Here is a 54,666-nt window from a genome sequence, read left to right as displayed (position 1 = left end):
GCCACATCCACGAACGCGACTGCTTCAACCTCAACCCCGCCACCAACGTGATGAACCCCAAGGCCGAGGCGCTTCTGGCCAGCGGCATGGGCAGCCGCCCGTCGCTCGGCTATCCCGGTGACAAGTATGAAATGGGGCTGGAGGCGATCGAGGAGATCGAGGTCATCGCGGCGGAACTGGCCGCCGAGGTTTTCAATGCGAAATACGCGGAAATCCGAGTGCCCTCGGGCGCGATTTCCAACCTCTATGCCTTCATGGCGACCTGCAAACCGGGCGACACGATCATCGCGCCGCCTGCCGCCGTGGGCGGCCACGTGACCCATCACGAGGCGGGCTGTGCGGGGCTTTACGGGCTGCGCATCCTGCCCGCGCCAGTCCATGCGGATGGCTACACGGTGGATGTCGAAGGCTTGCGCAAGCTGGCCTTGGCGGAGACCCCAAAGCTCATCACGCTTGGTGCGAGCCTCAACCTCTTCGAACACCCGGTGGCGGAGGTCCGCAAGGTGGCCGATGAGGTGGGCGCGAAGGTGCTCTTCGACGCGGCGCATCAATGCGGGATCATCGCGGGCAAGGCGTGGAAAGATCCGCTGGCCGAGGGCGCACATCTGATGACGATGAGCACCTACAAGAGCCTCGGCGGCCCCGCGGGCGGGCTGATCGTGACGAACGAGGCCGATCTGGCCGAAAAGCTCGATCACATCGCCTTCCCCGGCATGACCGCGAATTTCGACGTGGCCAAATCGGCGGCGCTGGCGGTCACCATGCTGGACTGGCGCGACCATGGCCGGGCCTATGCGGCAGAGATGATCCGCATGGCGCAGGCGCTGGCCGAGGCGCTGGCGGGCGAGGGCCTGCCGGTCTTCCGAGGCGCGGGCGGGTACACCCAATCGCACCAGTTCGCCATCGAGGCCAAGGGCTTCGGCGGCGGGCAGGCGGCATCCAAGACGCTGCGTCAGGCGGGGTTCCTGGCCTGCGGCATCGGGTTGCCGATTGACCCTGTCGAAGGCGACATGAACGGGCTGCGCATCGGCACGCCGGAGCTGGTCCGGTGGGGCATGACGGCGGAAGACGCCCCGCGACTGGCGGGCCTGATCGCGCAGGCGTTGCGGGCGAATGACCCCAAAGCGATGGCGGGCGAGGTTGCTGAGTGGCGGCAAAGCTTCGACCGGCTGCATTTCGTGAATTGAGCCGCCCGTTGCTGGCCGTTAGGGTGCGCCTGAAACGGCCAGCAAGGGAACGGGTATGGACACGGTGATCGGGGTAATCGGCGGCTCGGGCGTCTACGAGATCGAGGGGCTGGAGGGCGCGGAATGGGTGAGCGTCGACAGCCCCTTCGGGGCCCCGTCGGACCAGCTTCTGACCGGGGTGCTCGACGGGGTGAGGATGGTCTTCCTGCCCCGCCACGGGCGCGGCCATGTGCACAGCCCGTCCTCCATGCCTTACCGCGCGAATATCGACGCGCTGAAACGCATGGGCGTGACGGATGTGGTTAGTGTCTCCGCATGTGGGTCCTTCCGCGAGGAAATGGCGCCGGGCGATTTCGTGGTGGTGGACCAGTTCATCGACCGCACCTTCGCGCGGGAAAAAACCTTTTTTGGTCCGGGGCTTGTGGGCCATGTCAGCGTGGCGCACCCGACCTGCCCGCGGCTTGGCGCAGCCTGCGTGACGGCGGCCATCGACGCGGGCATCACCGTGCATGACGGCGGCACTTACCTCGCCATGGAAGGCCCGCAGTTCAGCAGTCTTGCGGAGTCGAAGATGTATCGCGAAAGCTGGGGCTGCGACGTGATCGGCATGACCAATATGCCCGAGGCGAAACTGGCCCGCGAGGCGGAGCTTTGTTATGCCTCCGTCGCCATGATCACCGATTATGACAGCTGGCATCCTGACCATGGCGAGGTCGATATCGGCCAGATCATCGCCACGCTGACGGGGAATGCCGGGAAGGCCAAGGCATTGGTGGGCAGACTGCCCACCCTACTGGGCAAGGACCGCGCGCCCTGCCCCCATGGTTGCGACCGGGCGCTGGACTACGCGATCCTGACCGCACCGGACAAGCGTGATCCGGCAATGGTCGAAAAACTCTCCGCCGTCGCTGGCCGGGTGCTGTGAGCCGGGCGCGAAAAATCCTTCTGCTTGGGGCGGATGGGTTCATCGGCCGCCACATCGCCTTTCACCTGCGCGCCGAAGGCTGGACGGTGCTGGCCTCCGCCCGGCGGGTGCGGGCGCTCGACCAGATGGGGTTTCAGACCATTGCCGCCGATCTGAGCCGCCCCGAAACCCATGACCCCGCCTTCTGGGCTCCGCATCTGAAGGGCTGCCACTATGTGGTGAATGCCGCAGGGCTGCTGACCGGCAGCGAGGACGCGTTTCAGGGCGTGCATGTTCTGGCCCCCAAGGCCGTCTATCAGGCGATGCCGGAAGGCTGCCGGGCGCTGCTGATCTCTGCCGTGGGGCTGGAGGCGGACACGCCCTTTGCGCTTTACCGGCGGCAGGGCGAGGCGCTTGCGAACCGGCATCGCGTGACCATTTTGCGGCCCGGTCTGGTATTGGCCGACAGCGCCTATGGCGGGTCCGCGTTGGCGCGGGGGTTGGCGGCGCTGCCGCTGGTGACGCCCGTTGTGGGCAAGGGTGAACAGGTGTTCAACCCGATCCATGCCACCGATCTGGCGAAGGTCATCCTGGCCTGTCTGGCGGACCGCCCCGGCCCCGGCGCGCATGAGATCGGCGGGCCGGAACGGGTGACGCAGGCCCAGATGTTGCAGTCCATGCGGCGGTGGCTTGGGCTGCGCCCGGTGCCCGTGCTGCGCATGCCGAGGGTTCTGGCGCACGGGCTGGCGCGGGTGGGGGACGTGCTGAAATTCGGGCCGATCTCCACCACCGCTTTGAACCAGCTTGCCACGGGGGTGGAGGCGCAAGAGGCCCCGCTGCTGGAGCGCCTGCCTGAAACCGCCCACCCGCGCGGGTTTTCCCAATTCATGGCGGCCCGTCCCGCAGGCACCGCCGATCTGTGGCACGCGCGGCTTTACCTGATGAAACCGGCGCTGAGGCTGGTGCTGATCCTGCTTTGGTTCGTTTCAGGGCTTCTCGGCCTCTTCCTGCCTTCGCAAAGCTTTCTGCCGATGATCCCCGAGGGGATGCTGTCGGACCCCGTGCTGATCGTACTGGCGCGGGCAGGCGGGGTGGCAGATCTGGCGCTCGCGGTCCTGCTGGCGGCAGCATGGCGGCTGCGATTGCTTGGTTGGCTGCAAATGGGGCTGGTCACGGCTTATACGGTGGTCTTCACGGTTCTGGCCCCGGACCTGTGGCTGCTGCCGCTTGGCGGGCTGCTGAAGAACCTGCCCATCCTGGTTCTGATCTGGCTCTTCCTCGTGCTGGAGGAAGAACGCTGATGGACGACCCCTACCTGCTGGCCCGCTGGCTGCATATCCTGTCGTCCACTGTCCTCTTTGGCACCGGGATCGGGACGGCGTTCCAGATGGTCTGGGCGATGCGGACCGGCAAAGTGGAGACGGTGCATTCCGTGGCCTCCGGCGTGGTCTGGGCCGATTGGCTGTTCACCACACCAGCGGGCATCGCACAGCCGCTGACGGGGCTTTGGCTGATCTACATCGCGGGGTATTCATTGGCGGAGCCTTGGTTGCTGGCGACCTACGCGCTATACCTGCTGGCGTTCATCTGTTGGGCCCCGGTGGTGCATCTGCAAATCCGCATCCGCGATCTGGCGGGCGAGGCGCTGGCCACGGGCGCGCCCCTGCCTGCCGAGGCAAACTGCCTCTACCGCATCTGGTTCGCGCTTGGCTGGCCTGCCTTCGCGGCGCTGACCGGGGTGTTCTGGCTGATGGTCGCGCGCCCGGCGCTTTGGTGACGCGTATTGACCTTCACGAGTATCCGGGGCTTGCTGCGACGAGAACCATTCGGAGCCCTCCATGTCCCTCGATCTCTGGCTGGCCTTTGTCGCCGCCTCGACCGCCCTGTTGATCATCCCAGGCCCCACGGTCCTGCTGGTCCTGTCCTATGCGCTGAGCCAGGGGCGCAAAGTCGCCGTCGCCTCTGCCGCCGGGGTGGCGCTTGGGGATTTCGTGGCGATGACCGCCTCTTTGCTGGGTCTTGGCGCCTTGGTGCTGGCCTCGGCCACGCTGTTCACGGTGCTGAAATGGGTGGGCGCGGTGTACCTCATCTGGCTGGGGATCAAACTGATCCGGTCGGCGGGTGGCGCAACCCTGACAGAGCTGCCGGAAACCCACCGGATCACGCCCGCGCGGGTCTTTGGCCATAACGCGGCGGTCACGGCGCTCAATCCGAAATCCATCGCCTTCTTCATCGCCTTCGTGCCCCAGTTCCTGCGGCCCGAGCAGCCGCTGCTGCCGCAATTCGCCATTCTGATCGGCACATTCGTTGCGCTGGCAGCGCTGAACGCTCTGGCCTATGCGCTGCTGGCCGATCAATTGCGGTCCCGCATCGCGCGCCCCGGCACCATCGCCTGGCTGACCCGTGCGGGCGGGGCGACGCTGATCGGGATGGGGGTTCTGACCGCCAGCCTGCGCCGTGCGACCTGACCAAAAGGGCGAGTCCGGACCGCAACAGCCCCGCGCAGATCGTGAACGTCCGGCTTGCCGGAGCCACGGGCTTGCGGCATCCCTTTGCCCATGATCCTGCGCCTGACATTTCTAGCGGCCCTCATCATCCTGCCCACGATGACCGTGGCGCAGGAATTCATTACCGTGCCCCGCCGCCTGTCCGATGACGCGTTTTACCGGCTGGTGGCCTGCGCCGCGCCGCCCGGTGGCCCCTGCGGTAAGCCAGAAATCCGCTGGGCCGAGGAACGGCGCGTATCGCTGACCGTGGGCATCGCCCAGATCGACGCGGGCTTTCCGACCTACAAGCTCGATCTCGTGGATGACGCCATCGACCGGGCGATTGCCCAGATCAACGCGTCGGGTGCCTATCTGGTGCTGGAACGGATCTATGAGGGCGAAGCTGATATCTCGCTATTCCTGCTGGACACCGAACAGGGCGGGATCATATCGGGCACCGGCAACGCCGAGCTGGACGGGTCGGACCTTGCCATCGGGCGCGTTGCCATCCGATCCATCGGCGGTGAGATTCAGGAGGCCGCCATCGCCATTTCCCGCGACATCCAGAGACGAGAGGTCGCCAGCGTGGTGCTGGAGGAGCTGGTGCAGGCGCTCGGCCTGCCCACGGATATCCAGTCGCCCGCTTACCCGGACTCGATCTTCAACGAGAACTCCAACGCCGTGGTCTGGCTGCGTGGGCAGGATGCCATGGCCCTGCGGCGACATTACCCGCGCCTGTAACCGCGAAAAGGGGCTGCACCCATCCCCGCTGGCCGCTATGTTGGCCCCCGCTGAACCTTAGCCATGAAAGGCCCGCTCTGATGCTCGATCAAAAGGTGGTCGCGGACTATATCCGCACGATCCCGGACTTCCCCCATGAAGGCATCATGTTCCGCGATGTGACGACGCTGTTTCTCGATCCGCGCGGCTTCCGGCTGGCGATCGACCAGCTTCTGGCCCCCTTCGTCGGGCGGCGCATCGACAAGGTGGCAGGGCTGGAGGCGCGGGGGTTTATCCTGGGCGGCGCGGTGGCGCACCAGCTGTCCGTGGGCTTCGTGCCGATCCGCAAGAAGGGCAAGCTGCCGGGCCAGACCATCGAGCAGGATTACACGCTGGAATATGCCAGCGCGACGGTCGAGATCCATGACGATTGCCTGCAACCGGGGGAAACCGTGCTGCTGGTCGATGACCTCTTGGCCACGGGCGGCACCGCCGAGGCCGGGATCAAGCTGATCGAACGGTTGGGCGCGCAGGTGGTGGGCACCGCTTTCGTGGTGGACCTGCCCGATCTGGGCGGGCGCAAGCGGCTGGAGGCCATGGGCATGTCCGTCCATACACTATGCGCCTTCGAGGGCGACTAGAGCCGCTTGCGGCGGCGGATCTCCTGCCACAGCTGCATCACCGACCAGGCGCTTTTGCCGACAATCTCGCCATCCAGGGCCACGCAGGACATGGCATCGGGGCAAGCCAGCCGCGTGCGGGCCTGTTCGGCTGTGCGAATATGGTCCAGCCGCGACAGGACCCCGGCCTCGCGGCCCATGGTCAGCAGGGTCTCGGCACGGCTTCGATTCCGGTCGCCATGTCCCAGGGTCTGGATCACCAGCCCCGGCCCCAACTGCGCTGCCCTGCTCCGCCAGTCCTGTGGCAACAAGGGCAGCGCCACCGGCCCCTGCAGGACCAGCCCCCAAAGCTGCATTCCGCCAAGCGTCTGGTCGACCACCCGGTAGCTCTGGCGGCGCAGCTCCGCGCGCATGTCCGGATCGTCCGTGTTGCGGAGCAGCATCAAAAGCGACGAGAACCCATAGTAACGCGCCCAATCCTCGGCGACGCGCAGAAGCGCCCCGATGCCCACGCTCCGCCCGGCTGTCGCATCGACCCGCAGGCATTCGATCACCACCGACTGGTCGGCCTGCCGGATCGGGCGCCATGTTGCGCGACCCGGAATGAACTCGATGAATCCACGCAAGGGAGGGCGCAGCATGCGCACCTGAAGCCCCTCGGTCAGCCGGTCAATCAGCCAATCCCGCCCGGTTGGCAGATCCGGTCCGGCAAGACCCTGCTCAAGGCTCAGAAACCCGGTTCTGTCCAGGTTCGGCGGGGAAACGGTTATGACATTTCGCGGCACCCGCGCCATCGGGGCGATCCCTTGTCCGTTGCGGCCTGTGTTCCCACAGCCTAGCCGCACAGCCCGGAAATCCGCCTTGATCTGACGCAAATGCGCGGCCGAGCGTCCCGTGAAAAAAGCCTGAGGCTTTACGATTGCTTAACCATTGGCCGGTTAGAAGGGAGCTGTTCGTCACTCACGAACATTGTTGCTTGCTAACTCAAGACCCCAAGACGCCCCGTCACCCCCGGCGGGGCGTCACCCTTTCCGAGGCGTTACTCAGCCCGCAGAACCGCGCCGGGGTTCATGATGCCGACAGGGTCCAGCGCCGCCTTGATCGCCCGCATCGCCGCAAGGCTGGCCGGGTCGCCATAGCGTTCCAGATCGCCCACTTTCAGCCGCCCGACCCCGTGTTCGGCAGAGACCGAGCCGCCCATCCGATGCACAAGGTCGTGGATCAGCCCCTTGACCTCTTCGCGCCGGTCGAGCCAGTTCTCACGTGCATCTCCTACAGGTGGGAACACGTTGTAGTGAAGGTTCCCGTCCCCAAGATGACCGAAGGCATTGATGCGCACCGGCCCCAGATGCGCCACGCTCTGCCGGCCTTGCGCAAGAAAGTCCGGGATCGCGCCAATGGGCACGGAAATATCATGGCTGGAGATTGCCCCGACCCTCTTGTTGGCCTCCGGGATCGATTCCCGGATCGCCCAGAACTCCTGCCGCTGCGTCTCGGATCGGGAAATCAGCCCGTCCTGCACCAGCCCGGCCTCGGCTGCAGCCTCGAAGAGGGTCATCAGTGCCTCGCCCGCAGATTGCCCCTTCGGCAAGCCAAGGTCGATCAGGCACATCCAGGCGGGTTTGTCTGCGAAGGGCTGGCGGATATCCGGTCCGACCTCGTCCAGAAACTCCAGCCCGGCGCGGGCAATCAGCTCGAACGCCGACAGCCCATCCCCCACCAGATCGCGCGCCGTGTCGAGCAGGCGCAGCGCATCGGCGGGGCTGTCCACCACCATCAGCGCGGTGGCCTGATCGGCGGGCCGGGGCACCAGCCGCAGGCAGGCGGCGGTGATGATGCCAAGCGTGCCCTCCGCCCCGATCAGCAAATGGCGCAGGTCATAGCCGAGGTTGTCCTTGCGCAGCCCTTTCAGCCCGTGCAGCACCTCGCCCGTGGGCAGCACCGCCTCGACCCCCAGAACCAGATCGCGGGCATTACCATAGCGCAGCACGTTCACGCCGCCCGCATTGGTCGACAGCAGCCCGCCGATCCGGGCAGAGCCTTCGCTGGCCAGCGACAGGGGGAAGAGTTTGCCCGCCTCCTCCGCAGCCGCCTGCACATCGGCCAGGATCGCACCGGCCTCGACCGTCAGCGTGCCTGCCAGCGGGTCCAGCCCGCGCGTGGCCGTCATGCGTTCCAGGCTGATCACCAGCGGCGCGGGGCCATCCCACGCCACCTGCCCGGCAACCAGCCCGGTGCCGCCGCCATAGGGCACCACCGGCACCCGAGCGGCGACCGCGTGGCGGACCAGTGTTGCGACCTCATCCGTGCTGCGCGGACGGGCGAGCGCCCCGGCCTGACCGTGGTAGAGGCCACGGGGTTCGGACAAGTAGCGCGGCTCTGCCTCGCTCAGCACCCCCTCGGGCAGATTGGTGGCAAGTCGGGCGACAAAGGCAGAATCGGCGGGGTTAAGCTGGGTCATCACCGTCCCCTAACCTGCGTCGGACCGTCCGCGCCGGTCATTCCTCAGCATGGCGTAGAGCACATGATTGCGCCAGCGCCCGTTGATCTGCAGATAGCTTTGCGCCACGCCTTCATATTTGAACCCCGCCTTTTCCAGCACCCCGCGCGAGGGCGCGTTTTCCGGCAGGCAGGCGGCCTCCAAGCGGCTGAGGTCGAGGTCGCGGAAGGCATAATGGGCCACCGCCTGAATGGCCTCCAGCATATAACCCTGTCGTTGAAACGGAGCGCCGATCCAATAGCCAAGCGTGCCCGCCTGTGCCGGTCCGCGACGGATATTGTCCAGCGTGATCGCCCCGACAAGCGCGTCATCGGTCCGGCGGATCAGGAACAGCGGCACCGCGCTGCCATTGCCCATGGATCGTTGCGCCCAGTAGACCCGGTTGGTGAAGCTTTTGCGGGTCAGATGATCGGCGGCCCAGGTGGGTTCCCAGGGGTGCAGGAAGTCGGCGGAATGGTCCCTCAGGCTGGCCCAGGCCCGATAATCCGAATGAACCGGAAGGCGCAGGCTCATGCGCTCGGTTTCAATGCGGAGTCTCTTCTTGCGGGCAATCATCAGGCGGCCAGACGCTCCACCAATTCGGCAACGCGGGGGCCACGGTCCACGGGACCATAGAGCGCCATGGCAGCCCGGCCCGAGCCGACAAGTGCCGCCGCATGGTCGCGCACGGCGGCGCGGTCAACGGCGTCGATCCGGTCGATGCTTTCCTGAAGCGGTGGCACCCGGTCCCAGATCGCCACCAGCCGCGCCAGACGTTCAGCGCGGGCCGAAGGGCTTTCCAGCCCCATCAGCATGCCGGCCTTCATCTGCGCGCGGGCGCGGTCGATTTCCGCCTCGGTCAACCCGTCAACGGACCGGCGCACCTCTTCTATGGTAAGGTCCGACAGCGCGGCCAGATCCTCCCCTCCCGTGCCCGCGTAAATCGTCATCAGGCCGGTGTCGTCATAGGCCCCGACCTGGCTGAAGATCGTGTAGCACAGGCCCCGCTTTTCGCGGATTTCCTGAAAGAGCCGCGAGGACATGCCGCCGCCAAGCGCGGTGGCGTAGATCTGCGCGGTGTAGATATCGTTGGACCGATAGCCGGGGGCTTCCAGTGCAAGGGTGAAATGCGCCTGTTCCAGCTGTTTCACCTCGCGCCGTTCACCACCATGGAAGACACCGGGCAGTGCGGAGGAGACCTTGACAGCAGGCAGATAACCAAAGGCCGCTTCGGCCAGCCGCACGATTTCTTCATGGTCCACGGCCCCGGCGGCAGAGAGGATCATCTGTCCCGGCCCGTAATGCTCCGCCACGAAGCGTTGCAGGTCGGGCTTGTCGAAGGCCTTCACCCGGTCCACCGGCCCCAGAATGGTTCGGCCAAGCGGCTGTTCGGGATAGGCCACCTCTTGCAGCCAGTCGAAGATGATGTCGTCGGGCGTATCGAGCGCCTGCCCGATTTCCTGAAGGATAACCCCGCGTTCCACCTCGATCTCTCGCGGGTCGAAAACCGGGTTCAGCAGGATGTCGGAAATCAGGTCCATCGCCAGCGGCACGTCATCCTTCAGGACGCGGGCGTAATAGGCGGTGACTTCGCGGCTGGTATAGGCGTTGATGTATCCGCCCACATCCTCGATTTCCTCGGCGATCTGCAGGGCGGACCGCCGCTTGGTGCCCTTGAAGGCCATATGTTCGAGGAAATGGGCAATGCCGTTCTGTTCGGGCAGTTCGTGCCGCCCGCCCGCGTTGACCCAGATGCCGATGGCCGCCGATTGCAGCGCCGGCATATGCTCGGTCACCACGCGAAGACCATTGGCGAGGGTATGAAGCTGCACGGTCAAGCGGCGCGCTCCTTCCGGACAAGGGCCTGCAGGGCGGCAAGGTCGTTCTCCACGCGGGTCACCCGTTCTTCCCGGTCGAAGAGGTCCGCCATGCGTGCGGGCAGGCCGGGGCGGATGCCGCTGGCTTTCTCGACCGCATCGGGGAATTTCGCCGGGTGGGCGGTGGCGAGCGTGATCATCGGCGTGGCGCCCAGATGGTCCTGCGCAACATGGACGCCGACGGCGCTGTGCGGGCACAGAAGCTCGCCAATTTCCGCGTTTGCGCGGGTGATCATGCCAAGCGTTTCCTCCTCCGAGCAGCGACCCGAGGCGAAGAGCCCGCGCAGCCGTTCCAGCGCGCCCTGCGAAATCCTGAACCCGCCCTGCGTCTTCAGTTCCTCCATCAGCTGCGCCACCGCCCCGCCGTCGCGGTCGTAGACATCGAAGAGCGCCCGTTCGAAGTTGGAGGAGACCTGGATATCCATCGACGGGCTGATCGAGGGGGTGACACCGTGGGTCTCGTAGGCCCCGCCCGACAAAGCCCGGTGCAGAATGTCGTTCTGGTTGGTGGCGATGACGAGCTGATCAATCGGCAGCCCCATGCGCTTGGCGATGTAGCCTGCGAAGATGTCGCCGAAATTGCCCGTGGGCACGGTGAAGCTGACCGCGCGATGCGGCGCGCCGAGCGACACGGCAGCGGTGAAATAATATACGACCTGCGCCAGAACCCGCGCCCAGTTGATCGAGTTCACACCCGCAAGATGCACCTCGTCGCGGAAGGCATGGTCGTTGAACATGTCCTTCAGCCGCGCCTGGCAATCGTCGAAGTCGCCGGTCAGGGCGAGGGCATGGGCATTGGCCTCGCTGACCGTCGTCATCTGGCGGCGCTGCACGTCGCTGACGCGGCCATGAGGGAAGAGGATGAAGACATCGACATTGTCGAGGCCCCGGAACGCCTCCATCGCCGCGGACCCGGTATCGCCGGAGGTCGCGCCGACGATCGTCACGCGCTTGCCGGACCGGCTGAGAGACGCCTGAAACAGCTGGCCAATGAGCTGCATGGCGAAGTCCTTGAAGGCCAGCGTCGGCCCGTGGAACAGTTCCAGCAGGAAATGGTTGGGGGCCAGTTGCACCATCGGCGCACGGGCGGCATGGCCGAACCCCGCATAGGCGCGCGCGATGATGTCGGTAAATTCCTCATCCGTGAAGGCATCGCCGATGAAGGGGCGCATCACGCGGAAGGCGACCTCTTCATAGCTCAGACCCGCCAGCGCGGCGATATCGGCATGGCTCATAGCCGGGATCTCGGCGGGCACGTAAAGCCCCCCGTCGCGGGCCAGCCCGGTCAGCATCGCTTCTTCAAAACTCAGGTCCGGGGCTGTTCCCCTTGTCGAGACATAACGCATGGGTAATTCAGTGCCTTCAGTTCGCTCGCCTGCTGATACGCCAGACGAGGTAGAGTGTCATCCCCAACCACACGGCTGCCAGCAGAAACCACGTGATCGCGTAGGACAAGTGGTCGTTTGGAATCGCGCCGCTGTCCACGGGGAAGGGCGTCACGCCAAGGTCAGTTTGCGGCGGATCGCGCAAAACCAGCAGGACGGGTTCGGTATTCAGGGCCTCCGCCATGGCGGGAATGTCGCGGGCGAACCAGATTCCGGCCTCCAGATCGGGTTCCGGGGTCTGATTGCCGATCTCATCGGGCCAATGCAGGTTGCCCACCAGATCGGCTTGGATGTCGCTCTCGCGGAGCGTCAGCCGGTCGGTTTCGCGCACGAAGCCCATGTCGATCAGAATGCGCCGCCCGTCCTCGGTCTCGAAATCGCGGATGATGCGAAAGACCGGCCCGGCATTGCGGAGCGAGGCGAGGATGGTGATCTCTCCCTCGCCGATCGTACCGGAGACGGCCACTGGAAGGAACTGGTCCCGGTCCTCGGTCGGGGTGTCGGGCAGGTCCACGGGCGCGGCCACGATCCGCGCGTCGATATCGGCCAGCAGCGCCTGTTTCCACGCCAGCCGGTCCACCTGCCAGAAGCCGAGCTTGAGCAGGATGGCACAACCCACCACCCCGAACAGCAAAGGCAAGATCACCCGTTTCATGTCATCCGTCCCCGACAGGAAAAGGCCGACCCCGTGGCCGGCCCTTTGGTTTTGTTCCAAGGCAGTTGCACCCGTTTACCATCACCCGGCAAGACCACGCATCGCCGGATCATGTCAGGCCGCCCCGCACAGGCGGCCCGAAGCTTACAGGGTCGACTGACCCCAGATGTAGACGGCGAAGAACAGGAACAGCCAGACGACGTCCACGAAGTGCCAGTACCAGGCAGCGGCCTCGAACCCGGCATGACGCTCGGGCGTGAAATCCCCCGCGATGGCGCGGAACAGGCAGACGGCCAGGAAGATCGTCCCGATGATCACGTGGAGGCCGTGGAACCCGGTGGCCATGAAGAAGGTGCCGTAGAAGCGGTCGCCACCGAAGCTCCAGCCTTCATGGGCGATCAGTTCCCAGTATTCATAGGCCTGGAGGGCGGTGAAGAACAGGCCGAGGATGATGCCGATGGACAGGCCCCAGATCAGATCCTTGCGGTTGTTTTCATGCACAAGCGCGTGGTGGGCCCAGGTCACGGCACAGCCCGACAGCAGCAGAACCAGCGTGTTCATCAGCGGCAGGTGGAAGGCATCGACCACGTGAATGTCAGGGGTCACATAGGTGGAGCCCTCATATTCGCTCATCGGGTAGAGCATGTGCTTGAAGAACGCCCAGAACCACGCGAGGAAGAACATCACCTCCGAGATGATGAACAGGATGAAGCCATAGCGCAGACCGATCCGCACCACGGGGGTGTGGTCGACACCGCCATTGCCCTCGGCGACCATGTCCTTCCACCAGCCGAACATGACGTAGAGAACACCGACAAAGCCGATGGCAAACAGCCACGGGCCGCTGCCCGAGATCCACAGGACCGCACCGAACAGCATCAGGAAGGCCGCGACGGCCCCCAGGAACGGGTAAATCGAGGGTGTGAGAATATGATAGTCGTGGTTTTTAGCGTGGGCCATTTTGCGCGGTCCTTCCGTGGTCACTCACTGTCGCCATCTAGCGCGGCGTATTCGTCTTCGGGCAAGTCCGTTTCGTAGAACGTATAGGACAAGGTTATTGCGGGGATGTGGCTGGCTTCCGGATCATCGACGATCTCGGGGTCCACATAGAAGGTCACAGGCATTTCCACCCGTTCGCCGGGGTCGAGGATCTGCTCGGTAAAGCAGAAGCACGCGATCTTGGAGAAATAGCCGCCCGCCACATAGGGTGTGACGTTATAGGTCGCGGTTCCGGCAATCGGCCGGTCTGTGGGGTTATAGGCGGTATAGAAGGCCATTCCGGTTTCGCCGATGCGGATCTCCATCGGTTCGGACGGCGCTTCGAATTCCCATTCCATGTTGTGATCCAGCGACGCGTCGAAGCGGATCAGGATGGTCTGGTCGAGAATGACATCGCTGCCGGTTTCAGACACCGAAGTGGTGCCGCCGAACCCGGTGACGCGGCAGAACAGATCGTAAAGCGGCACCGAGGCGAAGCCGAGCGCCAGCATGAAGCTGACCACGCCGACCAGCTTCCACACGGTCTTGCTGTAGTTCGGAGTCGGCTGATCGGTCATTGGCTTTCCCCCTCGCTTTGCGTGATCGACGGGCGCACCGAATGATCGAACGCCTCGACGGAGCCGCCATTGCGGATTTTGGACATGGTCAGCAGGAAGACGATGGCGACAAACCCCAGAAGGGTCAGCGCAACGCCCAGATTGCGACCGAAACGGCGCTTGTGAATCTCGTGGGTCTCGGTGATCGGCATCTTACCAGCCCCCCAACCCGAAGCTGCTCAGTCCGGCCTCGGCCAGCAATGCGCCGAAATGCAGGAACAGGTAGAGCAGCGAGAAGCGGAAGACCTTCTTCTCGGTCTTGTAGTCGTCGTCCAGCGCCTGTTCTTCGGTCCGCTTCCAGATGTCATAGCCGCCCTTGACGAACATCAGGTTAAGCACCACGGCAGCCGCCATGTAGACCGGCCCGCCGATCGAGGTCAGCCCGGTGGCGATGGCAACAGGGGCCAGTAGCAGGGTGTAGACAAGGATCATCTTGCGGGTGTGCGGCCGGCCATGGGTCACGGTCAGCATCGGCACCTTGGCCTCGTCATAGTCGGACTTCATGAACAGCGCCAGCGCCCAGAAATGGGGCGGCGTCCACATGAAGATGAGCGCGAACATCAGAACGGATTCGACCGACACGCCACCGGTTGCCACCGCCCATCCGATCATCGGGGGGAAGGCACCGGCAGCGCCGCCGATGACGATATTCTGCGGCGTAAGGCGTTTCAGCCAAACCGTGTAGACGACGGCATAAAAGAAGATGGTGAAGGCCAGGAAGGCGGCAGCGAACCAGTTGGCGGCGAGACCCAGCATCACCACGGACAGGGCCGACAGCCAAAGCCCGAGGCTCAAAGCCTCACCGGGGGCCACGCGGCCCGACGGGATCGGGCGCGACTGCGTGCGTTTCATCACCTGGTCGATGTCGCGATCATACCACATGTTCAGCGCGCCCGACGCACCGCCGCCAAGGGCGATGAACAGGATCGCCGTGAAGGCATCGACCGGCGGCACGCCGACCGGCGCGACCATCAGGCCCACGAAGGCCGTGAACACGACAAGCGACATCACGCGGGGCTTGAGCAGGGCGACATAGTCGCCGAACTGCGCCTCTTGCGGGGTGCTGCTGGTATTCGCGGTGAAATCGCTCATCTCGGGCCTGTATCGCTGGATTGGGATTGATCACGGACGGGGACAGGGCCGCCCGTGACCAGTGATCTAGCTTAGTCTTCGACCGAAGCCAGTTCGATATCGCCCGCGATGGAGCCATCCATCAGCGATGCGAAATCGGTGCCGCCACCGGCGAGCCAGGCTTCGTATTCTTCGGTGGTCACGGCCATGACGGTGATCGGCATGAAGGCGTGGTTCAGGCCGCAAAGCTCGGAACACTGGCCGAAATAGATGCCTTCGTTGCCTTCATCGACCTCGAACCACAGTTCCGCCAGACGGCCCGGAACACCATCCTGCTTCACACCGAAGGAGGGGATCGTCCAGCTGTGGATCACGTCGGATGCGGTCACCTGCATCACGATGGTCTGACCGGTCGGAACCACGACGGCGGTGTCGGTGGCCAGCAGGTATTCATCCTGGCTGTAGCCATGCGCTTCCAGTTCGTCGCGGGCCAGCATGTAGCTTGCGAAGTCGATATCGGTGCCGGGGTATTCGTAGCTCCAGTACCACTGGTGGCCAGTGGCCTTGATCACCACGTCGCCTTCCGGAATCTCCTGCTGGTTGAACAGGACCGGCAGCGAGAAGGCGCCGATGAACACAAGGATGCCAAGCGGCACCAGCGTCCAGGTCACTTCGATCGGGGTGTTGTGGCTGAAGGTTGCCGGGGTCGGGTTGGACCGCGCGTTGTAGCGCAGGATGACCCAGACCAGCAAGGCCAGCACGAAGATACAGATCGCGGCGATGATGTAGAGGATCATGCCATTGAGGAAATGGATCTGCTCGGCCAGGCTGGTGGCCGCAGGCTGCCAACCGATACCAGCCGGTTCCGGCGCGCCGATGACTTCCAGTCCTTCGGGTGCGGTTTGCGCGGCGGCCATGCCAGCGGCGAATGTTGCACCAATACCGGCCCAGAGGCCGTTCAGCTTCTTGAGAAGTTGCATTCTTATCGTCCTGTCCTTGCGGGGATCGGCCGGATCGGCCACGCTCACCCCCGTTGCGTCTATCTGGTGTAGAACCATATAGATGGGATCGTGACAAGACAGTGGTGAAAAATGTCTCACCTCGTTGATTGTCCGGTTTTGGTTGACACAGATCATTTTCGGCTTGGAAAGGTCCCTCCCCCCATGACCCAAAGCGCTGCCTTCCGCCCCTTCGAGACCCAGCTCGACAAGGACGCGGCCCTGTCCATCCTGCGCGCGGCAACCGACGGGGCCGATGACGGAGAACTGTTTCTGGAGCGCAAACGCTCGGAAATGCTGTTGTTCGACGATGGACGGGTCAAAACGGCCAGCTATGACGCCTCCGAGGGGTTCGGCCTGCGCGCCGTGCGGGGCGAGGTCGCGGGCTATGCCCATTCCACCGAGATCTCAGAGGCCGCGCTGATCCGTGCATCGGAAACCGCGCGTCTGGCTGTGGGCGAGGGTGGAGGCACCTGGGCCGATGCGCCGCAGGCCACGAATCGCCGTCTCTATACAGACGCGGACCCGATGGCAGGGGCGGGATTCGGGGCCAAGCTGGATATTCTTAAAGAGGTCGACGCCTACGCCCGCGGGCTGGACCCTCGGGTTGTGCAGGTCTCGGTCAGCCTTGCCGCCTCGCATCAGGAGGTGGAAATCCTGCGCCCCGATGCGGTGCATGTGACGGACGCGCGCCCGATGATCCGCGTCAACGTCTCGGTCATCGTCGAGGAAAACGGACGCCGCGAATCCGGCAATGCGGGCGGCGGGGGCCGGGTAGAGCTTGGGGACTGGCTCGACCTGGAGAACTGGCAGGCGCTGGCGCGCGAGGCGCTGCGGATCGCGGTGGTGAATCTCGGCGCGGTTCCGGCCCCGGCGGGCATCATGGACGTGGCGCTTGGCCCCGGCTGGCCCGGCATCCTTCTGCACGAGGCCGTGGGCCACGGGCTGGAGGGCGATTTCAACCGCAAGAAGAGTTCCGCCTTTGCGGGCCTCATGGGCAAACAGGTGGCGGCAAAGGGCGTGACCGTGCTCGATGACGGCACCATCCCCGACCGGCGCGGCTCGATCACAGTGGATGACGAGGGCACGCCGTCCTCCAAGACAGTGCTGATTGAGGACGGTATCCTCGTGGGCTTCATGCAGGACCGGCAAAACGCCCGGCTGATGGGGGTGCCCGCCACCGGCAACGGACGGCGCGAAAGCCATTCCCACGCCCCCATGCCGCGCATGACCAACACCTATATGCTCGGGGGCGACACCGCCCCCGGCGATATCGTGGCCGAGGTCAAGGACGGTATCTATGCCGTTGGCTTCGGCGGCGGGCAGGTCGATATCACCAACGGTAAGTTCGTGTTCAGCTGCACCGAGGCCTACCGGGTCGAAAACGGCAAGGTCGGCGCGCCGGTCAAGGGCGCGACCCTGATCGGCGACGGGGCCACCGCGCTGAACCAGATCCGCGCCATCGGCAATGACATGGCGCTCGATCCCGGCATGGGCACCTGCGGCAAGGCGGGCCAGTGGGTGCCGGTCGGGGTGGGCCAGCCGACCCTGCTGATCGGCGGGTTGACCGTCGGCGGTTCGGCAGCATGAGACCCTGCGTCTGCGGACTGCTGCGGGCCGATGCGATGAGGACATTCCGGCGTGCGGGCGATGGCCGGGCGTCACATTCTTGCGCGCCGCTGACAGCCTGATGACGTCCCTGCCCCCGCTTCGCCCCGCGCGCGCCGAGGATGTTCCGGCGCTGGCCCGGCTCTGGCACGCGGGCTGGCACGAGGCCCATGCCGCCTACACACCGCCTTCTCTGACGGCCCTCAGGACGGAAGAAGACTTTGCCCGGCGTCTTGTCGCCCTGCTGCCCGACACGATCATGGCGGGTGACGATCCCGCGCTTGGCTTCTGTGCGATCCGCGACGATGAGATCTACCAACTATACGTGGCGCCGGAAGCCCGTTCGAACGGGCTTGCCGCCCGGTTGCTGGCCGATGGCGAGGACCGGTTGGCGCGGCGCGGTGTCGGGCTGGCGCGGCTGGATATCGGGGTTGGAAACCACCGCGCGGCACGCTTCTATACGCGGCAGGGCTGGGAAGAAACCGGCGCAGGCGAGGCCGAAGTGGACAGCTCTGCCGGACCCTTCCGCCTGAAGCTGCGCTTCTTTGCCAAACGCGTTGCTCTCGACCCGTAAACCGCCTGTTAACCCTTTGCCGCCTAGCCTTCCGACTCATGTGGATGGACAGCGACACAGGGTTTCATGAGGCGGCGACCGCCTATCGCCCCGGCCCCTCGGCCGACAATGCCGACCGGCTGGCACGGCTGCGGCTGATCCGGTCGCGCCGGGTGGGGCCTGCCACCTTCCGGCGGCTGCTGGCGGAACATGGCAGCGCGAACGCGGCCCTTGCCGCCTTGCCGGAGGTTGCGAAACAGGCCGGGGTCGAGGCGTACGAGGTCTGTTCGGAGGCCGCGGCGCTGGCAGAGGTCAAGGCCGCAAAGCGTGTGGGTGCGCGAATGCTCGGCCTTGGCGATCCGGGTTTTCCCGCCGATCTGGCCGATTGCGCCGATGCGCCACCGATCCTCTGGGCGCTCGGCGACACGCGGCTGCTGGACCGCCCGATGCTGGCCATGGTCGGCACCCGCAATGCCTCCTCCCTTGGCAGCCGCATGGCGCGCAAGCTGGCAGGCGAGCTGTCGGAGGCAGGGTTTGTCATCGTCTCGGGCCTTGCGCGCGGCATCGACGCGCTGGCCCATCACGCGGCATTGGCAAAGGGCACAATCGCCGTGCAGGCGGGCGGGCTCGACGTGATCTACCCGGCCGAAAACACCGAGCTTGCGCATGACATTGCCAAACAGGGCCTGCGCCTGTCCGAACAGCCCTTCGGGCTGGACCCGCAGGCCCGCCATTTCCCGCAGCGAAACCGCATCGTGTCGGGGCTTGCCCGCGCCGTGATCGTGGTAGAGGCCGCGGCGCGGTCCGGCTCGCTCATCACCGCCCGGAACGCACTCGATCAGGGGCGCGAGGTTCTGGCGGTGCCGGGTCACCCGATGGATACCCGCGCCTCGGGCTGCAACAGGCTGCTGCGCGACGGGGCCACGTTGGTGCGCAATGCCGAAGACGTGATCGAGGCCATCGGCCCGGCGGAACAGCCCACCCGCCAAAAGCGCCTGCCGCTTGCGGATATCCCCGAGCTGCCCAAACAGCCGGAACGCGACTGGCGCGACCGGGCGGCGCTCAATTCCCGCATCCTGTCCCAGCTTGGCCCCGCCCCCGTGGCGGAGGACCAATTGCTGCGCGATCTGGGCATCAGCCCGTTCGAGGCCGCCGCCGTCCTGTCCCGAATGGAGCTGGAGGGGGCCGTGCAGCGTCAGCCCGGCGGGCTGATTTCACTGGCCGACGCTCAGCACAGAGGTTCGGGGAAGAAATCCCCGTAGTTGCGGCAGTCCCAGCCCCACCACCAGGCATCTGTCGCGCCGATGGAATACTCGACGATCTGCCAATAGGTGCCGGGTCGGTACAGGTACGCCTGCACCGTCGGCCCGTCGATCAGGTCGGGGGGGATGCCCTCGACCGTCACCAATGGCGAGGACGCCAGGTCAATCGGCGCGCCGCCCGGGCGCTGTGCGGTCAGGTTGGCGACTGCCCGGCGGCCGTCGACCAACAGCGTCTCGACCACGAATTCCACCGGCCCGCCGAAACGCGGTTCCACATCGCGGCGGAGCACATCGAGAATCTCGGCGCGCAGGGCGCTGCCGCGCGGGGGCTCGACCGGGTCGGCAAGGGCCATGGGGGCAAGGCAAATCGAAAGGGCCAGGGTCAGAAGAAATCTCATGCGGAAAATCCTTGCGGTTGAATGGCCGCATTGTCTTTTTCCGATAGCGCATTGACAAGCCCTGCCAGAGCGACACATGTTCCCGCGCCACCCGTTATCCGTTGTCCAGAGGTCATTTTGAATGCCAGTCGTCGTCGTCGAATCCCCGGCTAAAGCCAAGACAATCAACAAATATCTCGGGGATGACTTCACCGTTCTGGCCTCTTACGGCCATGTGCGCGACCTGCCGCCGAAGGATGGGTCGGTCGACCCGGATCAGGATTTCGAGATGCTGTGGGAGGTCGGAAACGACTCGAAAAAGCATGTCAAAGCCATCGCGGATGCGCTCAAAACCGATGACAAACTCATCCTCGCGACCGACCCCGACCGCGAGGGCGAGGCGATCTCGTGGCATTTGCAGGAAGCCCTGACCAAGCGCCGCGCGATCAAGAAATCGACCGAAGTCAGCCGGGTGGTGTTCAACGCGATCACCAAGACCGCCGTGACCGAGGCGATGAAGAACCCCCGGCAGGTGGATGAACCGCTGGTTGAGGCCTATCTGGCCCGCCGGGCGCTCGATTACCTCGTGGGCTTCAAGCTGAGCCCGGTCCTGTGGCGCAAGCTGCCGGGCGCGCGATCTGCCGGGCGTGTCCAATCAGTCTGCCTGCGGCTGATCGTCGAACGCGAGATGGAGATCGAAGCCTTCAACCCGCGCGAATACTGGTCGGTGCGGGCGGTTCTGGAAACCCCGCGCGGGCAGACCTTCGAGGCACGGTTGACGGTACTGGGCGGCAAGAAACTCGACCGCTACGACCTCGACAACCAGGCCGCCGCGACCATGGCCGTACAGGCGGTGTCCTCGCGGGCGCTTTCCGTCGCATCGGTCGAAGCCAAGCCCTCGACCCGCAATCCCTCTGCCCCCTTCATGACCTCGACCCTACAGCAGGAAGCCAGCCGCAAATTCGGCTTCGGCGCGCGCCAGACGATGAACGCGGCGCAGCGGCTCTATGAGGCCGGGCACATCACCTATATGCGGACTGACGGGATCGACATGGCGCCCGAGGCGGTCAGCGCCGCCCGCGATGCGATCAAGGACCGATACGGGGCCGAGTACCTGCCCGGAAGCCCCCGCATCTACAAGAACAAGGCCAAGAACGCGCAGGAAGCGCACGAATGTATCCGCCCCACGGATATGTCGAAGGATCCCGCCAGCCTGCGCGTGTCGGAGGCCGATCAGAAAAAGCTCTATGACCTCATTTGGAAGCGGACCATCGCCAGCCAGATGGAGGCCGCGCGGCTGGAACGCACCACGGTCGATATCAGCAGCGATGACGAACAGGTCGTTCTGCGCGCCACCGGGCAGGTGGTGATGTTCGACGGGTTCATGAAGGTCTATGAGGAAGGCCGTGACGACGATGCCGGGTCCGATGAGGACCGCCGCCTGCCGCAGATCAGCCAGGGCGACAAACTGGGGAAAGTTGGCCGCGCGATGGCCGACGAACATGCCCGCCTGACCGCCGACGGCAAGGCTCTGATGTCGGACGATGGCGCGATTCTGGGCCAGCAGCATTTCACGCAGCCGCCCCCGCGCTACACCGAGGCGACGCTTGTGAAAAAGATGGAGGAGCTCGGCATCGGGCGGCCCTCCACCTATGCCTCGGTCATCACCACGATTCAGGACCGCGAATATGTGCGGAAAGACAAAAACCGCCTGTTCCCGGAGGATAAGGGCCGGATCGTCACGATCTTCCTGCTGAACTTCTTCCGTAAATATGTGGGCTACGAGTTCACCGCCGAGTTGGAAGAGGAGCTTGACGAAATCTCCGCCGGTGATCTGGATTACAAGGCGGTTTTGACGAAGTTCTGGCGTGATTTTTCCGCCGCGATTGCCGAAACGTCCGAGCTGCGGATCACCGAGGTGCTGGACAAGCTCGACGAGGCGCTGGCCCCGCAGCTTTACCCGCCCCGTGAAGATGGCACCGACCCGCGTCAATGCCCGCTTTGCGGCGAGGGCAGTCTGCATCTGAAAACCTCGCGCACCGGCGGGTTCGTTGGTTGTTCCCGCTACCCCGAATGCCGCTACACCCGCCCCATTGGCGGCGATGCGGATGCGCAGGCGGGCGACAAGGTGCTTGGCTATGATGAGGGCGAGGCCGTCACCCTGCGCTCGGGCCGCTTCGGGCCTTACGTGCAGAAGGGCGAAGTTACCGAGGACAACAAGAAGCCGCCGCGCGCGAGCCTGCCCAAGGGGTGGTCTGCCGACGCGATGGACCTGGAAAAGGCGCTGACACTGCTCAGCCTGCCGCGCGAAATCGGCCCGCACCCGGAAGACGGCAACATGATCAGCGCCAATTTCGGCCGCTTCGGGCCTTACGTGATGCATACGGCGGCAGATGCCGAGAAGCCCACCTATGCCAACCTGCGCGACCCCAATGACGTGTTCGAGATCGGCATGAACCGGGCAGTGGAGCTGTTGGCCGAGAAACGCTCTCGCGGGCCGGGCCGGGGCCGCACGGCGGTCGCACCGCTCAAAGAACTGGGCGAGTACCCGGATCGCGGCGGCGCGGTCAATGTGATGGAGGGCCGCTACGGGCCTTACGTGAAATGGGAAAAGGTGAATGCCACCATCCCCAAGGACGTGAAGCCCGAGGATGTGACCATGGAGATGGCCATCGAGCTGATCGTAGAGCGCGAGGCCAAGGGCGGCAAGAAGAAGCCCGCCCGCAAGAAAGCCGCGAAGAAGTAGGGTTCGGAGGCCTTTCAGGCACAAAAACCGGCATGGCGGGACGGGACGGGTTGAACTCCGCCCCATCCTTGCCGACATGTCTGGGACCCGTTCCAGATGAAAGCCGACATGCCCGATATTGCCCCCCTTTCCGCCCGCCCCGAGGTGCTCGATTTCCTGCTGACCCGCCGGTCGCGGCCTGCCAAGACGCTGACCGACCCGGTGCCGGATCGTGCGACGGTGCAGACCCTTCTGACCGCCGCTGCCCGCAGCCCCGACCACGGCAAGCTGGAGCCCTGGCGCTTCATCGTGCTGGAACGGGAGGCCAATCTGCGACTGGCGGCGCTGACGCGGGATTGTGGTCCTGCCGCCGGGGTCGAGCCCGAGAAGGTGGAGAAAAACGCGAAGTCGTTCGAGGACGCGCACCTTGTCGTGGCCGTGGTCGCCAGCCCGAAACCGTCCGACAAGGTGCCCGAGGTTGAACAGGTGCTGAGCGCCGGGGCCGTCTGCCTGGCCCTGGTGAACGCGGGCCTCGCTGCCGGATGGGGTGCCAACTGGCTGACCGGCTGGATGGCTTTTGACAGGGTTTTTCTGACACAGGGTCTGGGGCTGAGTGAAACCGAATTCGTCGCGGGCTTCATCCATCTGGGCACGGAAACCAACGTCCCCCCGGAACGCCCCCGCCCGGATTTGTCAGCGATCACCACCTGGGTAAGTAAATGATTTTCAATGATTTCCTGAAGGCGGTCCGGCAACTTTCCGACCCGCGCTTCCTGCGTGTTCTGCTGATGGGGCTGGCGCTGACCATCGGCTTGCTGGTCGGCATCTACTGGCTCTTCGCCACGGCCATCGGCTGGCTGGTCCCTGACACTCTGACCCTACCCTGGATCGGAGAGATTGGCGGCATCGACGCGGCCCTGTCTTGGGCGGCCATTCCGGTGATGCTGGTCGCCTCGATCTTCCTGATGGTGCCCGTGGCCTCGGCCTTCATCGGCATTTTCCTCGAACAGATCGCCGATGCGGTGGAGGACCGCCACTATTCGGGCCTACCGCCCGCCCGCCAAGTGGGTCTTGCGGAGGGGCTGCTGGATGCCGTCCATTTTCTGGGCGTGGTGATCGGCGTCAACCTCGTGGCGTTGATCGCCTATATCCTCTTCGCCCCCATTGCGCCGATCCTGTTCTGGGTGGTGAACGGGGTGCTACTGGGCCGGGAATACGCGCAGCTTGTGGCGCTGCGCCGCAATGACGCGGAGGGGGCGGCGCGGTTTCGCAAACGCCACCGCACCCAGATTTTCGCCGCAGGCGTACTGATGGCCGTACCGCTGACGATCCCGGTCGTGAACCTGCTGGTCCCGATCCTGGGCGCGGCCACCTTCACGCATCTCTATCACCGGCTTAGTCGAGGTGACCGCCGAACCGGGTGAACAGATCGAAACTGTCGACGGTGATGCGCCCGGACAGGATCAGCGCCACCAGCACAGCCCAGATCGGCAGCGACACCAGGGTGGTGATCAGGAATTTCTTCTTGATCTGGATGTTATCCGGCGCGGAGGCGGGCGTGCCGGGCACGACATTGCCCGTGTCGCCTTGGGTTTTCAGGCGCAGCGGCAACACGATGAAGAGCGTCATGAACCAGACGACCGCCAGGAGGACAAGGGAGGTAAACCAGCCCATCAGACCTGCTCCAGCTCGACCAGAGTGCCGGTGAAATCCTTGGGATGGAGGAACAGAACCGGCTTGCCATGGGCGCCGATCTTGGGCTCTCCGCTGCCCAGAACCCGCGCGCCCGAGGCTTTCAGCTGGTCGCGTGCGGCCAGGATATCCTCGACCTCGTAGCAGATATGGTGAATGCCGCCCGAGGGGTTCTTTTCCAGAAACCCGTTGATCGGGCTGTTGTCGCCAAGGGGATAGAGCAGCTCGATCTTGGTGTTGGGCAGCTCGATGAACACCACGGTCACGCCATGGTCAGGCTCGTCCTGCGGCGGGTTCACCTTGGCGCCGAGCGTGTCGCGGTATTGGGCCGCTGCCGCCTCCAGGTCGGGCACCGCAATCGCCACATGGTTCAACCGTCCGATCATGTCGTCACTCCTTTGTCTCTCGCTTGCGCTGCATATGGGGCCGGGAATGGGGGGTTGGCAAGCGGCCCTTCGCCGCGCCCCTGCCATTAACCCTCTGTCAACCTTGGGCGGGTCTAATGGGTGTCAGAATCGCCTTGGGGGCTTTTGGACATGGACACCGACACTCGCAGACCGGATGAGGAGATCCCGTTTTACCACCCGATACCGACGGCGGACCGCCCGCTTGCCGGGCTGACCGTTCTGGTTGTCGAAGACAGCCGCTTCGCGTCAGAGGCGTTGCGCCTGATGTGCCTGCGCTCCGGCGCGCGGATCAGGCGGGCCGATTGCCTGGCCTCGGCGCATCGTCACCTGAACACCTACCGGCCAAGCGTGGCCATCATCGACCTGGGTCTGCCCGACGGGTCCGGGCTCAGCCTCATCGACGAAATGCACCGCACCAGCCCGCGGGTTCCGGTGCTGCTGGCAACCTCGGGGGCCGAACGGCAGGCCGCCGCGCGGGCTGCCGGGAACGCCGGGGCAGACGGGTTTTTGCCGAAACCGGTGGACAGTCTCAGCGCCTTCCAGACCGAGATATTGAATCATCTTCCGCCCGAGATGCAGCCGCGCGGCCCACGTGCCGTTGCGACGCAGCTGCTCTGCCCCGACCGGCTGGCCCTCAGGGATGATCTGACCCATGCGCTCGAATTGCTCGATCAGGACAGGCTGCCCGCGGACTACCTGCGGCGCTTTCTGTTGGGCATCGCCCGCAGCGCCAAAGATGTCGGCCTGCTGGAAACCGCCCGTGCCCTGCCCTCTCAGCTGGCCCATGCCGACCGCGCCAATCTGCGCGCCCTGCTGGCCGACAGGGTGGCGGGGATGGAGCCGGTCTAGGGGCGGCCAAGCAACGGATCGGACCCCGCGCGCACAAGCCGCGTCAGGTCGGACAGGGCCTCCTTCTGGGTTCCATCGGCCCGGAAATTGGATGGCGACAACCATGCCTGAAACGCCTCGCGCAAGGCAGGCCATTCCTTGTCGATACAGGCGAACCAGGCCGTATCCCGGTTACGGCCCTTGACGATGGTGGCCTGCCGGAAGATGCCCTCATAGCTGAAGCCGAGCCGCTGCGCCGCCCGGCGCGACGGCATGTTCAGCGCATCGCATTTCCATTCGAACCGCCGATAGCCCGCCTCGAACACCCATTCCATCATCAAAAACAGCGCCTCGGTCGCGGCCCGCGTCCGCTGAAGCTCCGGCGCGAAATTGATATGGCCCACTTCGATCACGCCCACCTCCAGCGTGATCCGCAGATAGCTCGCCACCCCGCCGAACTGCCCGCTGTCCCGATTTTGCACCGCGTAAAACAGCGGATCGTCCCCGGCGGTGATCTGGCGAATCCAGCGGTGATAGGCGGCGGCTGAGGAAAACGGGCCGTAGGGCAGGTAATCCCAGATCGCATCATCGGCGGAATTGGCCCGGTGCAGATCGGCGGCATGGGCGTCGGCGTCGAGTCGCACAAGCCGTGTGTAGCGCCCCTCCAACGGCTTCATGGTTGGGCGCGGCGGTGCGGTCCAGCCGGTCAGCCTGGTCCCGAACGTCTTGTCTGTCATCTCCGTCTCCACCCCGGTTTCGGCAAGGAGCAGAAGACGGGATCACGCGGCGAAGCGCAAGCGACTCAGCGCAGCAGACCCGGATCAGGCCCCAGGTCGAGCCCCGGAAAAATCTGCCCCTCTAGCGCCGCCCGGTCCGAGCCGAAGAGCCCCGCCATCGCCCATGCCGCATAGGCGCGCACATCGCGGGTGGGCATCAGGTCGCGATCCGCGAACAGGTCGCCCTGCCCCAGACCGGGCCAGTCGCCAAGAACGCGTCCGCCGTTCAGCGCCCCGCCCGCCATCACCAAGGCGCTGCCGGTGCCATGATCGGTGCCCGCCGAGCCGTTCTGGCGGACCGTACGTCCGAACTCGGTCATTGCCAGCACCACCGTCCGATCCCAATCAGGGCCGAGCCCGCTGCGCAGCTCCGATATCGCGCTGGACAGATGCCGCAACGCCCCGCCCATCCGGTTCACCTGCCCGCGATGCGTATCCCACCCGCCAAGCGAGAAACTGGCGATCCTTGCATCCTCACGCAGCCGCTCGGCGGCAAAACTGGCCAGCGAGCGGGCCGTGACCGAGCGGTTGGACGCGGCGATGCTGTCCGCCATTGCTTCCATCATCTCGCCGTCCTCCATGTCCCCGCCCTCGAAAGAGCCATGCAGAAGGTCGGAATAGAACTCCGCGGCCTTATGTATCAAACGCACCAAGCGGAGGCGAGGTATGATTAGGACTCCACGAATCCGGGTGGGGCGTCCAGTATCACCGCCATGTTTCAGCGGTTCAAATCTGCCACCTCAAAATTGTACGGCCTCGCCAGCCTTGCCGTTTTCTTTATCGGGATATCCGGAATTCCCGGCGACATCGACCAGTGGCGGCGCTGGTACATGGCGATGATTGAGCACCCGACAGTTGAATGGCTGGCACAAGCAACGGTTGAGATAGCGCAGGTCGTCAATCTTTGGCCCGTCAGGGTTGCCTTGATGGTTATTGGCCTCACTATGCTAGCGTGGCCAATGCGGCGATTCTGGCGCTTGAGATTGAAAATCAAGGTATGGGGAAAGAGAATGGTGAAGGACCATGTTTGGGTGTCAGATGACGAAGCGCTTGATTATGTCCGTCAGTCGGAATGGGCCAAGCTAAGAGCGCCGCACATCACTGAGGCAAGCCCGCTCACAGCCCTTGCAAACATCAGCCTGCACACCACGCGAACAGTGTCCGGAATGTCCAACAGAGAGCGCGCCTTGGTCAAATTCGACATTTTTCTGAGGTCAACACTGCGAACATTCCAGCGCAACCACCCGGCTGCCGTCCGAGAGTCGGAAGGCCAAAGGGAAACGGAACTAAATACGCTCACAGAGTTTCTGGACGAGGCGCTGGCGCAGGACGTCCAAGAAGAGTTCGGCGGCGTTCCAAATATCACTGTATCCTAAGCTCTCGCGCGCCAATGCCATCAAGGCATTGCAGCAGGAACGCGGCTGTGAACTTGCCGCGCGATAGCTTGTTCCGAATGTTCACCTCTTTCTCTCCGATCCGTTCAGCAAGTTGTGCGTAGGTCACCCCCTGGCGTTTCAACTCGGCCTTCAGAAGGTTCGCGGCCTTCGCTTCCCACTCTGTCTGTGTCGGCATGTATCACCTATGTGCTGAAAGGTATCTTTTTCATTACATAAGGTGTTGTATCCGATACGTCTAGGCACTATATCCGTTACATAAGCAACGGATATGATGACAATGGCCCAGCACTTCCTCCTCTCGGCAGCTTCCCGCACCCTCAGCCTTCGTGCGATCTACAAGGCTGGCGAGGAAGCAGCATACCGCACCTTCTGCGAGATGCGCTGGCCTGAGACCGATGGCGCGGCTGTCTGCCCGCGTTGCGGTTGCTGCGAGACCTACAACATCACCACCCGCCGCAAGTTCAAGTGCAAGGGTTGCTACCACCAGTTCAGCGTGACCTCCGGCACCATCTTCGCCAGCCGCAAGATGGACTTTGTGGACCTGCTGGCCGCGATCTGCATCATCGTGAACGCCTCCAAAGGCGTTTCCATGGTCCAGCTTTCCCGCGATCTGGACTGCCAGTACAAGACCGCCTTCGTGCTGGCTCACAAGCTGCGTGAAGCCATGGCGCGCGAAGTGCAGACCGGCGAAGTTCTGGAAGGTCACGTCGAGGTTGATGGCGCGTATTTCGGCGGTCACGTTCGCCCTGAGAACCGCAAGGAAGACCGCAAGGACCGTCGCCTGAAAGAGAACCAGACCGGCAAGCGTCGCGTGGTCGTCGTCCTGCGTGAGCGCAAAGGCCGCACCCTGCCGTTTGTCACCAAGGCGGAAGCCGAAGGCGTTGCGCTGGTCAAAGAGAACGTCTGCCGTATGGCGTCGATCTCTGCCGACGAAGCCAGCCATTGGGATCTGCTGCACTCTGGCTGGCCCGTGGAGCGCGTGAACCACTCGCAGGCATACAGCGACCACGGCAAGAACACGAACCAAGCGGAAAGCTACTTCTCGCGCCTTCGCCGCATGATCGACGGGCAGCACCACGGCGTTTCCCCGCAGTACCTGCACCAGTATGCGAACCACGCCGCTTGGATGGAAGACAATCGTCGCCAGCCGAACGGCGCACTTGCCCACATGGTCGTTGCCAACGCCATGGGCGCGCCTGTCAGCCGGAACTGGAAAGGATACTGGCAGCGGGCGGCGTGAAAAATATCACGGAAAAGTAACCATTTTGCCGTATTGACGCCGAGGGTACACCTATCATATTGATAGGAACATGAGCAGAAAGCCGGATACCGAACAGAAGGTACTTCCGCTCCGTCAGCGCCCGCACGAGTTCCTGCGGATCGTAAGACGACTAGCGGAAGACTCAACAAACATTGCATGGTCCGAACACGCCAGAGAACGGTTTTCGGAACGTGGCATAACCAACCGGATGGCGCTATCAGTGCTTCGATCCGGTTACATCAGCGGGGACATTGTCCCCGGTAATCGCCCCGGCGAATGGAAAGCGAAGTTGCTTTATCAGATCCCCGGGCGGAGAGAAATGGGAGTTGTCATGATACTAGTCAAGGAGAACAGAATTTTCGTTAAAACTGTGATGTGGGAAGATTGAGATGAAACCACAAAACTTCTGCCTGCCAGATCAAGCCTTGAGCGATGAAGTGCTACACTACACCGATTGTGGCTTGGATAACATCTATCTTTCAAATGGCTTCGAGTACGAATGCCATGATGGGGAGAAGTACCTTACCATCCACAATCTTGATGGCCTTCACGAGGCTATCGGTCTTCACATAGTTTTGGAGAAGAAAGCCCCAAATGGAAAGGAAATCCGTTTCCTAAGAACTGAAATGGGGCTGTCACAGCATGAACTTGGCGCAAAGCTTGGCGTGTCGGATCAAAGCGTGGCGCGTTGGGAAAAGGGCCAAACAGATATTCCCGGTACCGCCGTTTTCGCCTTCAAGGTGCTGTACATCTTTTCTCTAATACCTGATGAACAACGCAATGATATATTGTCTGAGTTCATCCATGCGCTTGATGATCTTGCGCGCTCTGATGAAGTCGGAGACCAAATCAGGCTTGTTTACACTAATGAAAAATGGGCTGACGCCGCCTGATGATGCTGGCCCTACGGGGCCAGCCACACCCCATCCCAACGCACCACAGACCCACTTCCCTCAAGCCTCAACAGCGCCTGATACGCCCGGTTGTTCGCAGCCCTGCGGGTCAGTTCCGGCTTCTGTGCCAGTATCACCGCCCCGATCTGTCCTGTGGACTTAGGCCCGTCTCTGAGCGCGTCCAGCACCAGCTGCCGGGTTTCCCGGTTCCGGGCTGCGTTCTTAGGGTATCGGCTTGGCAGGGGCGGCTCAACGCCCCGCAGGGCCAGCAGATCGCGCGCCAGGGCGGCCTGTGCATCGTTCCGCCCGCATAGTGCCCTGAGCGCGTTGTCTATGGTCTTGTCCTGCATGGCAGCAGGGCAGCAAAATCAGACCGGCAGGGATTCACCTTTGTTGGTGCGTTTGATACATAAGGCCGGAACTCCGCATCCTCAAAGGCTTCCCGGAACAGCGGATCGTCATGGTACAGCATGCCCAACAGGTCCGCCGTCGCCGGCGTCAGCCCGAGCCGTGAGGCGGGCGACCACGCCACCGACGGCGCGGCCCCGCGCAGGATCAGCGCCTCTTCGCGGCCCACGGCCAGGGCCGTTTCCCGCGTGGCGCCGGGCAAGGTCTGCACCAGCCGGTTCAGCCAGCCATCCTCGTAGGACCGCCCGACGGTCTCGGCCCCGGTGCCCGCCTCCAGCAGATCCTGCCCGTCGAAATGGCTGCGCTGATTGCGATAGGGGGTGGAAACGGCATGGGCGAAGCCAAGCTCTCCGGCCTGCCAGAGCGGCATCAGGTCACCAAGACCGGGATGCAGCGCGAAGAACCCGTCGAGATCCTGCGCGCCCGCAGCGGGCCCAATGGCGAAATCGGGGCGGTAGCCGGAGAAATCCGGGTCGCCATAGGGCTGCACAAGGTCCAGCCCGTCCATCGCCCCGCGCAGGATGATCACCACCAGCCGGTTGTCGGTCGGGGCAGAGGCGAAGGCAATCGGGGTCATCAGCGGGCTGGCCGCCGCCGAACAGCCAATGGCCGAGGCGCGCAGCAGCAGGTCGCGGCGGGTCAGTCGGGACATCGGCTCAACTCCTCTGAAACGCGGGCGAGGCCAGCACCAGCCCGACGCCTTCGATCCGGCTTTCGGCGCGGGCGGCGGCCTGCAACAGGTCCGGCGGGGCGGCATCGCCAAGCGCATCGCGGGCAAAGGCGCGCGGGTCGGGCAATTGCGGGCGCAGCTCTGACGGGATGGTCATGCACCATGCAATGCGCGCGGCCAAGGTCTGCGGCCCGATCCATTCCGCGTCGTCGTCGAAATACCCGTCCGGGCCGGACGCGTTCTGCCAGCCCTGCCCCATGGCCGCCATCGGACGCGCCGCAAGGTTCCTGAGCCGGTGCAGCGGCGCGCGGATCAGCCCTTCCGGCGGCACCTCCAACGCGCGCAGGGCCGATGCGAGGAAGTGCAGCGGCTGTTTCACGCGCCCCGGCCCCAGCCTCATGGCGGCAGGATGGGTCAACAGGGTGGCCGTCACCGCCGCCAGATCGCCGCCAGTCTCCATCCAGACCGCCTGCATATCCGCCACCAGCCCCGGATCGGGCGTGTCGGACAGGAAGTGGTCGGCCAGTTTGCGGCTGACATGGGCGGCGGTCTCTGGCCTGATCGCCAGATCATGCAGCGCGGCGCGGATATCGGCGAGCCTGGCCTGACCGTCACCGCCATAGCTGTTGCCCATCACCGTCTCTGCCCCCGGTTCGGCATTGTTGGGCCGGAAAGCCATCGCGCCGTCCCGCGTGACGCCAAGCCCGGTCAGAAGTTCCGCCATCTGCCGCACATCGTCCTGGGTGTAGCCGCCATCCGCCCCGACCGTGTGCAGTTCCAGCAATTCCCGCGCAAGGTTCTCGTTGAGGCTCGCGCCGCGCCTCTGCCCGGTCAGGGAATTCGGCCCGTAAGAACGCTCCTGATCGAGATAGAGCACCATCACCGGATGCAGGATCGCGGCCTCCAGCATATCGCCGAACCGGCCCGCCACATGGGGGCGGATCTGTTCGTCGATATAGGCGGCAATGGCCCCGCGCATGAAGCCACGGCCGCCCACGGTGGTGAAGTGATCGGCCCAGAACCAGACCAGCCGTTCGCGCAGCCCATGCGGATCGGCCACGCCCCGGGCAAGGGTCACGGCCATCTGGTTCAGCACCTCGCGATTGAGCGCGTCGCGCATGTCGCGAAACGCCGCTTCCGCCGCATCGCTGTCATTTCGCGCGCGCTGAAGGCGGGTATACTCAATCCGAAAGGCCGCACGGGTCTCATAGCTGTCGAGCGGGAAAGCCGTGACCATCTGGTCAGGCTCTGACAGCGCGGCCAGCATCGCCTCGGGGGAGGCCGCCGGGAATTCTGGGCGCAGGCCGGTGCCAAAGCGGATCGTGGCAAAGGTGTTCGGGGAGGTCATGGGCAAAAGGCAAACGGGGTATCCATGCCCGAAAGATAGCCTGCTTCGCGCCCCCGCCAAAGCCCGGAATGCACAGATGCAAAAGGCCCGGCGGGGATATGCCGGGCCTTTCTGTCGCCAGGGGCGAAAATCAGTCCTGCGGGATGACGCGCAGGCCCAGTTCCATCAGCTGATCGGCCATCGGCTCTGACGGCGCGTTCATCATCAGGTCTTCGGCCCGCTGGTTCATCGGGAAGAGCATGACCTCGCGAATATTGGCCTCGTCGGCCAGCAGCATCACGATCCGGTCGATGCCCGCCGCGCAGCCACCATGCGGGGGCGCGCCATATTGGAACGCGTTGACCATGCCGCCGAAACGCTTGCGCACCTCATCCTCGCCATAGCCCGCCAGTTCGAACGCCTTGAACATGATTTCCGGCTTGTGGTTCCGGATCGCGCCGGACACCAGTTCATAGCCGTTGCAGGCAAGGTCATACTGGTAGCCGAGCACATCGAGCGGATTGCCGTCCAGCGCCTCCATCCCGCCCTGCGGCATGGAGAAGGGGTTGTGGCTGAAATCGACCTTGCCGGTTTCCTCGTCGGCCTCGTACATCGGGAAATCGACGATCCAGGCGAAGGCGAAACGGTTCTGTTCGGTGAGGCCCAACTCGTTGCCGATCACCACGCGGGCGCGACCCGCCACGCCCTCGAACGCCTCGGGCTTGCCGCCGAGGAAGAAGGCCGCGTCGCCCTTGCCGAGCTTGAGTTGCTGGCGAATGGCCTCGGTGCGTTCGGGACCAATGTTCTTGGCCAGCGGTCCGGCGGCTTCCATGCCGTCCTCGCCGTCACGCCAGAAGATGTAGCCCATGCCCGGCAGGCCCTGTTCCTGCGCGAACTTGTTCATCCGGTCACAGAACTTGCGGCTGCCGCCAGAGGGCGCGGGAATGGCGCGGATCTGGGTGCCGTCCTGTTCCAGGATCTTGGCGAAGATCGCAAAGCCGGAGCCCGCGAAATGCTCGGACACGTCCTGCATCTTGATCGGGTTGCGAAGGTCGGGCTTGTCGGTGCCATACCACAGCGCCGCGTCCTTGTAGGAAATCTGCGGCCAGTGCTTGTCGACCTTATGGCCACCGCCAAATTCCTCGAACACGCCTTCGATCACCGGCTGGATCGTGTTGAACACGTCCTCTTGAGTGACGAACGACATCTCCATGTCGAGCTGGTAGAAGTCGGTCGGGCTGCGGTCGGCGCGCGGGTCTTCGTCGCGGAAACAGGGCGCGATCTGGAAATACTTGTCGAAGCCCGAGACCATCAGCAGCTGCTTGAACTGCTGCGGGGCCTGCGGCAGCGCATAGAACTTGCCCGGATGCAGACGGCTCGGCACCAGGAAGTCGCGCGCGCCTTCGGGCGAAGAGGCCGTGATAATCGGCGTCTGGAACTCGTTGAAATCCTTGTCCCACATCCGCTGGCGGATGGACCGCACCACGTCCGAGCGCAGCTTCATGTTCTTCTGCATCTTCTCGCGCCGCAGGTCGAGGAAGCGGTAACGCAGGCGGGTTTCTTCCGGGTATTCCTGATCGCCGAAAACCATCAGCGGCAGTTCCTCGGACGCGCCCAGAACCTCCAGCCCGCGCACGAACACCTCAACCTCGCCCGTGGGGATCTTGGGGTTGATCAGTTCCGGGTGGCGGGCCTTCACCTCGCCGTCAATGCGGATGCACCATTCGGACCGCACCTTTTCCACGTCCTTGAACGCGGCGCTGTCGGGGTCTGCCAGCACCTGCGTCACGCCGAAATGGTCGCGCAGGTCGATGAACAGGATGCCGCCGTGGTCGCGCACCCGGTGGACCCAGCCCGACAGACGCACGGTCTGGCCCACGTTTTCCTTGGTCAGTTCGGCGCAGGTATGGCTGCGGAAAGCATGCATCACGGATGTCCCTTCGGGGGTGGAATTTCGACTGTGCCGATACACCTTCTGCGCGCCGGGAAGTCAAGGCCGACCCGGCGGTGCTTTGCCGGGCCTTGGGCTGTTTCGCGGCGAAATCTTCCCTTTTTCGCGGGATTTGGCAGAATACCCCCCGGATTGTGACACGCGCGACCTGATGAAACGGGGGTTTTGAGGGCGATGTGGGACAAGCTGTTAGACGGTATGCTGCGCGGCTTCATCAAGACCGGCGCATTGGAAATCACGCATCCTGATGGCAGGGTCAGCCGATACGAGGGCGGGCCGGGGCCTGCCGTCGGGCTGCGCTTTCACGATCAGGGCATCGCGCGGGGCATCCTGACCGCGCCTGATATGACCTTGGGCGAAGGCTTCATGGAGGGGCGCATCACCATTTACGGTGACGATCTGGATGGGCTGCACGCGCTGCTGGCGATGAATGTGGCGCAGTCGGGCGATCTGTGGTGGCGCAGGGCAATCCAGACCACGCGGCTGGCCCGGCGCAGGCTGGACCAATGGAACCCGGCCAGCAAGGCGCAAGCCAATGTGGCGCATCACTATGATTTGTCGGCAGCGCTTTATGACCTCTTTCTGGATGAGGACCGGCAATACTCCTGCGCCTATTTTGCCCGCCCAGATATGTCACTGGAGGAGGCACAGGCCGCCAAGAAGGCGCATATCGCCAAGAAACTGTGCCTTGAACCGGGGATGCGGGTGTTCGAGATCGGCTCGGGCTGGGGCGGGATGGCGTTGACCCTGGCACAGGATTACGGCGTCGAGGTTCTGGGCGTGACGCTCTCGATCGAGCAGCTGGACTGGTCCCGCGCGCGGGCCGAAGCGGCGGGGATGGCCGACAAGGTCCGGTTCGAGCTGAGGGATTACCGCGCCGTTACCGGACAGTTCGACAGGATCGTGTCCGTGGGCATGTTCGAACATGTGGGCGTGCCCCATTACCGCGCCTATTTCGACACGGTGCGCGACCGGCTGGCCCCGGATGGCATCGCGCTGATCCACACGATCGGGCGGGCCACACCGCCGGGCAGCACCAGCCCGTGGATCACCAAGTATATCTTCCCCGGCGGCTATGTTCCCGCCCTGTCGGAAATGTCGGCGGCGGTGGAAAAATCAGGGCTCTACCCCACGGATGTGGAGGTCTGGAGGCTGCACTACGCGGAAACCCTGCGCCACTGGTATGACCGGTTCATGGCCCGCGCGGAGGAGGCCGAGCGGCTCTATGATGCGCGCTTCGTGCGGATGTGGCGGTACTATCTCAAGGCCAGCGAAATGTCCTTCCGCCATGCGAAGCAATGCGTCTTCCAGATGCAGCTGGCCCGCCAGCAAGACGCGGTGCCCCTGACGCGGGACTATATGAGCAGCTGAGCCGCGATCTCTCCGCGCAGGGAATTGCCGAGGGATATCGCGCGGGCGCGGCGCAACATATCGAGGGTGACGGGGGCTTCTTCCAGACCGCCGTTTGATAGCAGGTCTTCACGCAGAATACCCGGCAACAGCCCGGAAGACAGAGGCGGCGTGATCCGGTGACCGTCCTTTAACGTCACGAAGATATTGGTGATCGTCCCTTCACAGACCTCGCCGCGCTCATTGAGGAAGAGAAGCTCATCCACACCCTCCGGCAACTCCGCCCGCGCCTGATCATACAGCGCCCGGTTCGTGGTCTTGTGCATCAGCCAGGGGTCATCCGAGCGCAGCCGTTCCGGGTGGATTGCCACGCGCCACGCCCGGTCCGGGGAAGGCGGCAAGGGCACAGCGGCAAACTCCAGATCCCCGGCGGCCCCAAGCGTAAGACGACAGCGCATGGCCTCCTGCCCGGCGAGCCCCGCGACCCGTTCCCGCGCCGCGTCCTCATGGAAGGGAAAGCCAAGCGTCCCGGCACTACGCGCCAGTCGGGCAAGGTGCCGGTCGAGCCGCCTTGCCCCCTCGCCCGGCCACCAGCCGAAGGTTTCGATCAGGCGGGTTCCGGCTGGTACCGGCTCAGGAAACGGGCTTTCCACAGCGCCTCCTCGTATTCCGATTGAGCGGTCGAATCCCAGACCACGCCGCCACCCACATTCAGCACCGCATGGCCCGTCTTGTCGCGGATGAGCGTGCGGATCGCAACGCTGAACTCAGACCGCCCATCCGGCGCGGCCCACCCAATGGCACCGCAATAAATGTCACGCGGCCACGGCTCCAGCTCGCGGATCACCTCCATCGCGCGAATCTTGGGCGCGCCGGTCACCGACCCGCAGGGATGCAGGGCGCGCAGAATCTCCGACAGCCCCATCCCGTCGCGCAGCTGCCCCTCGATCAGCGACACCATCTGGTGCACGGTCGCATAGCTTTCGACGGTGAACAGTTCCGGCACCTTGACGCTGCCCGCCACGCAAACCCGGCTGATATCGTTTCTCAGCAGGTCCACGATCATCAGGTTTTCCGCGAGGTTCTTTTCGTCAGTCGTCAAAAACTCCCGCCGCGCCGCGTCCTCCGCCGGATCGGCAGACCGGGGCTGCGTTCCCTTCATGGGACGCGTCTGGATGCGGCCCGTACCGTCCGTGCGGAAGAACAGCTCTGGCGAGCGGCTGAGGATATCGGGGCCATCCATCTGCTCGATCAGCGCGCCATGGCCGACGGGCTGCCCGTCGCTCAACCCCTCGTAAAGCGAGGCGGCGGAATATCCGGCAAGGTCGAGATCAATCGGGAAGGTCAGATTCGCCTGATACAGATCCCCCGCGCCGATCAGCCCATGCAGCCGGTCGAAGGCCTGTGCATAACGCGAAGCGCTCCAGCGGGGGGCGATGTTTCGCGGGCGCAGAACCGTGCGCGACCCCGATGTTGCAGGCTCCGGCCGGTCATAAACGCCGAAACACAGCAACGGCATCTTGCGGGCCTCCGGCATCAGCGGCGCGAGCCTCGGGTCCAGAGCATATCCCAGTTCATAGCTGGCATATCCCGCCAGCCATGCCCCGCCCGCGCGGGCGATCTCCATCTCCTGCAGCGCCCCGGCCACGTCATCTGCATCCCGCGCAATGATCAACGCGCGGGGGGATTCGAACTTTCTGCGCCCAGACCCGGGTCCGTGATCGAAGGTGATGCGCATGTCTGATGTCGACTCGTGGCTTGATTCCGCTTGCACCCCAGATAGGTGCAAATGCCACCGACGGACACCCCCGGACGCGACAGATTGAGATTCATTCCAGACCCCCCTTGCGCGCGGGCGCTCCATCCCTATAACGCAGGACAATTTGCGCGGGGGGGCATCCCCTCGTCGCCCACGCCTGCTGCCCGGGGACACGCCATGCCGAAGAGAACCGATATCCAGTCCATCATGATCATCGGAGCGGGGCCCATCGTGATCGGCCAGGCCTGCGAGTTCGACTATTCCGGGGCCCAGGCCTGCAAGGCGCTGCGCGAAGAGGGCTATCGCGTCATCCTGGTCAACTCGAACCCGGCCACGATCATGACGGATCCCGGTCTTGCCGACGCCACCTATATCGAGCCGATCACGCCCGAGGTGGTGGCCAAGATCATCGAAAAGGAACGCCCCGACGCGCTGCTGCCCACCATGGGCGGACAGACCGGCCTGAACACCTCGCTGGCGCTGGAAGAGATGGGCGTGCTGGACAAGTTCGGTGTCGAGATGATCGGCGCCAAGCGCGGCGCCATCGAAATGGCAGAGGACCGCAAGCTGTTCCGCGAGGCGATGGACCGGATCGGGCTGGAGAACCCCAAGGCCACGATTATCACCGCCCCCAAGAAGGCCAATGGCAGCGCCGATCTGGATGCGGGCGTGCAGATGGCCCTGGACGAGCTGGAAGAGATCGGCCTGCCCGCCATCATCCGCCCTGCCTTTACCCTTGGCGGCACCGGCGGCGGCGTCGCCTATAACCGCGAGGATTACATCCACTACTGCCGCACCGGCATGGATGCCTCTCCCGTCAACCAGATCCTCGTCGATGAAAGCCTGCTTGGCTGGAAGGAATACGAGATGGAGGTGGTGCGCGACACCGCCGACAACGCCATTATCGTCTGTTCCATCGAAAACGTGGACCCGATGGGGGTGCATACCGGCGATTCCATCACCGTGGCGCCTGCGCTGACGCTGACCGACAAGGAATACCAGATCATGCGCAACGGCAGTATCGCCGTCCTGCGCGAGATCGGGGTCGAGACCGGCGGGTCCAACGTGCAATGGGCGGTGAACCCCGCCGACGGGCGCATGGTGGTGATCGAGATGAACCCGCGCGTGTCGCGGTCCTCGGCGCTGGCCTCCAAGGCCACCGGCTTCCCGATTGCCAAGATCGCCGCGAAACTGGCCGTGGGCTATACGCTGGATGAACTGGACAACGACATCACCAAAGTCACGCCGGCCAGCTTCGAGCCGACCATCGACTATGTCGTCACCAAGATCCCGCGTTTTGCCTTCGAGAAATTCCCCGGCTCGCAGCCCTACCTGACCACCGCGATGAAATCGGTGGGTGAGGCCATGTCCATCGGGCGCAGCTTCCACGAATCCGTGCAGAAGGCGCTGGCTTCGATGGAAACCGGCCTGACCGGCTTCGACGAGATCGCCATCCCCGGCGCGCCCGACAAGGCGGCGGTGTCCAAGGCCCTGTCGGAACAGACCCCGGACAGGCTGCGCGTTATCGCCCAGGCCATGCGCCATGGCTTCTCGGATGACGAAATCCAGGCGATCACGTCCTTCGACCCGTGGTTCCTCGCCCGTATCCGCGAGATCGTCGACGCCGAAGAGGTAATCCGCCGCGACGGCCTGCCGGTGACCGAAGAGGGCCTGCGCCGGGTCAAGATGATGGGCTTCACCGATGCCCGACTGGCCAAGCTGACGGGCCGGGACGAAGACAACGTCCGCCGCGCCCGCGTGAACCTTGGCGTGACCGCGCAATTCAAGCGGATCGACACTTGCGCCGCGGAATTCGAAGCGCAGACGCCTTACATGTATTCAACATATGAACACAGCGTCATGGGTGAAGCAGAATGTGAAGCACGTCCCACAAGTGCCAGAAAAGTCGTGATTTTGGGTGGTGGCCCCAACCGGATCGGCCAAGGCATCGAATTTGACTATTGCTGCTGCCACGCCTGTTTCGCGCTGACCGAGGCGGGTTATGAAACCATCATGGTCAACTGCAACCCCGAGACCGTGTCGACCGACTATGACACCTCGGATCGCCTCTATTTCGAGCCGCTGACTTTTGAGCATGTGATGGAGATCCTGCGCGTCGAGCAGGAGGCCGGGACGCTTCATGGCGTCATCGTGCAGTTCGGCGGCCAGACGCCCCTGAAACTCGCCAATGCGCTGGAAGAGGCTGGCATCCCGATCCTCGGCACCTCGCCCGACGCCATCGACCTGGCCGAAGACCGCGAGCGGTTCCAGGATCTCGTGAACCGGCTTGGGCTGAAGCAGCCCCATAACGGCATCGCCTCGACCGATGAGCAGGCGCTGGCCATCGCGGAAGAGATCGGCTTCCCGCTGGTGATCCGCCCCTCCTACGTTCTGGGTGGCCGCGCCATGGAAATCGTGCGCGACATGGACCAGTTGCGCCGCTACATCAACGAGGCCGTGGTCGTGTCGGGCGACAGCCCGGTGCTGCTCGACAGCTATCTCGACGGTGCCACCGAACTGGACGTGGACGCGCTTTGCGATGGCAAAGAGGTGCACATCGCGGGCATCATGCAACACATCGAGGAGGCCGGTGTGCATTCCGGCGACTCCGCCTGTTCGCTGCCGCCCTATTCGCTGCCAGCCGATGTGCTGGACGTCATCAAGGAACAGGCCCACGCGTTGGCGCTGGCGCTGAATGTCGTCGGCCTCATGAACGTCCAGTTCGCGGTGAAGGATGGAGAGGTCTACCTGATCGAAGTGAACCCGCGCGCCAGCCGCACGGTGCCCTTCGTGGCCAAGGCCACAGACAGCGCCATCGCCTCAATCGCCGCGCGGTTGATGGCGGGCGAACCTCTGGCGACCTTCCCGATGCGCGCGCCCTACCCGGAAAACGCCAAGCCCGGCACCCTGCCAGAGGCCGATCCGATGACGCTCGCCGATCCGATGATGCCCTGGTATTCGGTGAAAGAGGCGGTGTTGCCCTTCGCCCGCTTCCCCGGCGTCGACACGATCCTTGGCCCCGAAATGCGCTCGACCGGCGAGGTCATGGGCTGGGACGTGTCCTTCCCCCGCGCCTTCCTGAAGGCGCAGCTCGGCGCGGGCACGGTTCTGCCCTCCGAAGGCCGTGTGTTCCTGTCGATCAAGGATGCCGACAAGGGCGCCCTGATGCTGGAAGCCGCGCAGATCCTGATCGATCTGGGCTTTACCCTGGTTGCGACCCGCGGCAGCGCAAGCTGGCTGGAAGGCCACGGGCTGGCCTGCGAGACGGTAAACAAGGTCTATGAGGGCCGTCCGAATATCGTCGATCTGCTGAAGGATGGCGAGATTCACCTGGTCATGAATACGACCGAAGGCGCGCAGGCGGTGGAAGACAGCCGCGAGATCCGCTCGGTCGCGCTTTATGACAAGATCCCCTATTTCACCACCGCCGCCGGAGCCCATGCCGCCGCTCTGGCCATGCGCGCGGCGCGCGAGGGCGATCTGAACGTGCAAAGCCTTCAGGCCAGCCCCGCCGCCTGATCTCTATTCGTCTTCAAAAGATAACGGCCCGTGCCTGTCCGGTGCGGGCCGTTTCAATTGGGCCGGAGCGGGGCCAGAAGATCCTCCGAATAGAGCGTATGCTGTGCCCGCCCCCGGTTCTTGGAGGCATAGAGCGCGACATCGGCATCATTCAGCATCCGGTCCGGTGTCGGGTGATCATAGCGCGAGGCAAGGACCGAACCGGCACTGGCCGAGATGCGGCAAGGCTGGCCGTCGAAGATCGTCGGTTCCTCCAGCCGCGAAATCAGCCGCGCGCCGATGGCCTCCAACAGGTCGGGGTCATCGCAATCGCGGAAAAGCAGCACGAACTCATCGCCGCCGACCCGCGCCACGATATCGCCGCCGCGGATTTCCGAGCGCAGGATATCGGCCACATGGGTCAGCACATGGTCGCCCGCCGCGTGGCCGAGGCTGTCATTCACCTCCTTGAAGAAATCAAGGTCCAGATGCATCAGCCCGAAACGCGGCACCGGCACCTCTGTCAGCGCCAACAGGGCCGCATCCATCGCCCTCCGGTTGGCCAGCCCTGTCAGCGTATCGGTCAGGGCCTGCTGTTCCGCGGCCTGCCTGGCGCGTTGCAGCCGTTCGGTCAGCTTGCGGGACTCGCGGGCGATGGCGGCATTGGCCTCTCGCAGGTAGAGCAGGTCGACCGTTTGATCACACGGAGAAAAATCCTTCAGCGTCAATCCGCAATCATCCACGGCCTTGGCGAAGGACAACCCGAGCGACAGTTGGATCAGCCCACCCACACCCGCGGGCAACCCCACCACGATGCCGCGGAATTGCAGATCGGGCCGACAGCGCAGGCACAGGGTCAGTCGTGCGCCTTGCAGGGATAGCAGCGCCTCCAGCGTTCGGGCGGATCGGGGGCGATGCAGGTCGATGACATCAAACAGCGGCTGCCCCCGCAGATCCCGTGCAGCAATCCGGGACAGGGTCGGGCCGACCCGGTTGATCAGCCCCGACGGGCCGACCCAGAGATGCATGGGCATCAGCTGGTCCAGCGCGGTCCCCGACAGTCCGATGACCCGATCCTGGATCATGCCACCCGTCCCCCAAGGGTAAAGCTGCGCCCGGAGGCGAAGGACTGATCGACAAGGTCGATCACCACGCGTTCCTCGCCATCTTCGCCCTCTTCCGCCTCGAAGAAGGCCAGCGCGCCGTAGTCGTCGGCCATCGCCCGCAACGCCCCGAGAAACACCGACCCCGCCCCGGGCAACCCCCATCGGACCGACAGGACGAAACGGTTATGACTGTCATGCTGGATCGTCAGGTCGGGCATATCCAGATCGGGCAGCGCTAGCCGTGCCCGACCCGAAAGATCATCCAGCGATTGCAGGAAGTCGAAGAAAGAGTCGCCGCCAAAGCGCATCAGGCGGCGCAGGCCTTCCTGGTTGGGATGCGACAGAAGGTAAGTGCCCAGATCCTCCAGCAGGGTGCAACGGTCCTTGTGCAGCACGGCAGAGGCCGCGACGATCACTTCACCGGTCAGGCGATCCTCGTAATGCAGCATGGATTCGAACCCGCCCGCCGGCAGTCCCGCCTGGCTCAACACTTCGTCCCAGGTCACCTCTCCATAGGTGTCGATCAAAAACCCCTGCAGGGCACGGTTCACAAGACCATGCATTCTCAGGCTCCCTTCAACTGCCGCTCAGGTCTAGACCCAAGAGGTTAAGAAGCCGTTACAGGGGGCCCTCCCGCTCCGTGGTCGGGAAAGCCATGATCTCAGAAATCGGTCGGCGCGCCGCCCTCGGCAATCCGGCGATCCACGAAGGCCCGCAATTCCTCCTTCACCGCCTCATCCATGGCCGGCGCCTCGAATTCCGCGATGATCTTCTTGTAGATCTTGTTGGCCCGCTCCGCCGTCCAGGTGCCGCCATCCGCTTCCCAGGCCTCATAGTTGCGCCAGTCGCTGGCGAAGGGCGAATAGAACGCGGTCTGATAGCGGTCCTGCGTGTGCTGCACGCCGAAGTAATGCCCGCCCGGCCCCACTTCGCGGATCGCGTCGATGGCGATATCCTCGTCCGCCGTCGCCCATAGCTGCGGCTCGAAATAGCGCTGGATCATCTGCAAAACCTCGCAATCCATCACGAATTTCTCGGGGCTGGCAATCAGCCCGCCCTCCAGCCAGCCCGCCGCGTGGTAGACCATGTTCGTGCCCGACTGCACCGCCGACCACAGTGAATGGCAGGTTTCCCACATCGCCTGACCGTCGGGCACGTTGGCCGCACAGACGCCGCTGGCGCGCATCGGCAGCCCGTAGAACCGCGCCATCTGCCCGGTCATCTGGGTCGCGCGCATATATTCCGGGGTGCCAAAGGCGGGCGCGCCCGATTTCATGTCCACGTTCGAGGTAAACGTGCCGATCGCCACCGGGCATCCCGGCGCGATGAATTGCAGCAGCGCAATCGCGGCGAGGCCTTCCGCCAGGCTCAGCGTCACCGCACCCGAGAGCGTCACGGGGGCCATGGCACCGGCCAGCGTGAAGGGCGTCACCACCACGCCCTGCCCCGCCTCGGCCAGGATCATCGCACCTTCCAGCATCGGGAAGTCATGTTTCAGGGGCGAGACAGAGTTGATGTTGGTGTACATATGCGGCGTGGCGCGGAACTCTTCCTCGGTCAGCCCGCCCGCGATGCGCACCATTTCCATCACGTCCTCGACCCGCTCCCGCCCGAGCGAATAGGCATGGGCCACCTTGTCGGTGAGTGTCAGCTTTTCATAGAGGCATTCCAGATGCCGGACCGAGGCGTGCACATCCACCGGCTCGGGCGCATAGCCGCCCGCGAAATGGATACAGTTGAAATACTGGGTAAGCTTCAGAAATTCCTTGTAGGTCTCGAAATCCCCGGATCTCTTGCCGCGATCCATATCCCAGGCATTGGGCGGCGAGGAGACATTTCCAAAGACAATGTGATTGCCACCGATAATCAGTTTCCGGTCGGGATTGCGCGGGGTGATCGAGAAGTGGTCGGGCGCGCGCGCCACCATTTCCATCACGAAATCCTCGTCCATCTTCACGTTTTCGCCCACGACCTTGCAACCGGCACGGGCAAGATGGTCGCGTGCGACCGGGTTCAGGAACTCGATCCCGATCTCCGACAATATCCGCATGGCACCCTTGTGGATCGCCTGAACCCCCTCCGGGGGCATCGGTTCGGTCGGGCGGTCGGGGTTGACCGGCAGACGCCAGGGCATCTGGTCGATGGCGGCATGTCCGGCACGGTCTGCGTGGCCGCGGCGTCCGCCGGCTCGGCGGCGGCGGGGGGCGTCTTCGGTCATCGGGGCTCTCCAATCCTGTTGGCCCCAAATTGGCGTAGCGCCCGCCCGCACAGTTTTCAGATAGCGACGGATTCCGATTCCGTTTGCGTCGTTTACGACGCCAGGTCGGTCGGCCTGAGGCGATTGTCGGGGTCCAGCAACCCTTCGAGGCCACCGATATCGGGCAGAACGTAATCCGCATGCGGCGCCAGAACCTCGGCCCCGGCCACCCCGGTCAGCACCCCGAGCGTGCGCATTCCCGCCGCGCGGCCCGCATGCAGATCGTGCAGACTGTCCCCGACCATCAGCACCTCGGCCGGCGACAGGCCAAGTGCCTTGGCAAATGCAAGGCACATGCCCGGCCCCGGCTTTGCACCATGACCGCTATCGGCGCCGCTGATGAAATCGAACCGGTCGAGCACATCTGACGCCGCAAGATGGGCCCGCGCGGTGACTTCTGTGTCATTGGTGGCCACGCCCACCTTCAACCCTCGCGCCTTCAGCGCGTCCAGGAACGGGGCCAGAGGGACCGCCTCGCTCTGCGGGGCCTCGGCGGCGGCAAGGGCGATCCTCATCTTCAGCTCGGCCCTGCTGACACCCGGCAGCTCCGGTTCCAGCGCCGACACGATGTCATCGTCGGTCCCGGCAATCACGCAGCTGTCTTCGCGAAATCGCCCCGCATGCCAGTCAAAGCCCAGAACAGCCCCCAAATGGGCGGCGCGGGTCTCGTCCCCAGAGGCCGCATCGCGCAGGAATGTCATTGCCCAGGCCGACCAACTGACCTGGAAATCGAACAGGGTTCCATCTTTGTCGAATAGGATTGCCGAAATCATTGAATTCCTCCCTCAGTAGTGAAATACTGCATGACGGAATAGCAATTGCCACCATGAAGTGTCTTGGATTTGGCCGGACACTCTGTTTTTTTGTCTGGGGCTTTCATGGACGGACAGCGATTGAAATACGGGTTGCACGATAGCATCGGCTTTCACGCGTCATTTGCGGCGCGCCTTGTGGAACGCAGGGTCGAAGACGGGCTGAGGCGTTTCGGCCTGACGCGGGTTGGCTGGTGCATCCTTCTGGCCGTTGCGGAAGAGGGGTTGAAGAACCCCTCTGACATCGCGGCCTTTGTCGGGATCGACCGCACCGCCACATCCCGCGCCCTTCGCGCGCTGGAAACCGAGGGGCTGATCACCCGTGCCATCGGCAAGGAAGACCGCCGCATGACCGAGGTCAGCATGACCGACGCAGGGTATGACCGGATGATCCAGGCGGTTCCGATCTGCTCCGAGAACATGAACCACTTCAACGCCAAGCTCACCGTCGAGGAACGCAGCGAGTTGAAGCGCCTGCTGGCCAAGCTTTGTGCCGGCGAAGGCGGAAGCGACTGACCGCCGGTCTCTCAGGTCCAGTTGGGCAAATCTCCGCCGGGTAACCTCTGGCGGACCTGATAGAGCGTTTCGTAAGGCACCCCCAGGTGATCGCAGACCGCGATCACCCAGGCATCGTCCATCAGCAGGAAATCAAGGACCGATGCCAGGAATGCCGGGTCTTGTGCGCCTGCACGCAGATCATCGGCCGAGACTCCGCTGGCCCCCTGGAACACAGGCAGCAGGTCATCGTTCCCCACCAGCCAGCCGAGCGCCAAAAGCGCAACTTCTTCTGCCCGAGTTGCATTCATATGCCCGCGAATCCCTCTCGTTAAAGGCTTTGTTAACCTTTCGGGAGCATGGATGAAGAAAGCCCCGAGATAAACAGTGGCGGAGCATAGGATGACTGGGCGCATACTGGTTGTGGACGATGTGGCCACCAATCGCATCGTGATGAAGGTCAAGCTGGCGGCGGCCTGCTATTCCGTGCTGCAAGCCGATTGCGGGCAGGCCGCGCTGCGCCTTGCGAAATCGGAACAGCCGGACCTCATCCTGCTGGACGTGATGATGCCCGACATCAGCGGGGTCAGCGTCTGCGAACAGCTCAAGTCCGATCCCGAAACCGCCGATATCCCCGTGATCCTCGTGACAGCGCTGGCCGACCGTGACAGCAAGATGCAGGGGCTTTTGCACGGCGCCGATGACTTCCTGTCGAAACCGGTCGACGAGGTCACGCTGCTGGCCCGAGTCCGGTCGTTGCTGCGCGCCCATGAAATCCAGCGCGAACTGCGCCTGCGAGAGGACTCCTATGCCGGGCTCGGCTTTGCGGAACCCGCCCCGGCCTATGAAACGCCGGGCAAGGTGGCGCTGGTCGCCCCCGACGCGGTCACCGGCCTGGCCTGGAAGCGCGCCCTGGCCCCCCGGCTGAGCGAACATCTGATCGTGATGCCGCGCGAACGGGTGCTTCAGGCCCGCGACACCGGCAGCGCCCCGGATGTCTTCGTCATCGCCGCTGACCTCACCATGCGCAATGAGGGGCTGCGCCTTCTCTCCGACCTGCGCTCGCGCCCCGCGACGCGCCATGCCGCGGCCCTGACCGTCCTGCCCCGCAATGACAGCGAACGCGGGGCCGTGGCGCTGGATCTCGGCGCAGGCGACATCCTCTACGATCCCATCGACCCCGAGGAACTGGCCGTCCGCATCCAGACCCAGTTGCGCCGCAAGCGCCAGTCCGACCGGCTGCGCGCCACCGTCGAGGCAGGTCTGGAACTGGCCGTGACCGACAGCCTCACCGGCCTGCACAACCGCCGTTTTGCACTCAAACGTCTCGACCGGATGTTGCAGGAGCCGGGCCGCGGGGTCGCGGTGATGATGCTCGATCTCGATCACTTCAAGGCGGTGAATGACCGCCATGGCCACGCGGCGGGCGATGCGGTGCTGTCATCGGTGGCCAAGCGCCTGCGCGCGGTGCTGCGCCCGCAGGATCTTCTGGCCCGCCTCGGCGGAGAGGAATTCCTCGTGGCCCTGCAGGACACCGACGCCGCCACGGCCCTGCACTGCGCCGAACGGCTGCGCGAGGCCATCGGTGGCAGCCCGATCAGCATTGACGGCCCGGCCCGCGCGATTGCCGTCACGATGAGCGTCGGACTGACCATCACCGAGCAATCCGGCGACCCGGCGGAACAGCTGATCCGGAAGGCCGACATGGCGCTCTACGGGTCCAAATCGGATGGCCGAAATCTCGTGACGCTCTCGGCCTCGGCGGCCTGACGCGGATCGGGGCAATCAGGTTGCACAGGGCGTCGCCTGAGGCAGTCGCCCGAAGAAAGGGTTCGCAGTCAGGCAAGGCTCCCGGTCGCCACAGCGCCGAAAGCGGTCGTCGAACGGGTCGGACAAGACGCCCCCCCCCCTTTCATCTTGGCAAAAATACCTCCGCCGGAGGCGTCCCACGCTCACACACGCATGGCCAGCACCCCCTGCAGAGCCGACCGTGCCACCTGTCCGTGGCAACGCGTCCCGTCGAGGCCTCCGGCGCAAGCCGGGGGTTGAGACGGGACGCTACCGGGTCGACGCCGGCAGGCGGCGAAACGGCAGGGGTTACCGGCGATCGTTGCGATGACGGTCAAGCGACTGGCGCAATCGGGCGGCAAATTCGGCCCGTGCGGCAGGTGACATCCGTTCCAGCTGCTCCATCAGCGCCCCATGTCCCCGCTCCTGCAGCCCGCGCACGTGGTCGCGCTGCTGCGCCAGTGCCGCTGCGGTGGCCTCGCGGTCGAACGGATCGGCCTCCACCGCCGTCACGAAGGCGAGCGTCGCGGCCAAAAGCGCCTCGCGCTCCGCCCGCAGCTGCGCCCGGTCCTGACCCACGCGGGCCACGATCTGGCTGCGGTCCTCCCGCTCCAGTGCCCGGCCAAGCGGCCCCAGCCCGAGCGTGCGTACAAGATCCATCCGGTCGCGGATCGACCCGTCGGGCCGCCCGTTCAACAGGGCCCCGCCAATCGCGCCCAGGATCAGCAGGTTGACCGCAAGGCTCAGCCCCAGGGCAATCTTGACCCCCCGGCGCGTGCGCGGCTTGGCTTGGGTGGGTTCCGTCATCTCCTATCCCCCTTCGCCGGGCAGCAGATAGGCCAGCCCCGGCATCAGATCGTCCTGCGTCACCAGCCCCAGTTCGGACAATTGCCCGCCCAGGACAGTGTCAACGGTGTCCGGCGCGTAGAACCCGATCAGAAGTCCCGCCGTGGTGGCGGCCACCAGGCCCCCTGCGCCGAACCAGCCGCCGATCCCGGACACCAGGCCCGACATCCAGCCGCCGCCCGAAGGCGCGGTTCGCGTCGCCGCCTCGGCCTGCACGGCCGCCGCGTCGGCCAGCACCCGGGCCACCAGATCGTCGCCCGGCGCCTCGGCCTTGCGGGCCGCCGCAAAGAGATCGTCCAGCTCATGTGTCATAGCCTAGGGCCTCCTTCTGTCCGGCCAGCGCCTGAGCCAGCGCGCGTTTGCCGCGCGCGGTCAGGCTTTCGACGGCCTCGACGCTGATCTCCAGCGCGTCGGCGATTTCAGGGTTCGCAAGCCCCTCGATATGGCGCAGCACCACCGCCTGTCGCTGCCGCTCCGGCAGCCGGGCCAGCGCTGCATCCAAAGCCGCCATGCGGCCGGCCTGCACCATTTGTTCCTCGGCACCGGGCCGATCATCCTCGGGCTCGGCGCTTTCGTCCAGCCCCACGGCACGTCCCGACCGGCGCAACCGGTCCACGGTCAGGTTCGCCACCACCTTGTAGAGCCATGTCGAGGGCTTGGCGCCCCCGGACTGCCAGTTTGCCGCCGCGCGCCAGAGCCGCAGCATCGCCTCCTGCGCCACATCCTCGGCCTCGGCCCGGTCGCCCAGAACCCGGGCGGCATGGCTCAGGGCCCGGGGCAGCAGGCGGGCGGTCAGAATTCGGGCCGCTGCCGGTTCGCCATTGGCAAACAGCACCATCAGGGCATCGTCCTGAAGCTGGTCCAGATCGGCATCCAACGGCTCCATTCTCCTGTCGTAGCCCGCCTGCGCAGTTGGGGAAAGAGCGACCGGGGGGAGAGGCCGCTCTTTCCCGTGTCGTGATCGGTTGCGCGATCAGCCCTCGTCGGACTGACCCCACCGCCAACCGTGGCCCTCGCCGCCACCATGGCGCCCCTGGCCACCCATGCCGCCACGGCGCTGCATCATGTTGGCCGCCGCGGTCTCGAATTCCTCGGCACTCACCACGCCGTCACCGTCTTCATCCATGCGGCTGAACAGACGCTCCGGACCGGGGGCGCGGGGGCGCATGTCGTCCAGTTCATTGGCGCTCAACATGCCGTCCTCGTTGTCATCGAAGCGCTCCATCCGGCGGTCGATCGAGGCTTCCACCCGGCCCATGGCCGCGGCGATCATCTCGTCCCGGCTGAGGTTGCCATCGCCATCGGTGTCGGCTTCTGCGAAGCGGGCCTCGCGATGCGCCAGCATTTCCTCCAGCGTCAGTTCGCCATTGCCATCGGCATCGAGCTCGGTGAAGCTCGGGCGTTCCATGTCACCGCCGCGTCCGCCCGGCCCCATGGCCGCCACGGGAAGGGCCAGCGCAAGGCCAACGGGAATGAGAACGCTCAGCATCAGGGCTTTCTTGGTCGACATCTGCAATCTCCTTTTTCATGCCTGTCTGACCTTTCAACGGGGCAGCCCAAGGTTTCCGTCGCAAAAAGTTTCACAGCCAGTTTGCCGCGCCCCGGTGGGGTTTAGATTGTTGCGCGGCAGGATTAGATATGGAACCAATCCAAGGAACCGCGCATGAGGAGGCCGCCATGGCCACGGAAACGATCACCGCCGAGTTGGAAGAGCGCCCTTTCTGGCCCGCCGTCCGCAAGGGCTGGCGCAAGCGCTGCCCGCAATGCGGCGAAGGCCGGGTGTTGCGCGGCTACCTGAAGCTCAATGACAGCTGCGACTGCTGCGGTCTGGACCTGACCAAGACCCGCGCCGATGATGGCCCCGCCTATCTGACCATCCTGATCGTGGGCCATCTGATGGTGGCGGGCATGCTCCACGTCTATATGGCCTACCGTCCCAGCCCGATGGAGATGCTGGCAATCTTCGGCTTTGGCACCGTGGCGCTGTCGCTCTTCCTGCTGCCGCGCTTCAAGGGGGTGTTCGTGGGCATCCAGTGGGCGAAGAGGATGCACGGGCTGTGACCGAGACGCCGATCCGCGATGCTGCCACCATCATCATGGTGCGTGACGCCGACACGCGCCCGCGCGTGTTGATGGGGCAGCGCGGACAGAGCGCGGTGTTCATGCCATCGAAATTCGTCTTTCCCGGCGGCGCGGTGGATGCGGTGGATGCGGAAATTCCGGTCGCCAACCCGGCGGGGGCGGAGTGTTTGCGGCGGCTGGCCAATCAAAGCACGACCGCGCCCGAGGCTCTGCTGAATGCCGCCACCCGCGAGCTGTGGGAAGAAACCGGGCTGCTTCTGGGGGCCGAAGACCCGCGCGCGGGACAGATCGCGGCGCCCCGGGGCTGGCGTGGATACCTGCGGACCGGACATTTGCCCGATGGCAATGCGCTGAGCTTCGTCTTCCGGGCCATCACCCCGCCGGGCCGCCCGCGCCGGTTCGATGCGCGGTTCTTCCTGGCCGAGGCCGAGAAGCTAGCCAATGACCCGGACGATTTCGGCAAGGCCGAGGATGAGCTGAGCCACCTGCAATGGGTGCCGCTGGACGAGGTGCGCAAGTTCGACATGCCGTTCATCACCGAGGTGGTGCTGGCCGAAACGAGCGCCATCCTGAACGGCACCGACCAGCCGGGTGTGCCGTTCTTCAACAATCTCGACGAAATCAGCCGGTTCGAACGGTTGTGAGGGGGGAAGCGGCTTGCAAGCCGCTTGAAACGCGCTTCGAACCGCGTTCAAAAGGGCCTTCGAAGGCCCTTCCCCGCGCCCGGCCTCAGAGGAAGAGCCACTCCCCTATCGCGATCCAGATCGGCATGGCGGCAAAGCTCAGAAGCGTCTGCACGGTGATCATCGCGGCCATCAGCGGCGCATCGCCCCCCAGTTGCCGCGCCAGCGTATAGGCCGCCACCCCCGTCGGCAGCGCCCCGTAGATCAGCAAAACCTGCGCCTGCAACGGCTCTACCCCGAGCGCCATGGCAATGGCCAGCACCACGGCGGGGAACACCACCAGCTTGCCCACGGCCGACAGTGCAATCGGCAGCGCATCGCCCGACAGCCCGCGCAGCTTCAGGTTCGCCCCCACGCAAAGCAGCATGATCGGCAGCGCCGCCGCCCCGAGCACCGACAGCGTGTCATGCAGCACCGGCAGCCCGCCAAGCCCGGCCCAGTTGGCCAGCAGCCCCGCGAGGATCGACAGGATCAGCGGATTGGTCGCCAGCCCCTTCAGCGCCGACAGAACAGGCCGCGCGCCCGGCCGCGGCACGTAAAGAGCAAAGAGACTCACCACCGTCAGGTTCACCACCGGCACCAGCGCCGCCGCCGCCAGCACCGCGATCTGCAAGGCAGGCGCGCCGTAAAGCGCCTCGGCCACCGCCAGCGCAATGAAGGTGTTGAACCGCCCCACCCCCTGCAAAAGCGACGTCACCACCGCCCCGTCGCGCCGGATCAGCCAGCCCACGAAAACGCCATATCCAATCGCCGCGAAGAAGGCCGCATAGAGCACGGTGGCCAGCGTCGCCAAGGTCTCGCCCGACAGCTCCGCCGTGGAAATCCGCACGTAGAACAGGGCGGGCATCAGCAGGAAATAGACCAGCCGGTCATTGAGGTTCCAGAACTCCGCCGACGGGATTCCGCCCCGGCGCAGCACGTAACCCAGGCAGATCAGTACGAAGACCGGCGCGATGCTGAGAACGATATCCATAGGTCAGAACGCCCCCCAGATGATCAGCAACAGGCTCAGCACGATCAGTGCCGCGCCGCCAAGTTCCTTTGCCGACGACCGCTCCTTCAGCCAGAAGATCGAGAACAGGAAGGTGAACAGCAGCTCCACCTGCCCCACGGCCTTCACATAGGCCGCGCTTTGCAGGGTGAAGGCGGTGAACCAGCCAAGCGACCCGAGCATCGAGGTGAGCCCAACCAGCCCCGACACCCGCCAGCTGGACAGAACCCGCCCGATCTCTTCCCGCTCGCGCCAGTAGAGCCACGCGCCAAGCGCAAGGGCCTGCACCATCGTCGCCGCCGACAGGGTGAAGGACGCGCGCAGGAAGACGGACCCATCGGCCAGGGCAAGGGACGCGCCCCGATAGCCCACGGCCGAGACGCTGAACAGCAGCCCGGACAGCAGGCCATAACCCGACGCCACGTTGAAGAGCCGTGCCCGCCACGGCAGCGCCACGTCCCCCTTGGGCGGGTCCGACAGCAAAACCACGCCCGCAAAGCCGAACCCGATGGCCACGACGACCGGCAGGGACACCGCTTCGCCCAGAACCACCAGCCCGACCAGCGCGGTCAGGATGACCTCGGTCTTCTTCAGGGTGATGCCGACCGCGAAATTGCGCCGCGCGAACAGGGCCACCACGCACATGGTCGCCACGATCTGCGCCAGACCACCCGACAGGATGAAGGCCCAGAACCGCAGGTTGGTGGCGGGCAGATCCTGCCCCGTGGCGGAGGAAACCGCCAGCACGATCACCAGAACCATCGGTGCGGAATAGAGAAACCGCGCCCATGTCGCGCCCGCGGTGGACAGGCTCGTGACCTTCAGATGCCGTTGCAGCAGGAACCGCAGGTTCTGCATGAAGGCAGCAAGGATCGTGACGGGTATCCAGAGGGGCATGTCGCTTCATGCGCCCACCCCCTCGGCTTGGCAAGTCGATTCAGTCGCGCGGCCACAGCGGATGCGGCACCGGATCCTTGGCGCGCAGGAAATGCCGACGGAAGATCTGCCCATAGCTGCGATAGCGATAGCCATCGTTGCGGGTCAGGTACTTGTCCCGATTGGCGAAATAGAGCCCCGGCAGCCGATACCAGGGCGTGCGCGGATGCATATGGTGCACGACGTGGAAATTGTTGTTGAGGAAGAGGAAGGCCAGCAGTCCCCGATCTTCGACGATCACCGTGCGCCCTCGCACCTTCTCATGGGCCTGATGTTCCAGGAAGGTGCGGATCTTGAGCACCGCAAGCCCCGCGTAGCAGGCCAGCAGATAGGCCCAGACCGGCACCACGGACAGGCTGACGATCCACAGGATCAAGGCCATCATCGCCCCATGCCCCAGCCATGACATCAGCACCCGCCGGTTGCCCGCCCGGATCTGCCGCAGGTCGCCCGCCATGAAGGTCACCTGTCCGATCAGCGGCCCCAGCACCATCCGGCCGAGCAGCGTGTTGTTGGCCCGCAGCAGCGCCCGCACCGGTCCTGCCAGCCGTCCCCAGACCGCAGGGTCCAGATAGTTGCTTTCGGGGTCGTCATAGGGATCGGTCAGGGTGCTGTCCAAATGATGCGACAGGTGGGTATCGCGGAAACGGCCATAGGGAATGGCAAGGTTCAGCGAGGCATAGACCAGCGCCGCCCCCCATCTGCGCCCCGGAAACGGGTGGCCATGAATGACCTCGTGCTGAAGAGAGCTTTGCAGGGCAATGGACAGGATCAGCGCCAGAAAGGCCAGCGGCATCCAGATCGCAGAGAGCCAGAACAGCCCCGCCACCCAAACCGCATAACATGCCAATATCAGCCCAAGCGTCGGCCATTCGACCCGCATCATCGTCCCCTTCACTCTTTGGTGCTTGCCTCAACCTCCTATCAGGGCTTGCTTTTTCAAGGCAGTCAGGGAATTCTCCACAATAATTCAACATTGCTGAAAATATCCAACAATGCGCTCAATTATCAACAAACTGGATCGCGCCGCCCTGTTCCGAACCCGCCTGGCCGAGGCGATGGAACAGACAGGCACCAGCCGCGCAGCCCTGGCACGATCCGCGGGCGTGGACAGATCGACCGTGACGCAATTGCTGTCGGAAGCGGATGCACGCATGCCCGGCGGTCATCTCGTGGCAGCCTGCGCCGAGACGCTCTCGGTCTCGACCGACTGGCTTCTGGGCCTGTCCGACCGCCCCGAGGCCAGCGCAGACCTGCTCACCGCCACCCTGACCGAGGCCGAACGGGCCACCTCCGCCGATGACCAGATCTTTGCCTGGCACCAGGAGGCAGCAGGCTACAAGATCCGCCATGTGCCCGCCACCCTGCCCGACATGCTCAAGACCCGCGCGGTGATGGAATGGGAATATGCCGGCACGATGAACCGCAGCCCCGGTCAGGCCATCGCCGTGGCCGAGGCGCGGCTGGACTGGATGCGCGCATCGGAAAGCGACTACGAGATTGCCCTGCCGCTGCACGAGATGCGCAGCTTTGCCGAAGGAACCGGCTATTACACGGACCTTCCCGCCGGGGTCCGCCGCGAACAGATCGACTGGATCCTCTCGGTCCATGATCAGCTCTACCCGACACTGCGGCTGTTCCTCTACGACGCGGCAAGGGTCTATTCCGCACCGATCACCATCTTCGGCCCGAAACTCGCCGCGATCTATCTTGGCCGCTACTACGTGGCGTTCCGGGACCGCGACCGGGTGCGCGCCCTGACCCGCCATTTCGACTGGCTGGTGCGCGAGGCAAGCCATACGGCCCGCGACCTGACCCCGGTGCTGTCAGACCTCCGAGACCGCATGACCTGACAGTTCATCTTGGTCAAAATACCTCGGGGGAGTCGCCTGCAAGGCGACGGGGGCAGAGCCCCCACAAACACGCGTGCAAGCGCGGTCCCGGGCGACCC

At 64.6% G+C, this 54,666-nt stretch carries 60 protein-coding genes (1 of these 60 only partly in view); 25 read left to right on the top strand and 35 right to left on the bottom strand.

What is annotated here, in order from left to right; genetic code table 11:
• From glyA to RBB16_RS09535, 7 genes are all read left to right on the top strand, one after another.
• Nucleotides 1–1,187 carry the 3' portion of a serine hydroxymethyltransferase gene (glyA, locus tag RBB16_RS09565; protein ID WP_306045947.1) on the top strand. It extends 130 nt beyond the left edge of the window, so only the last 1,187 of its 1,317 coding nucleotides appear in the window; its start codon lies beyond the left edge, outside the window; it ends in the stop codon at nt 1,185–1,187.
• 55 nt (nt 1,188–1,242) lie between these two features.
• Nucleotides 1,243–2,112, top strand: coding sequence for an S-methyl-5'-thioadenosine phosphorylase (locus tag RBB16_RS09560; protein WP_306045946.1), 870 nt, complete (start codon nt 1,243–1,245; stop codon nt 2,110–2,112).
• Entirely contained in the window at nt 2,109–3,392 is a 1,284-nt protein-coding gene (locus RBB16_RS09555) for a DoxX-like family protein (RefSeq protein WP_306045945.1), read from the top strand. The genes RBB16_RS09560 and RBB16_RS09555 overlap by 4 nt, the downstream gene beginning before the upstream one ends.
• Nucleotides 3,392–3,868 (top strand): DUF2269 domain-containing protein, encoded by a 477-nt coding sequence (locus tag RBB16_RS09550; RefSeq protein WP_306045944.1) that lies wholly within the window; start codon nt 3,392–3,394, stop codon nt 3,866–3,868. The genes RBB16_RS09555 and RBB16_RS09550 overlap by 1 nt, the downstream gene beginning before the upstream one ends.
• Nucleotides 3,869–3,929: 61 nt before the next feature.
• Nucleotides 3,930–4,559, top strand: coding sequence for a LysE family translocator (locus RBB16_RS09545; protein WP_306045943.1), 630 nt, complete (start codon nt 3,930–3,932; stop codon nt 4,557–4,559).
• A gap of 90 nt (nt 4,560–4,649) precedes the next feature.
• A complete protein-coding gene (locus RBB16_RS09540; RefSeq protein WP_306045942.1) occupies nt 4,650–5,318 on the top strand; it encodes a DUF2927 domain-containing protein in 669 nt (222 codons plus the stop codon).
• 80 nt (nt 5,319–5,398) lie between these two features.
• Nucleotides 5,399–5,938, top strand: a complete 540-nt coding sequence (locus RBB16_RS09535; RefSeq protein WP_306045941.1) for an adenine phosphoribosyltransferase — start codon at nt 5,399–5,401, stop codon at nt 5,936–5,938.
• On the opposite strand, the gene RBB16_RS09530 is transcribed toward RBB16_RS09535, so the two are convergent.
• The 11 genes from RBB16_RS09530 to coxB all read right to left on the bottom strand — a co-directional run bounded on the left by RBB16_RS09530 (nt 5,935) and on the right by coxB (nt 15,959).
• On the bottom strand, nt 5,935–6,711 hold the full coding sequence (locus RBB16_RS09530; protein WP_306045940.1) for a hypothetical protein: 777 nt from the start codon (nt 6,709–6,711) through the stop codon (nt 5,935–5,937). The two genes, RBB16_RS09535 and RBB16_RS09530, sit on opposite strands and share 4 nt — an antisense overlap.
• Before the next feature lie 245 nt (nt 6,712–6,956).
• Nucleotides 6,957–8,378, bottom strand: a complete 1,422-nt coding sequence (locus RBB16_RS09525; protein ID WP_306045939.1) for an FAD-binding oxidoreductase — start codon at nt 8,376–8,378, stop codon at nt 6,957–6,959.
• Between the two features lie 9 nt (nt 8,379–8,387).
• On the bottom strand, nt 8,388–8,972 hold the full coding sequence (locus RBB16_RS09520) for a GNAT family protein (protein WP_306045938.1): 585 nt from the start codon (nt 8,970–8,972) through the stop codon (nt 8,388–8,390).
• Nucleotides 8,972–10,234, bottom strand: coding sequence for a pitrilysin family protein (locus RBB16_RS09515; protein WP_306045937.1), 1,263 nt, complete (start codon nt 10,232–10,234; stop codon nt 8,972–8,974). The genes RBB16_RS09520 and RBB16_RS09515 overlap by 1 nt, the downstream gene beginning before the upstream one ends.
• Nucleotides 10,231–11,619 carry a threonine synthase gene (gene thrC / locus RBB16_RS09510; RefSeq protein ID WP_306045936.1) on the bottom strand — a complete coding sequence of 463 codons (1,389 nt, stop codon included), beginning with the start codon at nt 11,617–11,619 and terminating at the stop codon, nt 10,231–10,233. The genes RBB16_RS09515 and thrC overlap by 4 nt, the downstream gene beginning before the upstream one ends.
• Nucleotides 11,620–11,635: 16 nt before the next feature.
• The gene (locus RBB16_RS09505) at nt 11,636–12,313 is read right to left on the bottom strand and encodes an SURF1 family protein (RefSeq protein WP_306045935.1); all 678 of its coding nucleotides are present in this window, start codon (nt 12,311–12,313) and stop codon (nt 11,636–11,638) included.
• A 144-nt stretch (nt 12,314–12,457) separates the two neighbouring features.
• Nucleotides 12,458–13,273, bottom strand: a complete 816-nt coding sequence (locus RBB16_RS09500; RefSeq protein ID WP_071688514.1) for a cytochrome c oxidase subunit 3 — start codon at nt 13,271–13,273, stop codon at nt 12,458–12,460.
• A gap of 20 nt (nt 13,274–13,293) precedes the next feature.
• A complete protein-coding gene (locus RBB16_RS09495; RefSeq protein WP_071688515.1) occupies nt 13,294–13,869 on the bottom strand; it encodes a cytochrome c oxidase assembly protein in 576 nt (191 codons plus the stop codon).
• A complete protein-coding gene (locus tag RBB16_RS09490) occupies nt 13,866–14,060 on the bottom strand; it encodes a hypothetical protein (RefSeq protein WP_071688516.1) in 195 nt (64 codons plus the stop codon). Before RBB16_RS09490 ends, RBB16_RS09495 begins: the two co-directional genes overlap by 4 nt.
• 1 nt (nt 14,061) lies before the next feature.
• A complete protein-coding gene (cyoE, locus tag RBB16_RS09485; RefSeq protein WP_306045934.1) occupies nt 14,062–15,000 on the bottom strand; it encodes a heme o synthase in 939 nt (312 codons plus the stop codon).
• A 71-nt stretch (nt 15,001–15,071) separates the two neighbouring features.
• Nucleotides 15,072–15,959, bottom strand: a complete 888-nt coding sequence (gene coxB / locus RBB16_RS09480) for a cytochrome c oxidase subunit II (RefSeq protein WP_306045933.1) — start codon at nt 15,957–15,959, stop codon at nt 15,072–15,074.
• A 183-nt stretch (nt 15,960–16,142) separates the two neighbouring features.
• On the opposite strand from coxB, the gene tldD reads away from it, so the two are divergent.
• From tldD to dprA, 3 genes are all read left to right on the top strand, one after another.
• On the top strand, nt 16,143–17,567 hold the full coding sequence (tldD, locus tag RBB16_RS09475; RefSeq protein ID WP_306045932.1) for a metalloprotease TldD: 1,425 nt from the start codon (nt 16,143–16,145) through the stop codon (nt 17,565–17,567).
• Between the two features lie 100 nt (nt 17,568–17,667).
• A complete protein-coding gene (locus RBB16_RS09470; RefSeq protein WP_306045931.1) occupies nt 17,668–18,159 on the top strand; it encodes a GNAT family N-acetyltransferase in 492 nt (163 codons plus the stop codon).
• Nucleotides 18,160–18,203: 44 nt separating this feature from the next.
• Nucleotides 18,204–19,400, top strand: a complete 1,197-nt coding sequence (gene dprA, locus RBB16_RS09465; RefSeq protein ID WP_306045930.1) for a DNA-processing protein DprA — start codon at nt 18,204–18,206, stop codon at nt 19,398–19,400.
• On the opposite strand, the gene RBB16_RS09460 is transcribed toward dprA, so the two are convergent.
• Complete coding sequence (locus RBB16_RS09460; RefSeq protein WP_306045929.1) at nt 19,367–19,798, bottom strand: hypothetical protein; 432 nt, start codon at nt 19,796–19,798, stop codon at nt 19,367–19,369. The genes dprA and RBB16_RS09460 overlap by 34 nt on opposite strands.
• Before the next feature lie 121 nt (nt 19,799–19,919).
• Here RBB16_RS09460 and topA point away from each other — a divergent pair, with 121 nt between their 5' ends.
• The 3 genes from topA to RBB16_RS09445 all read left to right on the top strand — a co-directional run bounded on the left by topA (nt 19,920) and on the right by RBB16_RS09445 (nt 23,926).
• Complete coding sequence (gene topA, locus RBB16_RS09455) at nt 19,920–22,523, top strand: type I DNA topoisomerase (protein ID WP_306045928.1); 2,604 nt, start codon at nt 19,920–19,922, stop codon at nt 22,521–22,523.
• A 108-nt stretch (nt 22,524–22,631) separates the two neighbouring features.
• Complete coding sequence (locus tag RBB16_RS09450) at nt 22,632–23,225, top strand: nitroreductase (protein WP_306045927.1); 594 nt, start codon at nt 22,632–22,634, stop codon at nt 23,223–23,225.
• Nucleotides 23,222–23,926, top strand: a complete 705-nt coding sequence (locus RBB16_RS09445; RefSeq protein WP_306045926.1) for an EI24 domain-containing protein — start codon at nt 23,222–23,224, stop codon at nt 23,924–23,926. The genes RBB16_RS09450 and RBB16_RS09445 overlap by 4 nt, the downstream gene beginning before the upstream one ends.
• Here the strand turns inward: RBB16_RS09445 and RBB16_RS09440 are convergent.
• Together RBB16_RS09440 and mce are read right to left on the bottom strand one after the other, a co-directional pair.
• The gene (locus tag RBB16_RS09440) at nt 23,898–24,176 is read right to left on the bottom strand and encodes a DUF1467 family protein (protein WP_306045925.1); all 279 of its coding nucleotides are present in this window, start codon (nt 24,174–24,176) and stop codon (nt 23,898–23,900) included. The genes RBB16_RS09445 and RBB16_RS09440 overlap by 29 nt on opposite strands.
• The gene (gene mce, locus RBB16_RS09435; RefSeq protein WP_071688526.1) at nt 24,176–24,580 is read right to left on the bottom strand and encodes a methylmalonyl-CoA epimerase; all 405 of its coding nucleotides are present in this window, start codon (nt 24,578–24,580) and stop codon (nt 24,176–24,178) included. Before mce ends, RBB16_RS09440 begins: the two co-directional genes overlap by 1 nt.
• A gap of 150 nt (nt 24,581–24,730) precedes the next feature.
• Between mce and RBB16_RS09430 the strand changes: the two genes are divergently transcribed.
• A complete protein-coding gene (locus RBB16_RS09430) occupies nt 24,731–25,450 on the top strand; it encodes a response regulator (RefSeq protein WP_306045924.1) in 720 nt (239 codons plus the stop codon).
• Here the strand turns inward: RBB16_RS09430 and RBB16_RS09425 are convergent.
• Complete coding sequence (locus RBB16_RS09425) at nt 25,447–26,166, bottom strand: GNAT family protein (RefSeq protein WP_306045923.1); 720 nt, start codon at nt 26,164–26,166, stop codon at nt 25,447–25,449. The two genes, RBB16_RS09430 and RBB16_RS09425, sit on opposite strands and share 4 nt — an antisense overlap.
• Nucleotides 26,167–26,231: 65 nt before the next feature.
• Entirely contained in the window at nt 26,232–26,855 is a 624-nt protein-coding gene (locus RBB16_RS09420; RefSeq protein ID WP_371931232.1) for a DUF1501 domain-containing protein, read from the bottom strand.
• A 63-nt stretch (nt 26,856–26,918) separates the two neighbouring features.
• On the opposite strand from RBB16_RS09420, the gene RBB16_RS09415 reads away from it, so the two are divergent.
• On the top strand, nt 26,919–27,581 hold the full coding sequence (locus RBB16_RS09415; RefSeq protein ID WP_306045922.1) for a hypothetical protein: 663 nt from the start codon (nt 26,919–26,921) through the stop codon (nt 27,579–27,581).
• On the opposite strand, the gene RBB16_RS09410 is transcribed toward RBB16_RS09415, so the two are convergent.
• Nucleotides 27,568–27,777, bottom strand: a complete 210-nt coding sequence (locus tag RBB16_RS09410; RefSeq protein WP_306045921.1) for a DUF6471 domain-containing protein — start codon at nt 27,775–27,777, stop codon at nt 27,568–27,570. The two genes, RBB16_RS09415 and RBB16_RS09410, sit on opposite strands and share 14 nt — an antisense overlap.
• Nucleotides 27,778–27,879: 102 nt before the next feature.
• Here RBB16_RS09410 and RBB16_RS09405 point away from each other — a divergent pair, with 102 nt between their 5' ends.
• From RBB16_RS09405 to RBB16_RS09400, 3 genes are all read left to right on the top strand, one after another.
• Nucleotides 27,880–28,842: an IS1595 family transposase gene (locus RBB16_RS09405; protein ID WP_306045920.1), complete on the top strand. Its 963-nt coding sequence runs from the start codon at nt 27,880–27,882 to the stop codon at nt 28,840–28,842.
• A gap of 70 nt (nt 28,843–28,912) precedes the next feature.
• Complete coding sequence (locus tag RBB16_RS20665) at nt 28,913–29,251, top strand: DUF4258 domain-containing protein (RefSeq protein WP_371931231.1); 339 nt, start codon at nt 28,913–28,915, stop codon at nt 29,249–29,251.
• Between the two features lies 1 nt (nt 29,252).
• The gene (locus tag RBB16_RS09400; RefSeq protein WP_306045919.1) at nt 29,253–29,756 is read left to right on the top strand and encodes a helix-turn-helix transcriptional regulator; all 504 of its coding nucleotides are present in this window, start codon (nt 29,253–29,255) and stop codon (nt 29,754–29,756) included.
• Nucleotides 29,757–29,767: 11 nt separating this feature from the next.
• On the opposite strand, the gene RBB16_RS09395 is transcribed toward RBB16_RS09400, so the two are convergent.
• The 4 genes from RBB16_RS09395 to aspS all read right to left on the bottom strand — a co-directional run bounded on the left by RBB16_RS09395 (nt 29,768) and on the right by aspS (nt 34,088).
• Complete coding sequence (locus RBB16_RS09395; protein WP_306045918.1) at nt 29,768–30,106, bottom strand: hypothetical protein; 339 nt, start codon at nt 30,104–30,106, stop codon at nt 29,768–29,770.
• A complete protein-coding gene (locus tag RBB16_RS09390) occupies nt 30,088–30,816 on the bottom strand; it encodes a DUF1501 domain-containing protein (RefSeq protein WP_371931230.1) in 729 nt (242 codons plus the stop codon). Before RBB16_RS09390 ends, RBB16_RS09395 begins: the two co-directional genes overlap by 19 nt.
• Nucleotides 30,817–30,820: 4 nt before the next feature.
• A complete protein-coding gene (locus tag RBB16_RS09385) occupies nt 30,821–32,182 on the bottom strand; it encodes a DUF1800 domain-containing protein (RefSeq protein WP_306045917.1) in 1,362 nt (453 codons plus the stop codon).
• 130 nt (nt 32,183–32,312) lie between these two features.
• A complete protein-coding gene (aspS, locus tag RBB16_RS09380; protein WP_306045916.1) occupies nt 32,313–34,088 on the bottom strand; it encodes an aspartate--tRNA ligase in 1,776 nt (591 codons plus the stop codon).
• 198 nt (nt 34,089–34,286) lie between these two features.
• On the opposite strand from aspS, the gene RBB16_RS09375 reads away from it, so the two are divergent.
• The gene (locus tag RBB16_RS09375; RefSeq protein WP_306045915.1) at nt 34,287–35,483 is read left to right on the top strand and encodes a cyclopropane-fatty-acyl-phospholipid synthase family protein; all 1,197 of its coding nucleotides are present in this window, start codon (nt 34,287–34,289) and stop codon (nt 35,481–35,483) included.
• On the opposite strand, the gene RBB16_RS09370 is transcribed toward RBB16_RS09375, so the two are convergent.
• Together RBB16_RS09370 and RBB16_RS09365 are read right to left on the bottom strand one after the other, a co-directional pair.
• Nucleotides 35,468–36,115 (bottom strand): aminotransferase class IV family protein, encoded by a 648-nt coding sequence (locus RBB16_RS09370; RefSeq protein ID WP_306045914.1) that lies wholly within the window; start codon nt 36,113–36,115, stop codon nt 35,468–35,470. The two genes, RBB16_RS09375 and RBB16_RS09370, sit on opposite strands and share 16 nt — an antisense overlap.
• A complete protein-coding gene (locus RBB16_RS09365) occupies nt 36,070–37,200 on the bottom strand; it encodes an aminodeoxychorismate synthase component I (protein ID WP_306045913.1) in 1,131 nt (376 codons plus the stop codon). Before RBB16_RS09365 ends, RBB16_RS09370 begins: the two co-directional genes overlap by 46 nt.
• A 198-nt stretch (nt 37,201–37,398) precedes the next feature.
• On the opposite strand from RBB16_RS09365, the gene carB reads away from it, so the two are divergent.
• Nucleotides 37,399–40,740: a carbamoyl-phosphate synthase large subunit gene (gene carB, locus RBB16_RS09360; RefSeq protein ID WP_306045912.1), complete on the top strand. Its 3,342-nt coding sequence runs from the start codon at nt 37,399–37,401 to the stop codon at nt 40,738–40,740.
• Nucleotides 40,741–40,793: 53 nt separating this feature from the next.
• Here the strand turns inward: carB and RBB16_RS09355 are convergent, their stop codons facing one another.
• The 4 genes from RBB16_RS09355 to RBB16_RS09340 all read right to left on the bottom strand — a co-directional run bounded on the left by RBB16_RS09355 (nt 40,794) and on the right by RBB16_RS09340 (nt 44,855).
• Nucleotides 40,794–41,804 carry a GGDEF domain-containing protein gene (locus RBB16_RS09355; protein WP_306045911.1) on the bottom strand — a complete coding sequence of 337 codons (1,011 nt, stop codon included), beginning with the start codon at nt 41,802–41,804 and terminating at the stop codon, nt 40,794–40,796.
• Entirely contained in the window at nt 41,801–42,388 is a 588-nt protein-coding gene (locus tag RBB16_RS09350; RefSeq protein ID WP_306045910.1) for a heme NO-binding domain-containing protein, read from the bottom strand. Before RBB16_RS09350 ends, RBB16_RS09355 begins: the two co-directional genes overlap by 4 nt.
• Nucleotides 42,389–42,486: 98 nt before the next feature.
• Nucleotides 42,487–44,043 (bottom strand): trimethylamine methyltransferase family protein, encoded by a 1,557-nt coding sequence (locus RBB16_RS09345; protein WP_306045909.1) that lies wholly within the window; start codon nt 44,041–44,043, stop codon nt 42,487–42,489.
• Nucleotides 44,044–44,135: 92 nt separating this feature from the next.
• Nucleotides 44,136–44,855 carry an HAD family hydrolase gene (locus RBB16_RS09340; protein ID WP_306045908.1) on the bottom strand — a complete coding sequence of 240 codons (720 nt, stop codon included), beginning with the start codon at nt 44,853–44,855 and terminating at the stop codon, nt 44,136–44,138.
• A 105-nt stretch (nt 44,856–44,960) separates the two neighbouring features.
• Between RBB16_RS09340 and RBB16_RS09335 the strand changes: the two genes are divergently transcribed.
• The gene (locus RBB16_RS09335) at nt 44,961–45,410 is read left to right on the top strand and encodes a MarR family winged helix-turn-helix transcriptional regulator (protein WP_306045907.1); all 450 of its coding nucleotides are present in this window, start codon (nt 44,961–44,963) and stop codon (nt 45,408–45,410) included.
• Between the two features lie 11 nt (nt 45,411–45,421).
• Here the strand turns inward: RBB16_RS09335 and RBB16_RS09330 are convergent, their stop codons facing one another.
• Nucleotides 45,422–45,700 carry a DUF3572 domain-containing protein gene (locus tag RBB16_RS09330; RefSeq protein ID WP_071688541.1) on the bottom strand — a complete coding sequence of 93 codons (279 nt, stop codon included), beginning with the start codon at nt 45,698–45,700 and terminating at the stop codon, nt 45,422–45,424.
• A 91-nt stretch (nt 45,701–45,791) separates the two neighbouring features.
• Here RBB16_RS09330 and RBB16_RS09325 point away from each other — a divergent pair, with 91 nt between their 5' ends.
• A complete protein-coding gene (locus RBB16_RS09325; protein WP_306045906.1) occupies nt 45,792–47,159 on the top strand; it encodes a diguanylate cyclase in 1,368 nt (455 codons plus the stop codon).
• A gap of 327 nt (nt 47,160–47,486) precedes the next feature.
• Here the strand turns inward: RBB16_RS09325 and RBB16_RS09320 are convergent, their stop codons facing one another.
• The 4 genes from RBB16_RS09320 to RBB16_RS09305 form a co-directional block, all read right to left on the bottom strand.
• Nucleotides 47,487–47,984, bottom strand: coding sequence for a periplasmic heavy metal sensor (locus RBB16_RS09320; RefSeq protein WP_306045905.1), 498 nt, complete (start codon nt 47,982–47,984; stop codon nt 47,487–47,489).
• 3 nt (nt 47,985–47,987) lie between these two features.
• On the bottom strand, nt 47,988–48,335 hold the full coding sequence (locus RBB16_RS09315; protein ID WP_306045904.1) for a hypothetical protein: 348 nt from the start codon (nt 48,333–48,335) through the stop codon (nt 47,988–47,990).
• Nucleotides 48,325–48,909 carry an RNA polymerase sigma factor gene (locus tag RBB16_RS09310; protein WP_306045903.1) on the bottom strand — a complete coding sequence of 195 codons (585 nt, stop codon included), beginning with the start codon at nt 48,907–48,909 and terminating at the stop codon, nt 48,325–48,327. Before RBB16_RS09310 ends, RBB16_RS09315 begins: the two co-directional genes overlap by 11 nt.
• An 87-nt stretch (nt 48,910–48,996) precedes the next feature.
• On the bottom strand, nt 48,997–49,533 hold the full coding sequence (locus RBB16_RS09305) for an EF-hand domain-containing protein (protein ID WP_306045902.1): 537 nt from the start codon (nt 49,531–49,533) through the stop codon (nt 48,997–48,999).
• 128 nt (nt 49,534–49,661) lie between these two features.
• Here RBB16_RS09305 and RBB16_RS09300 point away from each other — a divergent pair, with 128 nt between their 5' ends.
• Together RBB16_RS09300 and RBB16_RS09295 are read left to right on the top strand one after the other, a co-directional pair.
• A complete protein-coding gene (locus RBB16_RS09300) occupies nt 49,662–50,084 on the top strand; it encodes a DUF983 domain-containing protein (RefSeq protein WP_371931229.1) in 423 nt (140 codons plus the stop codon).
• Nucleotides 50,081–50,749 carry an NUDIX hydrolase gene (locus RBB16_RS09295; RefSeq protein ID WP_306045901.1) on the top strand — a complete coding sequence of 223 codons (669 nt, stop codon included), beginning with the start codon at nt 50,081–50,083 and terminating at the stop codon, nt 50,747–50,749. The genes RBB16_RS09300 and RBB16_RS09295 overlap by 4 nt, the downstream gene beginning before the upstream one ends.
• 85 nt (nt 50,750–50,834) lie before the next feature.
• Here RBB16_RS09295 and RBB16_RS09290 read toward each other — a convergent pair whose 3' ends face one another.
• From RBB16_RS09290 to RBB16_RS09280, 3 genes are read right to left on the bottom strand one after another with little or no spacing between them, the layout of a single operon-like run.
• A complete protein-coding gene (locus tag RBB16_RS09290) occupies nt 50,835–51,761 on the bottom strand; it encodes an AEC family transporter (protein WP_306045900.1) in 927 nt (308 codons plus the stop codon).
• Nucleotides 51,762–51,764: 3 nt separating this feature from the next.
• Nucleotides 51,765–52,676: a DMT family transporter gene (locus tag RBB16_RS09285; protein WP_306045899.1), complete on the bottom strand. Its 912-nt coding sequence runs from the start codon at nt 52,674–52,676 to the stop codon at nt 51,765–51,767.
• Nucleotides 52,677–52,716: 40 nt separating this feature from the next.
• Entirely contained in the window at nt 52,717–53,598 is an 882-nt protein-coding gene (locus RBB16_RS09280) for a fatty acid desaturase (protein ID WP_306045898.1), read from the bottom strand.
• Between the two features lie 112 nt (nt 53,599–53,710).
• Between RBB16_RS09280 and RBB16_RS09275 the strand changes: the two genes are divergently transcribed.
• Nucleotides 53,711–54,568, top strand: coding sequence for a helix-turn-helix transcriptional regulator (locus RBB16_RS09275; protein ID WP_306045897.1), 858 nt, complete (start codon nt 53,711–53,713; stop codon nt 54,566–54,568).
• Nucleotides 54,569–54,666: the final 98 nt, after the last annotated feature.

Origin of the sequence: Nioella sp. MMSF_3534 (assembly GCF_030732985.1) — a bacterium.
Classification (GTDB): domain Bacteria; phylum Pseudomonadota; class Alphaproteobacteria; order Rhodobacterales; family Rhodobacteraceae; genus Nioella.
This window is presented reverse-complemented; position numbering and strand designations above follow the sequence as displayed.

Bases quoted from the DNA above. Each gene is read 5' to 3' on its own strand.
- RBB16_RS09560 (WP_306045946.1), top strand. From the start codon at position 1,243: ATGGACACGGTGATCGGGGTAATCGGCGGCTCGGGCGTCTACGAGATC.
- RBB16_RS09550 (WP_306045944.1), top strand. From the start codon at position 3,392: ATGGACGACCCCTACCTGCTGGCCCGCTGGCTGCATATCCTGTCGTCC.
- RBB16_RS09545 (WP_306045943.1), top strand. From the start codon at position 3,930: ATGTCCCTCGATCTCTGGCTGGCCTTTGTCGCCGCCTCGACCGCCCTG.
- RBB16_RS09540 (WP_306045942.1), top strand. From the start codon at position 4,650: ATGATCCTGCGCCTGACATTTCTAGCGGCCCTCATCATCCTGCCCACG.
- RBB16_RS09535 (WP_306045941.1), top strand. From the start codon at position 5,399: ATGCTCGATCAAAAGGTGGTCGCGGACTATATCCGCACGATCCCGGAC.
- RBB16_RS09530 (WP_306045940.1), bottom strand. From the start codon at position 6,711: ATGGCGCGGGTGCCGCGAAATGTCATAACCGTTTCCCCGCCGAACCTG.
- RBB16_RS09525 (WP_306045939.1), bottom strand. From the start codon at position 8,378: ATGACCCAGCTTAACCCCGCCGATTCTGCCTTTGTCGCCCGACTTGCC.
- RBB16_RS09520 (WP_306045938.1), bottom strand. From the start codon at position 8,972: ATGATTGCCCGCAAGAAGAGACTCCGCATTGAAACCGAGCGCATGAGC.
- thrC (WP_306045936.1), bottom strand. From the start codon at position 11,619: ATGCGTTATGTCTCGACAAGGGGAACAGCCCCGGACCTGAGTTTTGAA.
- RBB16_RS09505 (WP_306045935.1), bottom strand. From the start codon at position 12,313: ATGAAACGGGTGATCTTGCCTTTGCTGTTCGGGGTGGTGGGTTGTGCC.
- RBB16_RS09500 (WP_071688514.1), bottom strand. From the start codon at position 13,273: ATGGCCCACGCTAAAAACCACGACTATCATATTCTCACACCCTCGATT.
- RBB16_RS09495 (WP_071688515.1), bottom strand. From the start codon at position 13,869: ATGACCGATCAGCCGACTCCGAACTACAGCAAGACCGTGTGGAAGCTG.
- RBB16_RS09490 (WP_071688516.1), bottom strand. From the start codon at position 14,060: ATGCCGATCACCGAGACCCACGAGATTCACAAGCGCCGTTTCGGTCGC.
- cyoE (WP_306045934.1), bottom strand. From the start codon at position 15,000: ATGAGCGATTTCACCGCGAATACCAGCAGCACCCCGCAAGAGGCGCAG.
- coxB (WP_306045933.1), bottom strand. From the start codon at position 15,959: ATGCAACTTCTCAAGAAGCTGAACGGCCTCTGGGCCGGTATTGGTGCA.
- tldD (WP_306045932.1), top strand. From the start codon at position 16,143: ATGACCCAAAGCGCTGCCTTCCGCCCCTTCGAGACCCAGCTCGACAAG.
- RBB16_RS09470 (WP_306045931.1), top strand. From the start codon at position 17,668: ATGACGTCCCTGCCCCCGCTTCGCCCCGCGCGCGCCGAGGATGTTCCG.
- dprA (WP_306045930.1), top strand. From the start codon at position 18,204: ATGGACAGCGACACAGGGTTTCATGAGGCGGCGACCGCCTATCGCCCC.
- RBB16_RS09460 (WP_306045929.1), bottom strand. From the start codon at position 19,798: ATGAGATTTCTTCTGACCCTGGCCCTTTCGATTTGCCTTGCCCCCATG.
- topA (WP_306045928.1), top strand. From the start codon at position 19,920: ATGCCAGTCGTCGTCGTCGAATCCCCGGCTAAAGCCAAGACAATCAAC.
- RBB16_RS09450 (WP_306045927.1), top strand. From the start codon at position 22,632: ATGCCCGATATTGCCCCCCTTTCCGCCCGCCCCGAGGTGCTCGATTTC.
- RBB16_RS09445 (WP_306045926.1), top strand. From the start codon at position 23,222: ATGATTTTCAATGATTTCCTGAAGGCGGTCCGGCAACTTTCCGACCCG.
- RBB16_RS09440 (WP_306045925.1), bottom strand. From the start codon at position 24,176: ATGGGCTGGTTTACCTCCCTTGTCCTCCTGGCGGTCGTCTGGTTCATG.
- mce (WP_071688526.1), bottom strand. From the start codon at position 24,580: ATGATCGGACGGTTGAACCATGTGGCGATTGCGGTGCCCGACCTGGAG.
- RBB16_RS09430 (WP_306045924.1), top strand. From the start codon at position 24,731: ATGGACACCGACACTCGCAGACCGGATGAGGAGATCCCGTTTTACCAC.
- RBB16_RS09425 (WP_306045923.1), bottom strand. From the start codon at position 26,166: ATGACAGACAAGACGTTCGGGACCAGGCTGACCGGCTGGACCGCACCG.
- RBB16_RS09415 (WP_306045922.1), top strand. From the start codon at position 26,919: ATGTTTCAGCGGTTCAAATCTGCCACCTCAAAATTGTACGGCCTCGCC.
- RBB16_RS09410 (WP_306045921.1), bottom strand. From the start codon at position 27,777: ATGCCGACACAGACAGAGTGGGAAGCGAAGGCCGCGAACCTTCTGAAG.
- RBB16_RS09405 (WP_306045920.1), top strand. From the start codon at position 27,880: ATGGCCCAGCACTTCCTCCTCTCGGCAGCTTCCCGCACCCTCAGCCTT.
- RBB16_RS20665 (WP_371931231.1), top strand. From the start codon at position 28,913: ATGAGCAGAAAGCCGGATACCGAACAGAAGGTACTTCCGCTCCGTCAG.
- RBB16_RS09400 (WP_306045919.1), top strand. From the start codon at position 29,253: ATGAAACCACAAAACTTCTGCCTGCCAGATCAAGCCTTGAGCGATGAA.
- RBB16_RS09395 (WP_306045918.1), bottom strand. From the start codon at position 30,106: ATGCAGGACAAGACCATAGACAACGCGCTCAGGGCACTATGCGGGCGG.
- RBB16_RS09390 (WP_371931230.1), bottom strand. From the start codon at position 30,816: ATGTCCCGACTGACCCGCCGCGACCTGCTGCTGCGCGCCTCGGCCATT.
- RBB16_RS09385 (WP_306045917.1), bottom strand. From the start codon at position 32,182: ATGACCTCCCCGAACACCTTTGCCACGATCCGCTTTGGCACCGGCCTG.
- aspS (WP_306045916.1), bottom strand. From the start codon at position 34,088: ATGCATGCTTTCCGCAGCCATACCTGCGCCGAACTGACCAAGGAAAAC.
- RBB16_RS09375 (WP_306045915.1), top strand. From the start codon at position 34,287: ATGTGGGACAAGCTGTTAGACGGTATGCTGCGCGGCTTCATCAAGACC.
- RBB16_RS09365 (WP_306045913.1), bottom strand. From the start codon at position 37,200: ATGCGCATCACCTTCGATCACGGACCCGGGTCTGGGCGCAGAAAGTTC.
- carB (WP_306045912.1), top strand. From the start codon at position 37,399: ATGCCGAAGAGAACCGATATCCAGTCCATCATGATCATCGGAGCGGGG.
- RBB16_RS09355 (WP_306045911.1), bottom strand. From the start codon at position 41,804: ATGATCCAGGATCGGGTCATCGGACTGTCGGGGACCGCGCTGGACCAG.
- RBB16_RS09350 (WP_306045910.1), bottom strand. From the start codon at position 42,388: ATGCATGGTCTTGTGAACCGTGCCCTGCAGGGGTTTTTGATCGACACC.
- RBB16_RS09345 (WP_306045909.1), bottom strand. From the start codon at position 44,043: ATGACCGAAGACGCCCCCCGCCGCCGCCGAGCCGGCGGACGCCGCGGC.
- RBB16_RS09340 (WP_306045908.1), bottom strand. From the start codon at position 44,855: ATGATTTCGGCAATCCTATTCGACAAAGATGGAACCCTGTTCGATTTC.
- RBB16_RS09335 (WP_306045907.1), top strand. From the start codon at position 44,961: ATGGACGGACAGCGATTGAAATACGGGTTGCACGATAGCATCGGCTTT.
- RBB16_RS09330 (WP_071688541.1), bottom strand. From the start codon at position 45,700: ATGAATGCAACTCGGGCAGAAGAAGTTGCGCTTTTGGCGCTCGGCTGG.
- RBB16_RS09325 (WP_306045906.1), top strand. From the start codon at position 45,792: ATGACTGGGCGCATACTGGTTGTGGACGATGTGGCCACCAATCGCATC.
- RBB16_RS09320 (WP_306045905.1), bottom strand. From the start codon at position 47,984: ATGACGGAACCCACCCAAGCCAAGCCGCGCACGCGCCGGGGGGTCAAG.
- RBB16_RS09315 (WP_306045904.1), bottom strand. From the start codon at position 48,335: ATGACACATGAGCTGGACGATCTCTTTGCGGCGGCCCGCAAGGCCGAG.
- RBB16_RS09310 (WP_306045903.1), bottom strand. From the start codon at position 48,909: ATGGAGCCGTTGGATGCCGATCTGGACCAGCTTCAGGACGATGCCCTG.
- RBB16_RS09305 (WP_306045902.1), bottom strand. From the start codon at position 49,533: ATGTCGACCAAGAAAGCCCTGATGCTGAGCGTTCTCATTCCCGTTGGC.
- RBB16_RS09300 (WP_371931229.1), top strand. From the start codon at position 49,662: ATGGAACCAATCCAAGGAACCGCGCATGAGGAGGCCGCCATGGCCACG.
- RBB16_RS09290 (WP_306045900.1), bottom strand. From the start codon at position 51,761: ATGGATATCGTTCTCAGCATCGCGCCGGTCTTCGTACTGATCTGCCTG.
- RBB16_RS09285 (WP_306045899.1), bottom strand. From the start codon at position 52,676: ATGCCCCTCTGGATACCCGTCACGATCCTTGCTGCCTTCATGCAGAAC.
- RBB16_RS09280 (WP_306045898.1), bottom strand. From the start codon at position 53,598: ATGCGGGTCGAATGGCCGACGCTTGGGCTGATATTGGCATGTTATGCG.
- RBB16_RS09275 (WP_306045897.1), top strand. From the start codon at position 53,711: ATGCGCTCAATTATCAACAAACTGGATCGCGCCGCCCTGTTCCGAACC.